General features: G+C 63.1%; 42 protein-coding genes and 5 tRNA genes. 23 read left to right on the plus strand and 24 right to left on the minus strand.

Going from position 1 to position 51,954, the window contains the following annotated elements:
- Positions 1-366: 366 nt before the first annotated feature.
- Both AC1RNP_RS17230 and AC1RNP_RS17235 read left to right on the plus strand, forming a co-directional pair.
- Positions 367-966, plus strand: a complete 600-nt coding sequence (locus AC1RNP_RS17230; protein ID WP_493052515.1) for a tyrosine-type recombinase/integrase — start codon at positions 367-369, stop codon at positions 964-966.
- Between the two features lie 133 nt (positions 967-1,099).
- Entirely contained in the window at positions 1,100-2,749 is a 1,650-nt protein-coding gene (locus AC1RNP_RS17235) for an Alw26I/Eco31I/Esp3I family type II restriction endonuclease (RefSeq protein WP_493052516.1), read from the plus strand.
- A 16-nt stretch (positions 2,750-2,765) separates the two neighbouring features.
- Here AC1RNP_RS17235 and AC1RNP_RS17240 read toward each other — a convergent pair whose 3' ends face one another.
- The 12 genes from AC1RNP_RS17240 to AC1RNP_RS17295 form a co-directional block, all read right to left on the minus strand.
- Positions 2,766-5,696, minus strand: coding sequence for an Alw26I/Eco31I/Esp3I family type II restriction adenine-specific DNA-methyltransferase (locus tag AC1RNP_RS17240; RefSeq protein ID WP_493052517.1), 2,931 nt, complete (start codon positions 5,694-5,696; stop codon positions 2,766-2,768).
- 208 nt (positions 5,697-5,904) lie between these two features.
- Positions 5,905-5,990: transfer RNA gene (locus AC1RNP_RS17245), tRNA-Leu, on the minus strand.
- A 24-nt stretch (positions 5,991-6,014) separates the two neighbouring features.
- Positions 6,015-7,196, minus strand: coding sequence for a tyrosine-type recombinase/integrase (locus tag AC1RNP_RS17250; RefSeq protein WP_493052518.1), 1,182 nt, complete (start codon positions 7,194-7,196; stop codon positions 6,015-6,017).
- Between the two features lie 214 nt (positions 7,197-7,410).
- Positions 7,411-7,863, minus strand: coding sequence for a DUF2214 family protein (locus AC1RNP_RS17255; RefSeq protein WP_493052519.1), 453 nt, complete (start codon positions 7,861-7,863; stop codon positions 7,411-7,413).
- A 120-nt stretch (positions 7,864-7,983) separates the two neighbouring features.
- Complete coding sequence (locus AC1RNP_RS17260; RefSeq protein WP_493052520.1) at positions 7,984-8,790, minus strand: c-type cytochrome; 807 nt, start codon at positions 8,788-8,790, stop codon at positions 7,984-7,986.
- Positions 8,787-11,288, minus strand: coding sequence for an MtrB/PioB family outer membrane beta-barrel protein (locus AC1RNP_RS17265; protein WP_493052521.1), 2,502 nt, complete (start codon positions 11,286-11,288; stop codon positions 8,787-8,789). Before AC1RNP_RS17265 ends, AC1RNP_RS17260 begins: the two co-directional genes overlap by 4 nt.
- 151 nt (positions 11,289-11,439) lie before the next feature.
- Positions 11,440-12,474 (minus strand): DmsE family decaheme c-type cytochrome, encoded by a 1,035-nt coding sequence (locus tag AC1RNP_RS17270; RefSeq protein WP_493052522.1) that lies wholly within the window; start codon positions 12,472-12,474, stop codon positions 11,440-11,442.
- Between the two features lie 168 nt (positions 12,475-12,642).
- Complete coding sequence (locus tag AC1RNP_RS17275) at positions 12,643-13,317, minus strand: TetR/AcrR family transcriptional regulator (RefSeq protein ID WP_493052523.1); 675 nt, start codon at positions 13,315-13,317, stop codon at positions 12,643-12,645.
- A gap of 182 nt (positions 13,318-13,499) precedes the next feature.
- The gene (locus AC1RNP_RS17280) at positions 13,500-14,096 is read right to left on the minus strand and encodes a cysteine dioxygenase family protein (protein ID WP_493052524.1); all 597 of its coding nucleotides are present in this window, start codon (positions 14,094-14,096) and stop codon (positions 13,500-13,502) included.
- A gap of 62 nt (positions 14,097-14,158) precedes the next feature.
- Positions 14,159-15,274: a homoserine O-acetyltransferase MetX gene (gene metX, locus AC1RNP_RS17285; protein WP_493052525.1), complete on the minus strand. Its 1,116-nt coding sequence runs from the start codon at positions 15,272-15,274 to the stop codon at positions 14,159-14,161.
- Between the two features lie 74 nt (positions 15,275-15,348).
- Complete coding sequence (locus tag AC1RNP_RS17290; RefSeq protein ID WP_493052526.1) at positions 15,349-15,864, minus strand: hypothetical protein; 516 nt, start codon at positions 15,862-15,864, stop codon at positions 15,349-15,351.
- Positions 15,865-15,940: 76 nt separating this feature from the next.
- Entirely contained in the window at positions 15,941-16,288 is a 348-nt protein-coding gene (locus tag AC1RNP_RS17295) for a hypothetical protein (RefSeq protein WP_493052527.1), read from the minus strand.
- 281 nt (positions 16,289-16,569) lie between these two features.
- Here AC1RNP_RS17295 and AC1RNP_RS17300 point away from each other — a divergent pair, with 281 nt between their 5' ends.
- Positions 16,570-18,924, plus strand: a complete 2,355-nt coding sequence (locus AC1RNP_RS17300; RefSeq protein ID WP_493052557.1) for a DNA internalization-related competence protein ComEC/Rec2 — start codon at positions 16,570-16,572, stop codon at positions 18,922-18,924.
- A gap of 28 nt (positions 18,925-18,952) precedes the next feature.
- Here the strand turns inward: AC1RNP_RS17300 and AC1RNP_RS17305 are convergent, their stop codons facing one another.
- Positions 18,953-19,819 carry an aspartyl/asparaginyl beta-hydroxylase domain-containing protein gene (locus AC1RNP_RS17305; RefSeq protein ID WP_493052528.1) on the minus strand — a complete coding sequence of 289 codons (867 nt, stop codon included), beginning with the start codon at positions 19,817-19,819 and terminating at the stop codon, positions 18,953-18,955.
- Between the two features lie 167 nt (positions 19,820-19,986).
- Between AC1RNP_RS17305 and AC1RNP_RS17310 the strand changes: the two genes are divergently transcribed.
- From AC1RNP_RS17310 to AC1RNP_RS17360, 11 genes are all read left to right on the plus strand, one after another.
- Positions 19,987-20,655: a MotA/TolQ/ExbB proton channel family protein gene (locus AC1RNP_RS17310; protein WP_493052529.1), complete on the plus strand. Its 669-nt coding sequence runs from the start codon at positions 19,987-19,989 to the stop codon at positions 20,653-20,655.
- A 4-nt stretch (positions 20,656-20,659) separates the two neighbouring features.
- Positions 20,660-21,109: an ExbD/TolR family protein gene (locus AC1RNP_RS17315; protein ID WP_226468152.1), complete on the plus strand. Its 450-nt coding sequence runs from the start codon at positions 20,660-20,662 to the stop codon at positions 21,107-21,109.
- The gene (gene msbA, locus AC1RNP_RS17320; RefSeq protein WP_493052530.1) at positions 21,106-22,869 is read left to right on the plus strand and encodes a lipid A export permease/ATP-binding protein MsbA; all 1,764 of its coding nucleotides are present in this window, start codon (positions 21,106-21,108) and stop codon (positions 22,867-22,869) included. The genes AC1RNP_RS17315 and msbA overlap by 4 nt, the downstream gene beginning before the upstream one ends.
- Positions 22,866-23,864: a tetraacyldisaccharide 4'-kinase gene (gene lpxK / locus AC1RNP_RS17325; protein ID WP_493052531.1), complete on the plus strand. Its 999-nt coding sequence runs from the start codon at positions 22,866-22,868 to the stop codon at positions 23,862-23,864. Before msbA ends, lpxK begins: the two co-directional genes overlap by 4 nt.
- 415 nt (positions 23,865-24,279) lie before the next feature.
- Positions 24,280-25,053 carry a 3-deoxy-manno-octulosonate cytidylyltransferase gene (gene kdsB / locus AC1RNP_RS17330; RefSeq protein ID WP_493052558.1) on the plus strand — a complete coding sequence of 258 codons (774 nt, stop codon included), beginning with the start codon at positions 24,280-24,282 and terminating at the stop codon, positions 25,051-25,053.
- An 18-nt stretch (positions 25,054-25,071) separates the two neighbouring features.
- Positions 25,072-25,557, plus strand: a complete 486-nt coding sequence (locus tag AC1RNP_RS17335; RefSeq protein WP_493052559.1) for a low molecular weight protein-tyrosine-phosphatase — start codon at positions 25,072-25,074, stop codon at positions 25,555-25,557.
- A 33-nt stretch (positions 25,558-25,590) separates the two neighbouring features.
- On the plus strand, positions 25,591-27,021 hold the full coding sequence (locus AC1RNP_RS17340) for a redoxin domain-containing protein (RefSeq protein WP_493052532.1): 1,431 nt from the start codon (positions 25,591-25,593) through the stop codon (positions 27,019-27,021).
- Between the two features lie 164 nt (positions 27,022-27,185).
- Complete coding sequence (uvrC, locus tag AC1RNP_RS17345; protein ID WP_493052533.1) at positions 27,186-29,051, plus strand: excinuclease ABC subunit UvrC; 1,866 nt, start codon at positions 27,186-27,188, stop codon at positions 29,049-29,051.
- Between the two features lie 251 nt (positions 29,052-29,302).
- Entirely contained in the window at positions 29,303-29,953 is a 651-nt protein-coding gene (gene pgsA / locus AC1RNP_RS17350; protein ID WP_493052534.1) for a CDP-diacylglycerol--glycerol-3-phosphate 3-phosphatidyltransferase, read from the plus strand.
- Positions 29,944-30,019 (plus strand) — tRNA-Gly (locus AC1RNP_RS17355). The genes pgsA and AC1RNP_RS17355 overlap by 10 nt, the downstream gene beginning before the upstream one ends.
- A gap of 129 nt (positions 30,020-30,148) precedes the next feature.
- A tRNA-Cys gene (locus AC1RNP_RS17360) sits at positions 30,149-30,222 on the plus strand.
- A gap of 113 nt (positions 30,223-30,335) precedes the next feature.
- Here AC1RNP_RS17360 and AC1RNP_RS17365 read toward each other — a convergent pair.
- Complete coding sequence (locus AC1RNP_RS17365) at positions 30,336-30,860, minus strand: hypothetical protein (protein WP_493052535.1); 525 nt, start codon at positions 30,858-30,860, stop codon at positions 30,336-30,338.
- Positions 30,861-31,341: 481 nt separating this feature from the next.
- Here AC1RNP_RS17365 and AC1RNP_RS17370 point away from each other — a divergent pair, with 481 nt between their 5' ends.
- Both AC1RNP_RS17370 and AC1RNP_RS17375 read left to right on the plus strand, forming a co-directional pair.
- Positions 31,342-32,043 (plus strand): N-acyl homoserine lactonase family protein, encoded by a 702-nt coding sequence (locus AC1RNP_RS17370; protein WP_493052536.1) that lies wholly within the window; start codon positions 31,342-31,344, stop codon positions 32,041-32,043.
- A gap of 139 nt (positions 32,044-32,182) precedes the next feature.
- A tRNA-Leu gene (locus AC1RNP_RS17375) sits at positions 32,183-32,269 on the plus strand.
- A 96-nt stretch (positions 32,270-32,365) separates the two neighbouring features.
- Here AC1RNP_RS17375 and AC1RNP_RS17380 read toward each other — a convergent pair.
- The 6 genes from AC1RNP_RS17380 to AC1RNP_RS17405 form a co-directional block, all read right to left on the minus strand.
- Positions 32,366-34,132, minus strand: a complete 1,767-nt coding sequence (locus AC1RNP_RS17380; protein WP_493052537.1) for a cholesterol oxidase substrate-binding domain-containing protein — start codon at positions 34,130-34,132, stop codon at positions 32,366-32,368.
- A gap of 213 nt (positions 34,133-34,345) precedes the next feature.
- Positions 34,346-34,651, minus strand: a complete 306-nt coding sequence (locus tag AC1RNP_RS17385) for a hypothetical protein (protein ID WP_493052538.1) — start codon at positions 34,649-34,651, stop codon at positions 34,346-34,348.
- Positions 34,652-34,735: 84 nt separating this feature from the next.
- Positions 34,736-36,868: a peptidase domain-containing ABC transporter gene (locus tag AC1RNP_RS17390; RefSeq protein WP_493052539.1), complete on the minus strand. Its 2,133-nt coding sequence runs from the start codon at positions 36,866-36,868 to the stop codon at positions 34,736-34,738.
- Complete coding sequence (locus AC1RNP_RS17395; RefSeq protein WP_493052541.1) at positions 36,855-38,141, minus strand: HlyD family secretion protein; 1,287 nt, start codon at positions 38,139-38,141, stop codon at positions 36,855-36,857. Before AC1RNP_RS17395 ends, AC1RNP_RS17390 begins: the two co-directional genes overlap by 14 nt.
- A gap of 219 nt (positions 38,142-38,360) precedes the next feature.
- The gene (locus AC1RNP_RS17400) at positions 38,361-39,452 is read right to left on the minus strand and encodes a hypothetical protein (RefSeq protein ID WP_493052543.1); all 1,092 of its coding nucleotides are present in this window, start codon (positions 39,450-39,452) and stop codon (positions 38,361-38,363) included.
- A 52-nt stretch (positions 39,453-39,504) separates the two neighbouring features.
- Positions 39,505-40,353 carry a hypothetical protein gene (locus AC1RNP_RS17405; RefSeq protein ID WP_493052544.1) on the minus strand — a complete coding sequence of 283 codons (849 nt, stop codon included), beginning with the start codon at positions 40,351-40,353 and terminating at the stop codon, positions 39,505-39,507.
- 236 nt (positions 40,354-40,589) lie between these two features.
- On the opposite strand from AC1RNP_RS17405, the gene AC1RNP_RS17410 reads away from it, so the two are divergent.
- The 5 genes from AC1RNP_RS17410 (at position 40,590) to AC1RNP_RS17430 (ending at position 46,358) form a co-directional block, all read left to right on the plus strand.
- Positions 40,590-41,141 carry a DUF1993 family protein gene (locus AC1RNP_RS17410; protein ID WP_493052560.1) on the plus strand — a complete coding sequence of 184 codons (552 nt, stop codon included), beginning with the start codon at positions 40,590-40,592 and terminating at the stop codon, positions 41,139-41,141.
- A 9-nt stretch (positions 41,142-41,150) separates the two neighbouring features.
- A complete protein-coding gene (locus AC1RNP_RS17415; protein ID WP_493052545.1) occupies positions 41,151-42,773 on the plus strand; it encodes an FMN-binding glutamate synthase family protein in 1,623 nt (540 codons plus the stop codon).
- Positions 42,774-42,869: 96 nt separating this feature from the next.
- Entirely contained in the window at positions 42,870-44,141 is a 1,272-nt protein-coding gene (locus AC1RNP_RS17420; protein WP_493052546.1) for a PQQ-dependent sugar dehydrogenase, read from the plus strand.
- A 415-nt stretch (positions 44,142-44,556) separates the two neighbouring features.
- Positions 44,557-45,570, plus strand: a complete 1,014-nt coding sequence (locus tag AC1RNP_RS17425; RefSeq protein WP_493052547.1) for a transglutaminase family protein — start codon at positions 44,557-44,559, stop codon at positions 45,568-45,570.
- Complete coding sequence (locus AC1RNP_RS17430) at positions 45,567-46,358, plus strand: RHS repeat-associated core domain-containing protein (RefSeq protein WP_493052548.1); 792 nt, start codon at positions 45,567-45,569, stop codon at positions 46,356-46,358. Before AC1RNP_RS17425 ends, AC1RNP_RS17430 begins: the two co-directional genes overlap by 4 nt.
- A gap of 472 nt (positions 46,359-46,830) precedes the next feature.
- Here AC1RNP_RS17430 and AC1RNP_RS17435 read toward each other — a convergent pair.
- Positions 46,831-46,905: transfer RNA gene (locus AC1RNP_RS17435), tRNA-Val, on the minus strand.
- Between the two features lie 157 nt (positions 46,906-47,062).
- A complete protein-coding gene (locus AC1RNP_RS17440) occupies positions 47,063-47,914 on the minus strand; it encodes a hypothetical protein (protein WP_493052549.1) in 852 nt (283 codons plus the stop codon).
- 192 nt (positions 47,915-48,106) lie between these two features.
- On the opposite strand from AC1RNP_RS17440, the gene AC1RNP_RS17445 reads away from it, so the two are divergent.
- Complete coding sequence (locus AC1RNP_RS17445) at positions 48,107-48,496, plus strand: hypothetical protein (RefSeq protein WP_493052550.1); 390 nt, start codon at positions 48,107-48,109, stop codon at positions 48,494-48,496.
- Between the two features lie 51 nt (positions 48,497-48,547).
- On the opposite strand, the gene AC1RNP_RS17450 is transcribed toward AC1RNP_RS17445, so the two are convergent.
- Positions 48,548-49,177 (minus strand): TetR/AcrR family transcriptional regulator, encoded by a 630-nt coding sequence (locus tag AC1RNP_RS17450; RefSeq protein WP_226468171.1) that lies wholly within the window; start codon positions 49,175-49,177, stop codon positions 48,548-48,550.
- 28 nt (positions 49,178-49,205) lie between these two features.
- The gene (locus tag AC1RNP_RS17455) at positions 49,206-49,463 is read right to left on the minus strand and encodes an acyl-CoA-binding protein (protein WP_226468172.1); all 258 of its coding nucleotides are present in this window, start codon (positions 49,461-49,463) and stop codon (positions 49,206-49,208) included.
- A 157-nt stretch (positions 49,464-49,620) separates the two neighbouring features.
- Here AC1RNP_RS17455 and AC1RNP_RS17460 point away from each other — a divergent pair, with 157 nt between their 5' ends.
- Positions 49,621-51,609, plus strand: a complete 1,989-nt coding sequence (locus tag AC1RNP_RS17460; RefSeq protein WP_493052551.1) for an SDR family oxidoreductase — start codon at positions 49,621-49,623, stop codon at positions 51,607-51,609.
- The last annotated feature ends 345 nt before the right edge of the window (positions 51,610-51,954 follow it).

Raw genomic sequence — 51,954 nt, forward strand, 5'->3', positions numbered from 1 at the left:
CAGCCGGGCAGCCGGGCAGCCGGGAGCAGGAACGCGGGGTCTATAACTACTTAGGCGCCAGCCGTACTACGCCGCCGGTCAGCCGACGAGCGGTCGAAATACAGTGTTCCACGGCAATGTTCCACGGGCACCTAGCCCCCCTTGACATTGGGTTTTGGGGACCTGCCCGGGAGCGGGCTTGACATTGGCTTTTGGGGTGCCGGTTGTGCCCTGGGGTGGCACCGCGGACTCAGTATGAAATCAGGGTTCTATACCGAGTTAACGCAAGTTATTGATTCAACTAGCTTTCTGTTGGGTGGAGGCGCTTTACTTCAGTACAACGCAGTATCAAACTAAGCTAAATTCTACTTTTATACTGAGTTTGCTATGGTTGGTTCCGTTCGCCGCCACGCCCGTGACGTCAGCCCTAAAGACGTTCAACGCTTCCTTCGCTGGGTGTCCGTCGAGGGACGTCACCGGGAGCGCAATCGAGTGATCGCCTGCCTGAGCTTCTTCGCTGGTCTACGTGCTAGCGAGATTGCCCATGCCAAGTGGCGAATGGTGCTGAACGCCGAGGGGCAGGTGGGTGAAGCGTTGCGCCTAGAAAACGAAGCCGCGAAGAAGCTAAGCGGGCGGGTAATTCCGCTGAAGGTAGATGTCCGCGAGGCGCTAACCGCTTACCTCGCGCAGCTGTCGCCCGCGCCGAGCCGTGAGGATTACATCCTAAGAAGCGAGCGAGGTGGGCACATGAAATCTCAGTCCATCGTGAACTGGTTCCGCGAGGTCTACGCTGATCTTGGCATTGCTGGCGCAAGTAGCCATAGCGGTCGCCGCCACTTCGTCACAATGGCTGCTCGTCGAATCTCAGAAGCGGGCGGCTCGCTCCGCGATGTGCAGGACTTGGCTGGACATCGCGCGCTATCGACCACGCAGCTCTACATTGCTAAGAGCACGGATGCGCAACGTCGCGTCGTTGATCTCATTTAGCCAACTGGAAATCCGCAGTCTTCTTGGTTTGAATTAGGGATCGAAGGGTCCTGTCCGTGGACGCAGAGCGTCGGGTAGTGCACGGAAATGGGTGCTCCGATAAGATCGGCAATAGCCGACTTACGAGCCGCCCATGCCCATTACTCCCGAAGAAATTGATGACAATCCAGACTCCTACGGTTCGAGAGGGCAAAGTTGGAATCCGGCGTTTGTGGAGTACATGAAGTCGATCGTGCTTCACCCCAACTTCGATGGCATGCCAGATGCTGTCAAACCCGACGGAAAGATACAGTGGGAGGCGCCGTCTAATAGAAGTGGCGGCGCATACCAGAATTCACACCATCGCAGAAGGGAATGGTGGCGGGCAAAGGCGACGGAGGTTGGGGTCGAGTTGCGCGGCGAATGGATTAGTCGCGTCGCAAAACAAATTCATCCCACCGGGCTGAAACCTTGTAAGCGATGTGGACGGTCGCTTCGTATCGCTTATTCCTACCCAAGTGCTCACTTGATCAGGCGCGCCACGTCCATTTTTGGCGTCGAAATGATTCCTGACCAACTTGAGGAAGTTGGGGCATACGTAGATCGTCTAGTAGATCAACTCGGCATAGAGGCATTGGATCGACTGCCAGAGCTTCTCCGTACTGGTGATATCCAGCCGCCAGATCTGGGTAGGGACCTAGATGCCTGGCAGGTCTGGATCGAAGACACGTACATACCAGCCGAGCCAAGCCTGCTAAGTCCAGGTGCGATGTCCAATGCGCCTGACCGCTTTGATGGTTTTCATTCGTTCAATCGATGCTGTCGAGGGCACGCCGACAGCGGTCGCCATGCTGGCAACTTGCGAAGCTACACAACTGACCGCAGAGTTTTTGAGTACTGGTCAGAAGGTGACTGGATTGCAGCGGATCGGATGATGGGGTTGGTGCGCGCCCGATTCTCGGACCACGCGTGTGCGGACGGCGGGAATGGCGCTACTGCAGATCACATTGGTCCGTTGTCGCTCGGATTCTTGCATCGACCGGAGTTCAGACTGTTGAGCAAAGCAGCGAACTCCGCGAAGAACAACCGAATGACTCTGTGGGATGTTGGCTTTCTCGTTCGTCGAGAAGCGGATGGAAGCCGAGTTGCGTCGTGGTATGCAGAGCCCATCTGGAATGCGCTTAAGGCTAATGTCTTGGACGATGAAACGGCGCTTCGCCTATCTAAGATCATGCGTGACAATCAGCGTGCCGCGATGATGGCGCTCGCCGGAATCTTTGAGTCAGGACACGCTACATTCTTGGCAACGCTCCTGAATCTGCAATTCGCGGACAACAAGGTGGAGTTTGTCAATCCAGTCATTACGGACTTCATCACTACGTTCGATTCTGTTTCATGTGTGCCTAGGAGTACTAGGTATGCGGCAGAACAGAAAGCGCGGCGTGTTCGTATCGGATTTGAGGCGTTGCGCGCCTATGCAGCCAGGTCAAATCGACATCTCAGGGCGGTAGAGGATCCGGCTTTCAATCTGGAGTTGGAACGTGCGCTTGCTGCGCTGAGAACTGCGCCGCAAGGGGTTCTCGAGATGGACGAAAGGCTGTTGAGTACGTTGCAAGGTGGGAGCGAAGGGGTGCAAGAAGAAGAGCTCAGATCCATCTCGTCTGGGATTCCCATGCTCACAGATGTTCCGGCGTTTGTAGAAGCGATGCGCCACCTTCAAGCTGCTATGGAAGTTGTTGCCCGCAGCCTCGTTCCTTTATGGAATGACGATCGCTACGTTCGCGCGGAGTTCGCGTTCGATTAAGGATTGCGTATCAGGTTCAAAGCACGCGTTTTCCTCTCTCGATGTCCTCGAGGTACTCGGCGGGCGTCAGAAGCCCGCGCATCAGACCTTGGTAGGTTGTGCGCGCCTGCGTGCGATAAGGAAGCGATTCTCCGTTCTCGCCTGACACAAGGGCAGGGAGGTCGGATATCGCTTCTTCTACGGAGATCCAGGGTGCTAGACCAAACAGATCCTTGCTCTGATTTGTTGCTGTTGCGCTTGTTCGTTTGTCAGGCGGCTGCCAGTTCGTCTCTGCTCTTGTTCCAACGAGGATGACGCGCTTTCGCCTTTGGGGAATGGCGAACTCTTCTGCTGAGAGAACCGCGTCGCTAATGTGAGGCATTGCAACGCTAAAAGCATTGCGAACTGCAGCAAAGATTTCTCCGCCCTGCATGTTTAGCAAGCCCGTCACGTTCTCGAACACAAACCCATCGGGTCGGATCTCCTCTAGGAATCTCACGTAGTCCAAGAAGAGGTGGTTCCGTGGGTCATCCATTGACCGTGCTTTGCCAGCCGTGGAGAAGCCTTGGCAGGGCGGACCCCCAAGAACCCAGAGCGGCTTCCCTTTGATTCGAGCGCTCTTGACCTCTGCGACTAGCTTCCTGAACACCACTTCATCTGTGAGACTGCCGACAACTGTGTTGTCATGGACATTCTTGGCATATGTTTCTAGGAACGCGCGCTCGATGTCGTTGGCGACAATTGGATGCCAGCCAGCCCATTTGAACCCAAGCCCCATTCCACCTGCACCACAGAACAGATCAATAAAGGCGCCAGGTTCCCCAAGCGTGCGCGCAACTTGATATGCGAGTAGTGGTGGGACGGCGTTTCCAATCTGCGTACAGATCGCGCCTTGTGCGCCGAAGAACTCGAAGCTGTCCGGAAAGCTCTGCAGGCGAGCCGCCTCGCGCTGCGACAGCACTCTGTCCTGCTCGTAGTGAACGTGACAGCCATTGCCGGGGCGATTGAAGTAGGTGTTAATCGTATAGGCGGGACGGTCCCGTCTCAGTCTCCCATAGTAGGTCGAGCGACTACCTTCTCCCCTGAGATAACTCTCACGAATCTGCTCAAGACGCTTGGAGGGAATGCTCGTTGGGATGTCCTTCCAATTGCCGCCTTCGGAAATTGCGCGGACCATCTGCATATCGACATCGCTAAGGCGCGCCGATCGGTGGTTCGCGATCCTCTGCCCCAAAGCTGTTGAATCTTCAGCGATTAGGTTTTCGACCGGCGAGCTGCGGTCCTTCATGGATGCCTTGGTTTCAATGCTCATCGGTGTTGGTTGTTGACTAGCAGTTTGGCGGTCGTATGCGCCGAGGAGGGCATCTCGCTCGTCTTCGGTCAGCTTTGGGAATTGACTAAGAACAACTGCATACTCGTCCCGATTCAGTCCATAGGTATTGCGCGCGACATGCGCATCTGCTTCAACTTCTGCGGACGTATCCCCGTGCATTCGTCGCTGAACGAGGAGAGAGAGGGTTGTGTCGCTTTTCAGGTCTACTTCGCTCGGAAGCGCTACCTTTCTGAGAGATCCAAGCGAAATGTGACCCGTCGCTAGATATCCGCGCAACTGAAATTCAAACGAAGTAGAGCTCATAACGCCTAGCAGCGCACGAAGTGCGCTTCCGTCGCCGTCTTTAAAACATGCAACGCCAAGCGAGTTGCCAGCAACCCATCCCGCCGGAATGAGCGTAGCAATCATTCGCCGTTTCTGATTTGGTCGGGAAACGTCGCGCCAGACAATTCTAGGGACTAGGCTAGATGCCGGCGAAGACCAATCGATCTTGCCTACCTTTTTCGAAGGTTCTTCAGAAATAGAGAACCTGTCGATCATGCGTCCCTTGATGAAGAGTGGACCTTCACCGTGCGAATCGCGGAGCCATGCCGCGCTGCCTGTTTCGTCTACTTCACGTCCTGCCCAGAACGTCCCGGCGTCCTCGAGGTCGCGCCATCGCGGAAGGCGGCTGGTAATTCGGTCGAGTATCTCGCTGGTGTCGGTTCCGAGAACGACGGGGAGCACATAGTCGACTGATTTCATCGAATCTTTGTCTAGACGAAACATCGCCGAAGTACTATTCGATGCTTCCTGTCTTGGGGTGTAGAAGGGAACTTCGCTTCTAGGCTCGCTGTTAACCTGGGCAACAATTGTCACTGACTCGACGTCAGCTGATTCGTAGTGCTTCTGCTCAGCAGGAAAATATGCGACATCAAGCAGCGCGTGCTCTGTCATAAGGTGCTTGCGGAGAACGAGCGATTGCTCGTCGGCAAGGATGCTTGCGGGAAGCACGGCGCCTACTAACCCTTTGGGGCGCGTCAGCAATAGACTTGCTTCGAGTCCAACGCGAGACAAATTCGTCCCCCATCCCGCGAATTTTCGCTTCGGCTGAGATAGTGGGTATTGCTCGCACAGCCAGTCGTCGTAGTGGCGCATCTTCTCGACATAGTCTTGCTGGTTGGCTGTAGGCAAGCGAGCAATCTCTCTCCGGTCTGGCTTTAATAGTTCCCACGGAGGGTTGGTGATAACCGCGTCGAAGGAAGGTCCAAGGCGCTTCGCAGCAACGAACGCGTCGCATGCAAGTAGCGTTACCTCGGTCTTTACGCCAGACGCGATCAGCCTATCGATTCGCTCCCTACATATCTCGAATCCGACGTCATCCAGGTCAACGATGGTTATGTCCCATCTGACGGATGAATGACCTTGTTCACGCCAAGCAGATATAAGCCACTCGACCAAGCGACCATCACCGCCAAATGGGTCAATGATTTTCAGGCAGTTAGTTTCACTGTTCGCCGCTAGCGCTCTAGCGACGACTGCCGCCAATCGCCTTCCGACGAGTTCGCCCGTGTAATACCGACCTGATGCTCTTTTGATGAAGGCATCAATGTCGTGCTCAGATGCATTCTGTCGCAGGTGATTAACGTGAAGCATCTTCAGAGCCCAATGATCGCTTCTTCCCGCCGATTGAATGCGGAGGTGTTGTGGCGCTAGGAGAAATTTCCGATCGCCAACCGCACCTGCCGGAGGATTCCGGAGGCGCAACAGTAGATAGTTGGGATATCAGGAGATGAGACGGCTGCTGCCGTCGCTGTGACGACGCACTCATGTACGCGAAGTCACTGATCAAAAACAATGTCACTGGTACCGGAGGGGGGACTCGAACCCCCACGCTTTTAACGGCGGCGGATTTTGAATCCGCTGCGTCTACCATTCCGCCACTCCGGCATGAGGTTATGTTACCGCGACTGGTCATGCTTTTGCACGCTTCCGGCTCTGGGAGCGGAGTTGGGGGGCGACGGCGCCTAGCTTGTATGCACTGGCGTAGAACTTCTCAATCATCGCCACGCTGGTTCGTGCCCACTTGGCGATGTCGAACACCTGACCTTCGCCGCGTTCCAGGCGCCAGCTGATGCCACTGTGCCGTAGGGAGTACAGGGTTCGCTTCCCATCGCGCGTCTGCTTCATCCCCAGATCGTTTAGTGCTTCGCCGAACAGATCTCCCACCACCCGCAGTGCGTAATCACGGTTCTCGCTTTCGGCGAAGAACAAGTAGCTGTCCTTACCCGGATACCGCTTCCGCATGCGCTTGTAGGCTTCAAGCGCGCCGGGCATGGTGAAAGTCTCATAGTCGTACGCCTTCACTTTGGGGTTAGGCGGACGGACGAACAGCGTGTTTCCCGCCTTGTCTTTGCCCTCTCGGACGTTGTTGTGCGTCAGGTGCTTGACCTCGGAAGGGCGAAGCAGGCTATTGGCGAGGAAGAGGACGAGGTCGTAGACCTCGGCATACCGCTCGTCCGCCGTTGCCCTTTTCTTCAGGTGGTCACGTAGCGTCTTGTATTCGTCGACGGAAAAGCCCGTGCGCGGGTTGATGCCCGAGGTGCCGCCAACGTCCGGGAACTGGGGTAGTGCCTGTATCGAACCAGATAGGGCTGCTTGCTTCAGCACCTTCCGTAGCGCCACGAAATAGTGGCGGACTGTTGCCTTGGAAATGTCCGGGTTCTGTTCGTAGAGGTGGTCCTGGAAGTCCCGGATACGCTGCCCATCGATCGCGTCGATGGCGTCATCTTTGAAGAACTCCTGCAAGGCAGCGAACCGATAGCGATCAACCGTGGCGAAGCGGGCGTTACGAATGCCACGCACGACCTTCTTTTCCTGCTCGATTTGCAGTTGCTTGATGTGGTGCTCTATCCGCTTCTCGCGCGGGATCATCTTCTCGCGCGTGGCGTAGTGATCAATCCAGATTTCCTTCGCCCGCGTCATGGCTTCGCGGACGCCTTCTTCTTGGGTCGAGCCCCGCTTGTAGCGACTTGCGCGGGGGATCCGGAAGCGGTACTGCCAGAAGCGCGACCGCGGAATGCGATAGACAGTAAGCGTCTCGCAGTTCGGCACACGCTTTAGGTCGAACGGAGTCTGGCTAGTGTCTCGGGGCATGAGGTCAATGCTAGCTGACCTCTTCGGCTGGCGTAAGTAGCTTGTAAGTAACGACTAGATTTATCTATCCTATTGAATTAATAGGATATTTTGTCGTTGTAGCGGGTTTTGAGTCCGCTGCGTCTACCGATTCCGCCACTTCGGCGCGGCCGGCAAGTATAGCCGAGGGCGGCGGTCCGGTGCTCGGGGGTGAGTCGGAAGAGGTCGTGCCGGCTCAGAACATGCCGTAGCGGGCCATGGCGGCGGCGCAGATGAAGATCACGGCCACCATCAGCAGTTCGAAGCGGACGATGCGGGCGAGCGTCGCCGCTTCTCCGGCCGGGGGCAGGAAGGCGGGATCGGCTTTCAAGGCCTTGCGCCAGCGCAGGAAGCGGAGGGTCGGCCACGTGGAGAGGATCGCGGCGAGGATGAAGATCGTGATCTTGGCGTGGAACCAGGGGTTGTGCAGGTAGTAGTTCCAGCCCTTGGCGCCGTAGAGCAGGCGCAGGATGCCGACGACGAGCAGCAGGGTGGCGGTCATGCCGTAGCCGGCGTCGACACCGGCCAGGCGCTTGAGAGCGGCGCCGTCGAGCTTGCCGCGGAGCAGGACGGATTCGGTCACCAGCATGGCGATGAATCCGAACAGCAGCAGGTGATGCAGGCTTGCGAGGATGAGGTCGGTGAGCATGGGAGCCGCCTGGCGCGCCGGAGTGCGGCGGAGGATAGCAAGCCATGCTGGGCGTGGCCGTTGCGAGTGTCCAAAAACGAACCTGGCTGATCGGCCGCGCAAGTGTTGCGGGTAGTGGCTTCAGCCGTCGGGTGGCAGCGACGACAGCCAGGCCGAGAGCGCCTGGATGCTGTCGTCATCGAGCCGCTCGCCGATGCCGCGCATGACGAAATCGGTGGTGGCATCGTGCAACTTGCTGTCGCGGTATTCGGCGAGCTTGGTCTGCAGATAGACCGATTGCTGGCCGCGCAACGCGGGGTAGGTGGCGTAAGGCGTGTGGCCATCGCGATCCGGGCGCAGGGCGTCGGCATGGCCGCGCGCGTCGACGCCGTGGCAGCCCTGGCACGGCGGAATGCCCTTGGCGGGATCGCCGGACAGATAGAGCTGTTCGCCGCGTTGCGCCTGCGCCGCATCGACGGGCGCGGCGACGGTGTCCGCGGCGGGCGCGGGTGGCTTGAGGCCGGCGTAGTAGGCGGCGAGGTTGCGCATGTCCGCGTCGCTGAGATCGGCGACGAGCGGCGTCATCGGTGATTCGGTGAGCGTGCCGCGCTTGAACTCGACCAATTGCCAGTAAAGGAAGTCCGCGCGCTGGCCGGCGAGGTTGGGGAAGTTCGACGCGATGGCGATGCCCTGCGCGCCATGGCAGGCGGCGCAGAGTTCGGATTTGGCCTGGCCGGCGCTGGCATCGCCGGTGATCGGATGCACGCGGCGCAGATCGCTGTAAGACGGGGAAGGCTTCGCGGGCGTGGCGGCCGCGGGCACGTCTTGCGCGGCGGGAGCCGGCGTGGCTTCCGTCGAGGGCGATGGCGTTTCCTGCGACTGCGCGATCGCAAGCGCGCTGGTGAGACAGGCGGCGGTGACGATCAACGAGAGCGATGTGCGCTTCACAGCTGCATCTCCAGCAGGACGCCGACCATGTTGACGCTGTAGCTCTCGGGGCCGCCGTCGGTGTAGACGCGATGGTCGATCACCTGGCCATCCTCGAAGCCGTAGTAATGCCAGTCGAAGACACTCCCACGCTGGTAGGTGTCGAACAGGCGCACGTTGAGGCTGCGGTGGATCGGGAAGGTGAGGCCGAGCGTGAAGGTGTTGACGCGATAGATCATGGCCGGGAATTCGCCGGTGAGCAGCGGCTCCACGACGGGCGAGACCAGCGCGCCGGCCGAGTTGTAGCGATAACTGGTGATGCCGCGCGAATAGGTCCAGTTCCAGTCGGCATCGAGCACGACGCGGCCGATGCGCTGGCTGAAGTTGGCGCCGGCATAGTGATTGCGCTGCTTGTCGCGCGTCCACCAGCGGTTGGCATCGGGATAAGTGGCGCCGCCAAGATTCGGATCGGATGTCAGCGCGGCATCGTTGACGTTGGCGAAATCGAGTGTGGAGCGATCGTAGCCGTACCAGGCACTGGCGACGGTGGCCGGCGTCGGCTGCCATTCCCATTGCAGGCTGCCGCCGAGCGTGTTGTAACGCTGGCGGCCGAGGAGGGCGTCGTAGTCGTTCCAGTCGCCGCGCAGCGAGGCGTAGAGCGTCATCTCGCGCGGCAGCGTGACGGTGGCCATCAGGTCGAGCTTGTTCTGCACGCGGCCGGCGACGTCGTACTTGCGCAGCTGCGCGACGGTGTGCGCGGTTTCCTCGCCGGTGAAGCCGGGGAGCTGGCTGGAGAAGGTGAATTCGTAGGGATCGTAGTCGTACTCGCTGCCGGTGCGGCGCAGGTAGGTGTAGTTGGCGCGGAAGGTCAGCCAGTCGAGCGCGCGGTTGTTCCAGGTGAGCTTGAGCGCATGGTCGCGCGTGGTGGCGACTTCACGATGCGTGCGTTCGGTGCGATCGAAGGTGTAGGTGGCACCGATCGTGTTCTTGTTGTCGAAACGCCAGTCACCGCCGAAGGAAACCTCGTTGAGTTCGTTGTCCAGCGGCATGTTGCGGATGGTGGTGAAGCCGCCGGGGTTGGTGACCGGATCCCACACGCCGGATTCGCCCGGGACGACGCTGCCTTGCGAACCGTTCTCGCTCGGGTAGCCCCATTGCCCGGTGAGCGGGTTGTAGGCCCAGTAGGTGCCCGAATAATCGTTGCGCTGGTATTTGGCGCTGGCCCGCCAGGTGAGATGGTCGGTGGGCTGCAGCACCACACGCGCGTCGACCAGCTGCGAGTTGATGCGCAGATCGGCGCGACGGCGCGAGAGCGCGGCGGGCGTGTTCCAGTCGGCGCAGTCGAGCAGGGCGCCCGGGATGCCGTTGATACCGAACTGTCCTTGGCAGTTCATCGGCGCGACCAGCTTGTCGTTCTGGCGCATGGTGCCGCCGGACGCCGTCAACGAGAACTCGCCATTCCAGGCGATCTTGCGGCTGAGGCCGACGCGCAGATGGTGGTAGTCGTTGTCCGGTTCGTAGGAGAACGAGCCTTGCGTCAGCGTCGGTGACGTCAGTCCCGGCACCACCGGCGTGAGTGCTAACGGCACTTCGTAGTCGTAGCTGCGATTGCCATGGCGGAAGAACGAGCCCGAGTAGGTGAACTCCATGCGCCAGAGATTGCCGACGAAGCGCGCGCCGCCGTTGAAGTTCACGGTGCTGTCGTCGATGGGGCGCGGGATCTCGTAGGCACCGCCGTTGTCGGCGAAGGGATAGTTGAAGAAGAACGGGCCGCCGAACGGCCGCGCGCCCTTGCGCGATTCGTGGCTGGCATTGGCGAAGGCGGTCCAGCGCTTGTTGATGAAGTAGTTGATGCCGACGCCTTGTTTGTCGCGCACCACCTTGAGGATGCGCTCCGGCTGCGCCGCGGAAACGGCGGCCACCTGCGCGGACGTGCTGGCGCCCGCCGTGAGGCCATCCTTCAGCGTGAGATGGTTGCTGCCAACGCCGTTCCAGATCGAGCGCGCATTGCCGCTGGTGACATTGGCCTGGCTGCGCGCGAACGCCTGCACGCGGAACTTGCCGGCACGCCCGAACACGACGCGCGCGTACTGGTTGTCGTCGTTGATACGGCTGGCGCGCAGGTCGAAATAGCTGCCGTCGGAGGGTTTTTCCAGATGCAGGTTGGCGCCGAGGTAGAGGCCGTCGTCCCAGTTCGAATAGCGGCGCCACAACATGTTGTTCTCGTCGCCATGCACGCCGAGGTAGCCGAAGGTGAGCAGGCCGCGATAGACGCCGGTCTCATCACTTTTGTCATCGGAGTAGGCGGGCGGGCAGGCGTAGAGAAATCCGGTCGGCGTGCGCTTGTGCTCGCCGGTAAGCCAGCTGGCGCCATCCTCGTCGCAGCGATAAGCGCCGACGCCGCTTGGGTCGAGCGCGTTGCCGAACTGCAGATCGGTGCCGATACCGCTGTCCTGTGCGAGGGCGCTTGGCACGAACAGCAGGAACAGCAGCGGAGAAAAACGGGAAGCTGCCGTCATCCCGGCGCAAGCCGGGATCCAGCTTTTCAGACTTTGGCGGGATTTTTCAGTGCTGGATCCCGGCTTGCGCCGGGATGACGAGCCAAAGCAAAAAGCGCCGACACTCCGAGACAAGAACGGGAAGCTGTACTCGCGCATGGTTCAGCCTCCGTCACTTGTGCAGTCGTGGACCGGCGGGGTTGTTGGAGCCGTGAATCTGCGCATGGCAGGTCAGGCAGCCGCGTCCCATCAGGCGTTCGTCCGGTGCGATGCCGTTGGCGAGCTGCTGTTCGCCGAACAGGTCGTTGGGATGCCGCGTATGCGAATGGCACTGCTGGCACAGCATCGGCACCGGCGCCACCAGCAGCGCGTGCTGGTTGGAGCCGTGCGGGGTGTGGCAGTTGAGGCAGTTCTCGCGCGCGGGCGCGTGCTCGAAGAGGAATGGCCCGCGCTTCTCGGCGTGGCACTGGTAGCAGGTCTCGTTGACCGTGTCGGTCTTCAGCAGCGCGGTGTTGATGGTGCCGTGCGGGTTGTGGCAATCCACGCACGCCATCTGGCCTTCCGGCAGCGGCATGTGCGAGCGGCGGTTGAACTGCTGGCGGATGTCGCGATGGCAGGTGGCGCAGGTTTCGTTGATCGACTGCTTGGCCTGCAGGCCTTCCGCGGACAGCTGCGCCATCGGGTTGTGGCAATCGCTGCAGGAGAGGTCGTTGCGCTGATGGATCGAGCCGAGCCAGTGATCGCGCGGGCCGCCGGCATGGCAGCCGAGGCAGCTCGCTGTCTGCGTCTTGATCGGTGTGGCGCCCTGCTTGGTGAAGGCGATGATGCTGCCGGGCTGGGCCGGGTTCTGCGCATGCGCCGATCCGGCGCCGTGGCAGGCTTCGCAGGTCGCGGTCTTGGGATCGGCCGCGAAAGCGGCGTTCATGCCCAGCGCGTGGATGGTGTGCGCGAAGTTCTGGCTTTCCTTGCCGTGGCAGGCGGTGCAGACCTGCTGTCCGACCGGCTTGGCATCCGGCGCGCCGGGATTGTCTGGGATGGAAGGATGATCGAAGCCGGGCGTGGGATCGAAACCGTGTCCGGCTTGTGCATCCTCGCTGCTGAAATTGGTCGGCGGGAGGTTGTGGGGATTCGCGCGGGCCTCGACGCCTTCCTGCGCGGCGACGGGCGCGAACCATGCCGCGGTGGCGAACACGCACGCGGCTGCCATTCCAATAGCCAAGAAAATCCGCATCGACCCCTTCCCGTGCGCCTGGCTGGCCGGAACGCTGGCTCGCCGCAGGGCGTAATCGTTATTACGCTTAGACTGCGGCTGAATTCAGCCACCGTCAAGTCTTCCGGGACGGTTCGCGCCTGGCTGGAAGAAAAACAGACTGTCCTATCGGGGCAGCGCGCCGTGCAGGAACAGGTCCATGGCGGCCCGCGCTTCCTCTTGAGCCTTGGCCAGGTCGGGCACGGTCAGATTGCCGCTGGCCACGCGGATGATCAGTTCGCCGAAGATCATCATGAAGAATTGCGCCGACGCCAATTGCGGGGAGTGCAGCGACAGCCGGCCGGCTTCGATTTCATGCTGGAGATAGTCGGTCAGCATCGCCTGCGCCGGCGCCACCGCGTTCTCGAAGAACCAGTCGCGCAGACCGGGGAAGTCGCGGCCCTCGCCGATGACGATGCGATGGATCAGCACCGATTCGCGCGTGAGGATGCTGTTGATGATGCTCTCGCCGGTCTGGCGCAGTGCGATTTCCGGCGGCAATCCGGACAGGTTGAGCGCCTGCAATTGCTCCGCCACCACCGCCATGTGGCGTTCCATGATGGCGTGCGCGAGGCCTTCCTTGTCGCCGAACACGCGGTACAGCGTGGCCATCGAACCGCCGGCGCGGGCGACGATGTCGCTCAGTCGTGTCTGCCGGTAACCCTTCTCGATGAAGACATCGGTGGCCGCGTCGAGGAAACGTTCGCAGCGTCGTTCGCCGCGTTTGCACAGTTCCACATCCGGGCGCGGTCGGAACGGCGTGTCAGTCCCTTTGCGAACGATGGTCGTGGATTTCGACATGGGCGGGCCAGATGGCGACTCGTGTGCGGGATGTGATTCGATATGCTGCTATGCAGCATCCCGACCTGAGTATAGGCCTCCGTTACAGAAACGGGTGGGAAGGACGTCACTGCGGCCACGGCCGTCCGATAGCCGGTATCGGACCGTTTACTAGCCAAACGTCAAGGAATCGCTGGCCGCGATCAGGCCGCCTGATCGGTTCTCAGTGCGCTGTCGGTGCGCAGGAACCACTCGCCGGACTGCGGGAAGAACTTGGAGCAGCACTCCATCGGCGCCTGATAGATGTGCAGCGACACCGCGACCGCGTCGTCGCTGGCATTGGCGATGGTGTGGTACTCGTGCGGCGGAATCAGGCTGCCGGCGCTGCCGGGGCCCGCGTGCATGCCACCCGCGGCGCGGAAGCGGAAACGATCGCCGTCGCGTTCGAGCAGTTCGTACTGGGTGATTTCCAGTTCGCCGTCCCAGACGCCTTCCACGCACCAGAGGCCGGAATGGTCATGGATCGGCGTGCCCTGGCCCGGCCCCCAGGTCATCGCCACGACGCTGTAACCGTGCTTGGCGCTGCGATAGATCTCGCGGCGGGCGTAGTGGTCGTCGATGGCGGTGTGGACGCAGTCCGGAAGATGCACGTCCGGGTCGCGGATCAGCGCGCACAGCGTGTTGCGCAGGCTGGCCGTGACGGCGTGTTCGTCGCCCAGCGACACCGAATGATCGATGGCGGCGATGAGCTTGTCGTGGCCGGGGAAGTCGAGATCGGGCAGGGGAGCGACGGAAGCCATGGGACGGTAGTGTACGCCTGGATGCGATTGGTTGCAGGTGAAACTCTGGGCCGTCCGAGTGCCTAAAGCGCCTTGAGGAAGTCCCCGACCGCCGGCCCGAAGCGCCCGATGTCGACCAGGAAGGCATCGTGTCCCTGCGGCGATTCCAGCGGCAGGAAGGTGGCGTCGACGCCGCCGGCGCGCAGCCCGTCGGCGATCTGCTGTTGCTGCTGCAGCGGGAACAGGATGTCGGTGTGCACGCCAATGGCGAGCGCCTTCTCGACCCGCAGCTTCGCCAACCCCTGATCGGCGGTGCCGCCGCAGGATTCGCCCAGGTCGAACCAGTCCATCGACCGGCTCAGGTAGAGATAGCAGTTGGGATCGAAATTGCGCACGAAGCGGCGCGCGTGGCCTTCGAGATAGCTTTCCACCTCGAACTCCAGGCCGAACGGGTCCTCGTCGTCGCGGCGATCGGATTCCAGCCGCACGCGTCCGAAGCGCCCGTCCCATTCCAGCGCCGAGCGATAGGTGATCACGCCGAGCTTGCGCGCCATGCGCATGCCGCTTTCCGGATAGCTCGCCTCGTCGTAGTTGCCTTCGTTCCACTTCGGATCGAGTCGGATCGCCTCGCGCTGCAGCGAGCGGATCGCGATCGAGAACGGCAGCGCATGCGCGGCGCCGGAAATGTTGATGTGGCTGCGCGCCACGCCGGGATGGCGGGCGAGGAAGGCGAGCGCGGTCATGCCACCCATCGAATTGCCGATCACGCAGGCCAGCCGTTCGAAGCCGAGCGCGCGCACCACGTGCGCGGCGGCGTCGGCGATGTCCTCGATCGAAAGTTCGGGGAAGCTCAGCTTGAATGGCGCGCCCGTCTCCGGATCGATCGCGGCCGGCCCGGTCGAACCCTTGCAACTGCCCAGGGAATTCACGCAGATCACGTGCCAGCGCGTCGTGTCGATCGGTTTGCCCGGCCCCAGCATCGCCTCCCACCAGCCCGGCGCCGGATTGGCTTCGTGCGTGGCCGCGTGCGCGTCGGGCGAGAGGCCGGTGAGGATCAGGATCGCGTTGTCGCGCGCGGCGTTCGGCGTGCCCCAGGTTTCGTAGGCGATGCGGGCGCCGGCGAGCGTGCCGCCGCGTTTCATCGGGAAGGGGGAAGGCAGGTCGATGTAGCGCGTGCCGGGCGGGATGAATTCGGTCATGCGCATAGTCTAGTGGGTGACCGCGTGTTCCCACGAGCGGCGGGCGATGTTGTTCCCGCACTTCGCGGGCGCGCCTAGTCCGCCCGGACGAGCGTCAGCGTGCTTTCGGATTCCTTGCCATTCTCGGCATAGGCCTCTTGCCGGATGAGACGCTGAGGATCCGAAAGGTCGAACGTCATGCGGATCAGATGCGAGTCCTCGGGTCGCTTCAAGTTGGTGACGTCAAGGAATTCGAACTTCAGGACATGGTCGGATGCCGGTGTCTGCAGGCGTAGGCGCGGCTGATTGCCCTGTGCGCAGTAATGCGTAGCGAGCAGGCGTGTTCCGTCGCGGTGATAGATGGTTTCGGTGATCTGCTTCGACGGATCGCCGAACGACTCGACCAGGGCGGTGTTTCGGGAAATCCATCGGTAGCTGATGCGGAAGGCCTCCTGGGCGGGCGTCTTGGGTTCGGCAAGTCGCCAGGTGCCGGCCAGCGCGGCCATGTCGCGCCAGGCGCTATCGGCATTGGCATCGCGTGCCGAAGACGCAGCGGTGGGAACCAGCAAGAACAAGGCGGTGAGGATCGGAACCAGCGGTCGCGGAATCATGGGATGCGCCCGAACCTGGGCAGGATCATTTCACGGAAGTGGAATCGTATTCCTCGACGGCGGCAAGGTCATGGCATCACTTGCCGTCGACGGCATATGCCCGCTCGGGCGTCGACGGCCGATAGCGTCCACCGCCGGGTCCCTGGTGGAGCAGCAGGCGGTGCCCGTACAGGCGCTCGCCCTTGTCCATCGCGAAGCCATGCGCCAGCTGGTCGAAGGCCGGCTTGTCGCTTTCCAGCAGATGCAACTCGTCCGCCGACAGCCAGAAGTAGACGCTGTAGTAGGCGATCCACGGGATCACGACTTCGAGCACGGCGACGCCGGCCTGCTGGTCGCGCAGGACCGAGTAGTAGTTCTCGCGATCGACGAATACGCTGACGAGCGTGGCCGGATCGAAGGCGTAATTGTCGAGGGTTGCGGTCATCGGGATCCGATTCTGGCACCGGGCCGTCAAGAAAAATCCTACATCGGTTCGGGGTTTCACCCGATTTCCCTGACTTGCGGCGCAGGCGATCCTGCGGGCTGCGTTCTTCGGCAAATGAAAAGCATGTCCGGAATCATGTCCAGCCATCGGTCTCGACGTCCCACGCATGCCGAGTTGGCCGCAGGGTGAAATCGGGCGGGATTCGCTTCGCGGCAGCCCTGCTGGAAGGGCATGTCGCGCCGTTTGGAATCGCGACGGCGGTTTCACTGCTGGCCGGCATCGTGGCGTGTGCTTGCCTGCCGGGACTGCCGCCATGGCCATGGCTGATCCCGCTGTTGCTGATCGGGCCGATGCTGTGGTTCCGGCCCGATCGATCGAGGGTGCTCGGCGCGTTCCTGACCGGTTTTTCACTCTTCGGATTGCATGCGGCGCATGCGCTGGCGCAGCAGCTTGCACCGGAGCTCGAACGGCAGGACGTCGTGGTCAGTGGGCGCATCGTCGAGTTGCCGGATCACGAAGACGGACGCATGCGGTTCCATCTGCGCGTCGAAGACACCGCGTCGCCGCGGTCGGCGAGCTTGCGCGGGCGATTGCTGCAGGTGTCGTGGTACGACACGGAAGAAAGCGTCTCGCGATGGAAGCAGGTCGCCTCCGGCAGCCGCTGGCGGTTCGCGCTGCGCCTGCGCGCGCCGCGCGGGTTGCGCAATCCCGGCCCGCTCGACAGCGAGAAGACGGCGCTCGCACGCGGCATCGCGGCGACGGGTTACGTGCGCGATCCACATCTCGCACGTCAACTGGCGCCGGCCACCGGTGTCGACGCCTGGCGCGAATGCATGTCGGCACGCATCGCCGCAACGGTGCCGTCGTCCTCGTCGCGCTTCGTGCAGGCATTGGCGCTCGGTGATACGCGGGCATTGAGCGATGAGGACTGGGACGTCCTGCGCGCGGTCGGCACCACGCACCTGATCGCGATCTCGGGATTTCATGTCGGCATGATCGCGGTGCTGTTCGCATGGCTGGCGGCGATCATTTGGCGCGTATTTCCACGATTGGTCCTGCGGATGCCGCGTCCGCAGGCGATGGCGGGCGCCGCCTTGTTCGGGGCGGCGGGCTATGCGATGGCCTCGGGGCTGGCGTTGCCGACGTTGCGCACGGTGTTGATGATCGCGGTGGTGGTGTCGGCGCGTTTGTTGCGCCGGCCGGTGCGGGTGGTGGATGCCCTGGCACTGGCCGCGCTGGCGATGCTGCTGTTCGATCCGATGGCGGTGTTGACCGCGGGATTTTGGCTCAGTTTCGCGGGCGTGGCATGGCTTGCCTGGTGCCTTCCGCAGAGCGGTGCCGCCAGTGGAAGCAAACGCATTGTGGGCGATTTCCTCTCCGCGCAAGGCGTGGCGACCTTGGGCTTGCTGCCGCTGACGGTCGTGCTGTTCGGACAGGCATCACTGGCCGGACCGTTCGCCAATCTCGTCGCGATTCCGTGGTGGAGTCTTGTGGTCGTGCCCCTGTCGTTGCTGGGCACCGCGCTGGAAGCCATCCATGTCGGCTGGGGCGGCGGCGCATGGCGCGCGGCGGCGTGGAGTTTCGATCTCACCTGGCCGCTGTTCACGACATTGGCCGAGAGCCGCTTCGCGTTGTGGTGGTTGCCGGAGCCGCGCTGGTTCGCCTTGCCGTTGGCGTTGCTGGGTGCGTTCTGGTGCCTGCTGCCGCGCGGCGCACCCGGCAAGGCCTTAGCGGCAATGCTGTGGCTACCGTTGCTGTGGCCGGATCGCGGGCTGCCGGAGACGGGCGAAGCCGAGCTGGTGATCCTGGATGTGGGGCAGGGATTGTCCGTGCTGGTGCGAACGGCCAGTCACAGTCTGCTCTACGACATGGGGCCGTTTTCCGGCAGGCCGGCGCGGGGATGCGCAGGTGTTTGCGAAAAGAAGCGCATGGCCGGCTTCGACACCGGCGAGCGCGTGGTGCTGCCGGCCCTGCACGCGCTGGGCGTGCAGCGCCTCGATGCCGCGGTCGTCAGTCATGGTGACAACGATCACGCCGGCGGTTTTCCGGCGGTGCGCCGCGCGATGCCGATGCCCGTCGCCTATGCGCCGGAGGGTGTCGGCATCGCTGGAACACGCCCCTGTCATGTCGGTACCGCGTGGGAATGGGAGGGCGTGCGCTTCCGCTTCCTGCATCCGCCGCCGCACTTTCCATACCTGGGCAACGAGTCCAGTTGCGTGCTGCGCGTCGAAACCCGGCACGGAGCCGCGCTGCTGGTCGGCGATATCGGCGAAGTGGTGGAGCGTGATCTGGTGCGACGCGACGCGGCATCTTTGCGGGTGGATACCGTCGTGGTGGCGCACCACGGCAGTCGCGAATCTTCCGACCCCGCCTTCGTCGCCGCGACGGGAGCACGTTTTGCCCTGGTGTCGGCGGGATACGGCAATCGCTACCGGCATCCGCACCCATCGGCCGTGCGACGCTGGCGCGAGGCCGGCGCCACGGTGACCGCTACACTCGATGGCGGTGCCTTGCATGTCCGAATGGGCGAGGAGGGCACCACGCTCGAAACGCAGCGCCGGACGCGGCCGCGATTGTGGGACGCGGCGTGGCGGCAATTGCGGGTTTCCCGGGAAGCCTGGGACGAGCCGGAGTAATTTCTGGCGTATCGACGCGCGCTTCTGACTACTTGTCGCGCTTCGAATACATCTTCTTTTCCCACTTCTTCTGCTTCTGTCCCGCTTCGCGCAGAAACGGTGCCAGCGGCGCGAGATTCAGCAGGCGGCGATTGAACCAATTCCAGGGTTGCCGTAGCGGACGCGCGAAATCGATGAACAACACCACGCGCCAACCGTCGGTATCGTTCCAGACCTCGTGGTTGAAACTGTCGTCGAAGATCAGGCAGCGGCCTTCGCTCCAGCTGCGGAACTCGTTGCCGATGCGGATGCGGCAGCGTTCGCGCGGCTCGGGCACCAGCAGGCCGAGATGGCAGCGCAGCAAGCCGTTGTAGGCGCCGCGATGGGCGGGGATGTGCTTGCCCGGCGTGAGAATGCTGAAGAACGCCGTGGTCAGGCCCGGCACGCAAGACAGCAGCTTCATCGTTTCCGGGCAGCGCTGCGCGTTGCCCTGGCAGTCCATGCCGGCGCTGACGAGGAAGAAGGTCTTCCAGGTGTCGTCGGAACTGATCGTCTCCACTTCCTTGAGGATCTCGTGGAAGCTCGGCATCTGGTCGCGATAAACCATCACCTGGTCGAGTTCGGCGCGGACTTTTTCCCAGCCGTCCTCGAGCTGCGCCGTCCACGGGAAATCCCGGGCCTCGTAGATCGCCGAATCCGGCAGCACCGACACGGCGGCCACCGCCGCCTCCAGGCGTTCCTGCGCCTTGAGGGCCAGTCGGCCAAGCCAGGTGCGGGGCAGGCCCAGGGTGTGGGCGCGGGTGTGATGGTCGATGGTCGGTGTCGCGACGGGGCTGGACGCTGCGACGAGGGCGGTATCCGTCCTGCGAGGCCCGAGGCCGGTGGCGGTTGCGGTTTCGTCGTGGGTCTGCGGCATTCTTCCATCGGTCATGGAGTTCGAGCCCATTGCCTTATGGGGAAGGCCCCATATTTTACCGGAACGTGACAAGAGACCCTGAAGTGAAGCTTGCCCATTCGCCAGTCCGGGCTTTCCTCCGTATGCTTATCTCCCAAATGAACGCAGCGATGGGTCGGAGGTAGAAAGTGCTGGAACTGGTGAAGGCGGGCGGCTGGCCCATGCTGCCCCTGCTGCTGTTGTCGGCGCTGGCGGTGGCGATCGTGGTCGAACGGTTCTGGGCGCTGCGGCGCAAGGCTGTGCTGCCGCCGGGACTGGGCAGCGAAGTGCGCGCCTGGGCGGCGCGTGGCCGGCTCGATCCCGAGCACATCGACTCCCTGCGCGTGAACTCCCCGCTCGGCGCCCTGCTGGCGGCGGCGCTGGACGTGCGCAACCGCACGCGCGAGGAAATCCGTGAGCGCGTGGAGGACGTGGGTCGCCATCAGGCCCATCGCATGGAGCGCTATCTGAACGCCCTGGGCACCATTGCCGCGGCGGGACCGCTGCTCGGTCTGTTCGGCACGGTGGTGGGCATGATCCAGATGTTCCTCGGCATCATGGACCACGGTGTCGGCGACGTCAGCCAGCTCGCCGGCGGCATCGGCAAGGCGCTGGTGTGCACCGCGGCCGGCATGGTGGTGGCGGTGCCGGCGCTGATGTTCCATCGTTTTTTCCGTGCCCGGGTCGACGCCTATCTGGTCGACATGGAGCACGAGGCGATCCAGCTGATGGACGCGATCGATCCGCGCAATACGCGCCGTGCCGCGTCGCCGTCCGTGAACGCACCCGCCGCGGGTCCATTGGCGGAGCAGGTCTGACCGCATGCGCATCCGCGACCGCCGCGCCGAGGACAATCCCGACATCAACCTCGTGCCGCTGATCGATGTGATCCTGGTGCTGATCATCTTCTTCGTGATCACCACCACCTTCGACATGCGCTCGGTGTTGAAACTGGAACTGCCGCGCGCCGATGGCGAGCGCAGCGACGCACAGGCCAAAACGCTCAACCTGCTGATCAATGCCGACGGCCGTTACTTCGTCGACGATCGCGAGGCGCTGCGCACCGACGTGGAATCGCTCAAGCGCACCATCGCCGAGGTTGCGGGCAGTGACCGCGAACGCACCGTGCTGATCCGCGCCGACGCGCGCACGCCGTGGCAGGCCGTGATCACCGCCTACGACGCGCTCGGGCAACTTGGCTTCCGCCGCATCGCCAATGCCACCGCGCCGGAGCAGCGGGGTGGTTCTGGCGGCTCCGGGCAGGCGCGATGAGCGGCGACTCGAAACTCGCCGCCACCTGGCCCATCTACAAGCGGTTACGCGGTTACGCAGGCAAATACCGCTGGCTGCTGGTGCTGGCGCTGGTCGGCATGCTGATCGAAGCCGCGGCCGGTGGCGCCTTCACCTATCTGATGAAGCCGGTGGTCGATCAGACCTTCGTGATCAAGAACGAGCGCATCGGTGTGTGGTTGCCGCTGGCGATCGTCGGATTGTTCATGGTGCGCGGCATCGCCGGTTTCGCCGCCGACTACTACATGGCGCGTTCCGGCCGCGGCATCGCCCGCGATCTGCGCGTGATGGTGCTGGGCAAATACCTGCGCATGCCGGGCCTGCGCTTCGACAGCGAATCGGTATCCTCGATGCAGGTGCGCCTGGGCTCGGACAGCGATCAGGTCGCGCAGGCCACGATCGACGCGGCCAAGGTAATGCTGCAGCAGAGTTTCCAGATCATTGCCGCGCTGACGGTGATGCTGTTGACGAGCTGGCAGGTGACGATCGCGATCCTGGTGCTGGCGCCGCCGCTGTCCTTCGTGATGAGCCGGGTGTCCAAGCGCTATCGCCGCGTGAGCTACCGCATCCAGGAAAGCGGGGCGCAGCTGATGCAGTCGGCTGACCAGTCCCTGCACGGTCATCAGGAAGTGAAGATCTACGGTGCCCAGGAAGTCGAGCACAACCGCTACGCGGCGCTGGCCGACAAGAACATGCGCCTGGCGATGAAGGTCGAGGCGACGCGTGGCGTGTCGTCGGCGCTGGTGCAGTTCATGGGCGCGGTGGGGTTGGCGATGCTGTTGATGGTGGCGGGCCATGAGGCTTTTGCCGGGCGTCTCACCGCCGGCGGTTTCGTCACGCTGATGACGTCGATGGTGGCGATCCTGCCGTCACTGAAGCAGCTCACCAACGTGCAGAACATGCTGCAGCGAGGCATTGCTTCGGCGGAGCGGTTGTTCAGCGTGCTGGATGCCGACAACGAGCGCGACTCGGGCACGCGCGCGATCACGCGTGCGCAAGGCCTGATCGAATTCCGCAATGTGAGCGCGCGTTATCCGGGACAGACGCATCCGGCGTTGTCGGGCGTGAGTTTTATCGCGAAACCCGGCACCGTCACCGCGATCGTCGGCCGTTCCGGCAGCGGAAAATCGACGCTGATCAAGCTGATTCCGCGCTTCTACGAACAGGAGTCCGGCGAGATCCTGCTCGATGACGTTCGACTGGAAGAATACAAGCTCGTCGATTTGCGCAAACAGATCGCATTGGTCGGACAGCAGGTCATGCTGTTCGACGATACCGTCGCCGCCAACGTTGCCTACGGCGAGATGGCGTCTGCGCAGCAGGATGCGCTGGATAGCGCCGTGCGCGGCGCCAATGCCGCGGAATTCATCGAGCGCTTGCCGGAAGGGCTGCAGACGCCGATCGGCAGCAACGGCTCGCGCCTGTCAGGCGGCCAGCGCCAGCGCGTGGCGATCGCGCGCGCGATGCTGAAGGACGCGCCGATCCTGATCCTCGACGAAGCCACCGCCGCGCTCGACACCGAGTCCGAGCGTCTGGTGCAGGATGCGCTCAATCGTCTGATGCCCGACCGCACCACGCTGGTGATCGCGCACCGCTTGTCGACCATCGAGCATGCCGATCAAGTGCTCGTGCTCGATCACGGCAAGCTGGTGGAGCGGGGCACGCATGCCGAATTGCTGGCGCAGGGCGGGTTGTATTCGCATCTGCATCGCATGCAGTTCCGCGAACCGGACGCGACATGAGCGCAGGCGCGGGAAAGGCGCCGGCGTACTGGTTCGGTGGTGCGGTGCCATGGCATGCGCGGATGTTGTCCCGGGTTTACGGCGCGACGATCGCGATGCGGATGCGCTTGTTCCGCGTCGGATTGTTACGGCGCGTGCGCGTCGACAAGCCGGTGCTGGTGGTCGGCAATCTCATCGCCGGTGGCAGCGGCAAGACACCGCTGACGATCGCCGTGGTGGAACGCCTGCAGGCCGCCGGATGGAATCCGGGCGTGGCCACGCGTGGCTATGGCCGTGCCGATGCCGGTACGGCGCGCTGGGTCGAGCGCGATACCGATTCGGCGCTTGGCGGCGATGAGCCGGTGCTGATCGCGCGACGCACGCATGCGAAGGTGCGGGCGGATCGCGATCGTGCGGCGGCGGCGCGTGCCTTGATCGCCGCTGGATGCGACATCGTGGTTTGCGATGACGGGCTGCAGCACTATCGGTTGCAGCGCGATATCGAGATCGAGGTGATCGACGGGCGGCGGCGCTATGGCAATGGCCAGTTGCTGCCCGCCGGGCCGTTGCGTGAGCCGGTGGAGCGTGCGCGCAGTTGCGATTTCCACGTTCTCAATCTTGGCGGCGATGACGGGATGGAAGCGGGATTCGGCGAATGGCCGATGCGGCTGGTCGCCGACCAGGCTTATCCGTTGCTGGGCGGGCGGCCGAGTGCGCTAGCCAGTTTTGCCGGGCAGCGGGTGCATGCCGTTGCCGGGATCGGGGATCCGGAGCGGTTTTTCGCGATGCTGCGCGGGTTCGGGATCGCGGTGGTGCCGCATGCGTTTGCGGATCACCATCGATATGTGGCCGATGATTTGCGGTTTGGCAGTGATTTGCCGGTGCTGGTGACGGAGAAGGATGCGGTGAAGTGTGTTGGGCTGGCGAGTGATCGGTACTTCAGTGTGCCGGTGAGGGCGGAGTTGTCGGAGGCGTTTTGGGTGGCGTTGTTGGATCGGTTGGTGCGGCTTCGTTGATCCTCTGGGGTTGCCTTTGCTCGTCATTCCGGCGAAAGCCGGGTGTTTAACAGCCGGATGGCTGGTCATCCAGTTGTTCGCTTGATCGTCGTCCCAGCGAAAGCTGGGATCCATTTGGCTTTTGCTGTTGTCATTGCTTGTGAAGAGCAACAGCGTTTCGTCCGCTGTCGCGGCCGAGTTCATTTCTTTTGATAAGCGTCAAAAGAAACGAACCAAAGAAAAACGCTTTTCCCGACGAAGCAATCCCATGACTTCATTGCTATCGGGATTTTTCGACTCGCCATCCATGGCTCGGTCGAAAAACGGCGCACATCCCTGTGCGCCGCCCTTCGGGTCTCCGGTTGTCGACTGCGTTCAAGCGTTTTTAGAAGCAAAAGCGGTTACGCTTTCGTATCTCTTGTGGTTTCTGATTCTCATGTCGTCCTCTTCCGACTTCGTCGTTGCCATCCCGGCTCGTTTTGACGCCACACGGCTGCCGGGCAAGCCCTTGCGCCTGCTCGCGGGCGAGCCGCTGGTGCTGCACGTTGCGCGCCGGGCGCTGGCCGCCGGTGCGCGGGAGGTGTGGGTGGCGGCTGATGACGAGCGCATCGCGCGGGCGTTGGAGGGGAGCGGGGTGCGGGTGGCGATGACGGCCAAGGGGCATGCTTCGGGGAGTGATCGTCTCGCCGAGTGTGCGGACATCGCGGGCTGGAGTGATGACACACCTGTGGTCAATCTGCAGGGAGATGAGCCCTTCGCGCCGGCGGCGGCGATTCGTGCGGTGGCGGCGCTGTTGACGTCCGGTGATGCCGAGATGACGACGCTGGCGGAGGCCATTCTCGATCCGGATGTGCTGTTCGATCCGAATGCGGTGAAGCTGGTGCGCACCGATGCCGGTCATGCGCTGTATTTCAGCCGCGCGCCGATTCCGTGGCATCGCGATGCGTTCGCGCAGGATCGCCGCGTGCTGGTGCCTGGCGAATGTCTGCGTCATATCGGTATCTATGCTTATCGCGCCGGATTCCTGCGGCATTTCACCAAGTTACCGCCGGGGCGGCTCGAGCAGTTGGAATCGCTGGAGCAGTTGCGCGTGCTCGAAGCCGGGTTCCGCATCGCGGTCGGGCTGACGCCGGAGGCTTTCCCGGGCGGGATCGATACGCCCGAGGATCTTGCCCGTGCGGAACGCAGGCTGAGCGACTCCGATGAGTAATTTCCGATGACTGAGCCCCTGCGCTTGCTGGTCGTCTGCCTCGGCAACATCTGCCGTTCACCGATGGCGGAAGGGGCGCTGCGTGCGCGCGTGGTCGAGGCGGGGTTGTCGGATGTGGTGCGGATCGATTCGGCTGGCACGGGTGGCTGGCATGCCGGCGATCCGCCCGATCCGCGCGCGATCGCCACGGCGCGGCGGCATGGCGTCGACATTTCCGGCCTGCGGGCACGCAAGCTGCAGTTCCAGGATTTCGGTCGGTTCGATGCGCTGCTCTGCGCCGACCACGCCAATCTGCGCGATGTGCGGGCACTGGCACCGGCGGGGGCGCCCGCGGCGCTGTCCCTGTTCATGGAGTGGGCCGGCCTGGAGGGTGCCATTCGCGATCCCTACGAGGGCGGCGAAGCCGATTTCGAACGCGTCTGGCAGCAGGTGGACGAGGGCGCGCGGGTGATCGTGGCGCGGTTGCTGGCCCCGGGGCTGTCGACGGCCTCTGGAACTGGTTGACGCCTCCGCGTGCAGGCGGGAAGCTGACCGCACATGACCACCCTTGCCGTCGCACCGGAGTTCCCGGGCAATCTCGAATGGCTGAACCTGACCCAGCCGCTGCGCATGGCGCAGCTGCGCGGGAAGGTGTGTGCGCTCGCCTTCGTCAACGCGGGGTCGGCCTGGTGCCAGCAGCGGCTGGGCGATCTGGCCAATCTGCGTCGGCGGCACGGTGATCACATCAACGTGGTGGCGGTGCACGTGCCGCGCTTTGAGAGCGAGCGCGATTCCGGCCGGGTGATGATGCTGCTGCGGCGCCAGCGGTTCGAATTTCCCGTCGCCCATGATCCTGACTGGACCTTGTGGCAGCAGTACGGCATCGAGGCCTGGCCGACCGTCGTCCTGATCGACGCCGCCGGCAAGGTGCGCAAGCGCTGGGTCGGTGACACTCAGGCGCGAGAGCTGGACGCGGCGGTGGCGGAGTTGCAGGACGAGGCCGTGGTGCCCGCCTACGACGCCGATCCCATCGAATTGCGGCAGATGCGCGAGCCGCTGCTGCCCCTGAACTTTCCGGCCGGGCTGGCGCTGGACGCCGGCACGCTCTACGTCGCCGACAGCGGCCATCACCGCATCCTGGCCTGCGATCCTGGCGGACGCGTGCTGCGCCAGTACGGCAGCGGCGGGCCGGGGTTCATCGACGGGCCGATGGAGCTGTCGGCGTTCAACCAGCCGCGCGCGCTGTGCGTCCACCACAACAATCTTTTCGTCGCCGACAGCGGCAATCATGCGATCCGGCGCGTCGATCTGCGAACGGGCGAGGTCGATACGGTCTGCGGTGCCGGGCGGCCGGGCCAACCGGAGCCGGGCGTGTTCACCGATCCGCGTCGGGTGGCGCTGGATCAGCCGCGCGCCGTCGCGATCGATCCCTCGGGCACGATGCACATCGTCACCGCGGGCGACAACCGGATCTGGTCGCTCGATCTGGGGCGGCGCGAGATTCGCCTGCTCGCCGGATCGGGCGCGCTCGATGTGATCGACGGTGTCGGCACCGCGGCGGCGTTCGCCGAGCCGGTGGCGCTGGCGGCGGTGCAGCAGCTGCTGTACGTCTGCGACGGCGCTGGTTCCGCGATCCGCAGCGTCAACATCCGCACTGGCCAGGTCACCACCTTGCTGGGGCAGGGGGTGTGGGAACACGGCCACGTCGACGGCGCGCGCGGCGAGGCGCGTCTGCAGCAGCCGCAGGCGATCGCGCTGGATCCGAACGCACCGGTGCTCTGGATCGCCGACAGCGGCAACGACGCGCTGCGCACCCTGCGCCTGGGCGGCGGCGAGGTCAACACGATTTCCCTCCTGCATCGTCTGCATGCGCCGGCCGGTCTCGCGGTGGCGAACGGCGCGGTCTGGATCGCCGACAGCGATGCCCACGCCGTACTGCGGCTGGACGTGCAAGAGGGCATTCTGCGACACGTTCCGATCGGCGAATGACGAGGGTCTGCTGGCATATCCGGCATAGGCCGCGCTTCGCCCTTCGGGTTGAGCCTCAGAGGCCACCATGCGGCGCCGCGCGGCTTGACCTTGCAGGCAGCAAGGCGCGGCGCCACGCAACACCACCTGGTGGCCTCTGAGGCTCAACGCAACCTATCCCGGATATGCCAGCAGACCCTAATCTCGAGGAATTCGACGGCAAGGCGTTCGCGCGCGGCCTGAGCACCGCGCCCGGCGTGTATCGCATGTTCGCGGCCGACGACAGCGTGCTGTACGTGGGCAAGGCGCGCGAGTTGCGCAAGCGCGTGGGCAGTTATTTCAACGCCTCGCCAAAGAACGCACGCACCATGGCGATGCTGGCGCAGGTCGCACGCATGGACGTCACGGTGACGCGCAACGAGGGCGAGGCGCTGCTGCTGGAAAACCAGCTGATCAAGTCGCTCAAGCCGCGCTACAACGTGATGCTGCGCGACGACAAGAGCTATCCCTACGTGCTGCTCACCCAGGAAGCCTGGCCGCGATTGGCCCTGCATCGCGGCGCGCGTGCGATTCCGGGACGCTATTTCGGGCCGTATCCCAGCGTCGGCGCGGTGCGCGAGACACTCAATCTAATGCACAAGCTGTTCAAGCTGCGCAGCTGCGAGGACAGCGTGTTCCGCAATCGTTCGCGGCCGTGCCTGCAGTACCAGATCGGACGGTGCAACGCGCCTTGCGTCGGCCTGGTGCAGGCGCGCGATTACGCCGAGGCGGTGCGCCGCGTCGGGCTGTTCCTGGATGGTCGCAGCGACGAACTGGGCGAGGAACTGCTCAAGGCGATGGAAGCGGCCAGCGAACGCCTGGATTTCGAGGAAGCCGGCCGCCTGCGCGACCTGATCACGGGGATCCGCCGCCTGCAGGCACGCCAGTACGTCGACGGCAACGCCGCCGATCTCGATGTGCTGGCCTGTGCCATGCAGGGCACGCATGCCTGCGTGCTGCTGCTGGCCTTCCGCGACGGCCGCAACCTCGGCACGCGCTCGTTTTTCCCGAAGACCAACGGCAGCGACAATGCCGCGGAGGTGCTGTCGGCGTTCGTCTCGCAGTATTACGCCGAGCAGACGCCGCCTCGCGAGATCGTGCTCGATCGCGACATCGAGGACGCCGAACTGCTGGAGAACGTGTTCAGCACCGTCGCCGGCCGCCGCGTCGCGATCAAGACCAGCGTGCGCGGCGAGCGGGCGGGCTACCTCGACCTGGCGCGGCGCAACGCCGAGATGACGCTCGCCACCGAACTCGGCAGCCAGGCCGCCCAGCATGCGCGCGCCGAATCCCTGCGCGACCTGCTCGGCCTGGAGGATCTGCCGCAGCGGATCGAATGCTTCGACATCAGCCACACCATGGGCGAGGCGACGGTGGCCTCGTGCGTGGTGTTCGACGCCGCCGGCCCGGTCCGCAGCCAGTACCGGCGCTACAACATCGCCGGCATCGAACCCGGTGACGACTACGCGGCGATGAAGCAGGCCCTGGAGCGGCGCTTCCGCCGCGCCGTCGAGCAGTTGGAAGCCGAAGGCGGGGAGGCGGGCGGCGCCCGCGAAGGCCTCGGCATCCTCCCCGACGTGCTCCTGATCGATGGCGGCGCCGGCCAGGTGGCGCAGGCGAGGGAAGTCCTCACCGATTTCGGCATCACCGGCGTCATGCTGGTCGGTGTGGCCAAGGGCGAGGCGCGCAAGCCCGGCCACGAGACCCTGCTGCTGCCGGATGGCCGTGAGTTGCGCCCGGGCGCGGCGTCCCTGGGCTTGCAGCTGATCCAGCAGGTGCGCGATGAGGCCCACCGTTTCGCCATCACCGGACATCGCGGGCGCCGGCAGAAGGCGCGCAACGTCAGCCGCCTGGAGGACATCCCCGGCATCGGGCCGCGCCGGCGTGCCAGCCTGCTCAAGCATTTCGGCGGTCTCGGCGGCCTGAAGAAGGCGGGGGTGGATGAGATCGCCCAGGTCGAGGGCATCAATGCGGCCCTGGCCGAGCGCATCTACGCGACATTGCATGGGTGAGCGGTCCCGGGCGTGAATTCCGGGCCATGCCGTGCGGCGAATGATCCGCGGCCATGGCGCCACCGCAATTCCGATGGATCGCATCTTCCTCGTAGGGTGAAAGGCTGCCGATTTTCGACAGGTCAATGGTCACGCACGGGTGCATGCGCGGGTTTTTGTGCAGGAGCATCAAACGAAAGCCCTCGATTCCTCACTTTCCGCCCCCATCACTGCACTAAGATGTCCCCGCACCGCACTCGACAGATCATCGGATGAAGCTGACTCTCCCTACCTGGCTGACGCTGCTGCGCATCATGATGATCCCGGTGCTGATGCTGGTGTTCTATCTGCCGTACAAGTGGACCAACTTCGCCGCGGCAGCCATCTTTGCGCTGGCCGCGATCACCGACTGGCTCGATGGCTGGATCGCCCGCCGCTACCACCTGTACTCGGCGTTCGGCGCATTCCTGGACCCGGTCGCCGACAAACTCATGGTCGCCACCGCCCTGTTCCTGATTGTGCAGGGGCATCCGACCGCGTGGATGGCGTTATGGGCGGCGGTGATCGTCGGTCGCGAGATCGCGGTATCGGCGCTGCGCGAGTGGATGGCCGAGCTCGGCCAGCGCGCGCGGGTGCAGGTGGCGTTCATCGGCAAGATCAAGACCATGGCGCAGATGCTCGCCCTGCTGTGCCTGCTTTATGCGGTTTCGCCCGCGCCGGGCAAGCAGCCGCGACCTGAACTGTTCCTGGGCGAGGTCGTTTTCCACATCGGCGACTGGCTATTGGCGATCGCCGCGATCCTCACGCTCGTCTCCGGATACGCCTATTTGCGGGCCGCATGGCCGGTTTTGCGCGCGAGCGAGGGCGCAACAGTTGACACGCCGACATCTGACGGTAAAATTTCGCCTCCTCCGCGGGAATAGCTCAGTTGGTAGAGCACGACCTTGCCAAGGTCGGGGTCGCGAGTTCGAGTCTCGTTTCCCGCTCCAGTTTCAAGAAATACGAGGACGTCGCCATCGGGCGGCGGACTTCGAGAGGAAACCCCGGCATCCGGGGTTTTGCTTTATCGGGCGCTTGAAAACGCCGCCCGGATGCGCCAGCCTCGGCGCATCGTCACCGGCCTGGTGGCAGAGTGGTCATGCAGCGGACTGCAAATCCGCGTACGCCGGTTCGATTCCGACCCAGGCCTCCATTGCACCGGAGACTCCCCGTGAGAACGGGTGCTTCGCCGTGCTGCGAGCGATCGAGCGGGATCAGTCCGCCAGGGTCCCCTCACGAGGATCCCTTCAGAATCAGCTCATCAACTTACGATCGGTTCTGCGCAACGTCCGCATATGTGGAGGTCGCGCCACTCACCGTCATCGTGCCAAGTTGATTGATGGTGCCCAGCGCCAAGGAAGTGGGGGCGGTAGGGCGTGACTGCGACATCGGGACGCTTTCACAACGCGATGCTTTCGCACTGTCAGCAGACGTCTGCGCGGCTTTCGCGGATTCAATCGCACTGGCTGCCGCGTTCCCTGATTCTTCGTATGCCGCCAAGCCTTCATCCGTTGTAATCGTAGCCCCTATCTCGGCGTTGACAGCATCTGAGGCCGCAACCGCCTTGTCGGCAGCTGCTTTGGCTCGATCAGCCGCAGCCTGTGCCGCAGTAGGATCATTACAGGCTCTCGCGGCTTCCACCGCCGCATCAGCAGCGGCTTTCGCAGCATCGTTGGCCTTTTGGACATTGGGCGCATGCGCCCCAAATTTGGATTCGTTCGCTGTCGAATTCGCAGAACTGGTGCTGTTGGCGCCTGAAGCACCCGAGGTGCCGGAAGCAGAGTCAACCATGACAATCACTCCTTAAATAAAAAATTGCCGGGCAGCAATCGCTCATCGCATCGAGCGATGCTTGGCGATGTCAGACTAACTGCCATCCAAGGGCAGGGGTACCTAGGGAATACCCTAGAAGTCGCGGGCAACGAACGCTTAAGAAATGGAATCTTGCCAACATCATTGCCAAATCTGCGGCGTCAAACTCGATCAGCCTGACAGACCCGAAACCTTGGACTGCGGCGGGGATTGCCTGAAATGCATGGCGGAAGTCGTTGAAGATCCTGATCGCGTGCAGGCAATGCGTGAGATCATGAGAGCCATCAAGCCGACATCATCCAACACCGCGAACTAGACAATGAACGCCTGTCTACGCCTACTTGCTGTTGCGCTCCTTGCTTTTCCTCTGTCCCTGATCGCAGCCGCGCCGGCCACGAAGCCAAGCCTGCGCCTGTGGCGACTGGACTGTGGCGAGTTGTGGACTTTCAACCTGGACGAAATGTCCGATACGCGCGCATACGTCGGCCGGAGCAAGTACTTCGTAGGAAGCTGCTACCTCATCCGACATGGCGAGACCTATCTGCTCTGGGATGCGGGCTTGTCGCGGGAATATCTGCACAAGCCGTTTGCTCGTGGCGATGCGGATTCCAATTCGTTGGCCACCACCGTCGTCGAGCAGCTGGCCAGGATTGGAGTCGAGCCGTCGCAGATTTCCATGATCGGCATCAGCCACTATCACTTCGACCATATCGGCCAGGCGGCGGATTTTCCGCAGGCGAAGCTACTGATCGGCCAGAAGGATTTCGACATTCTTGGCCAGCCGGGCCAGGAATGGCGCGCGAAGCTGCTTGCCCCTTGGCTGCGCAAGGATGCCAAGGTCGAAAAAATCAACGGCGACCACGATGTCTTCGGAGACGGCAGCGTCGTGATGCTCGATCTCCCCGGACACACGCCGGGCCATCACGGGTTGCTGGTGCAGTTGCCCAAGCGCGGGGCCGTGCTGCTGTCGGGCGACGTGGTGCATTTCCGCGAGAACATGGAGTCGATGGGCGTCCCCTCGTTCAACACGGACCGCGCGCAATCGCTAGCCTCGATGGATCGTTTCGGCAAGCTCGCGAAGAATTTGCGTGCGGCCTTGATCATCCAGCACGAGGAAGAGGACGTATCGAAGCTGCCGGCATTCCCGGCGGCGGCGGAGTGAGTTCGCGGTGACCCGACAACGGGGCGGCATCTGAAACAGGCTCCGCGCTCAGCGTGAAGTACCCTTTGGGCTGTGTTGAACCCTGACTGCTTGAGATCTTTTGATCTGGCGTCGCGGGTTCAGGCAAACTAAACGGCATGCCCGGATGGCGAAACTGGTAGACGCAAGGGACTTAAAATCCCTCGACCGCAAGGTCATGTCGGTTCGATTCCGACTCCGGGCACCAGATGAGGGAATGAAAAAGGCCATCCGAAGATGGCCTTTTTGCTGGGTGGGCAAGGGTTTTCGAACTCGAAACTGCCCGGTCGCTTGAGGTCACTGATTACAACAGCCTGTCCAGCAGTGGCGAGGTGAACACTCGGGCCGGATCGTACTTGTCCAGAATCTTGCGCGCCGTCTCCCATTGCGCGTTCGCCGGCTGCCCGATGCTGATCGACTCGGGAACGACCGAAGACAGCACATGCGGATTGTCCCAGGCCTGGGCGTCGGTATAGCCCCAGCCCTTGCTCCATTCGACGCGAGCCTGTGCGTAGTCTCCGGTGTAGTTGGAGAACACCCATTCCTCCATTTCCCGATAGAACTCGTTGGCGTGCGCCGTGCCCGGCAGGGTGAGGATATCGAGCCATACCGCGACATCCCACTCCGGTTTGTCGGGACGTGGCCTGAGTGCCGAGAGCAAAGGCGCGACCGCGCCGTTGATGGCGGCTTCCGACGGCGAGTCCAAACCGGTGACGCGAATCTCGACCGGGCCATTCATCGGATACTGGTGACGACTCTGGTAGTCGGCAATCATCTTGTCGTACTGCTTGACGAATTCGTGCACGACGCGCTGCACGTCGGAGCGTCGGGTGAGGATCGCGTAGCCGTTCGCGGTGACACGCAAGGTGCTGGGTTTGACGTACAGCAGCGTGTTCTTCGACGCGCCCCAGATGTCGAGGTTCAATGTCGCCACGAGGCCCGCCTGCACGGCGGCGAGCTGGGTCGCGCCGAACAACGGCGTGATCGCGGCGATGCCGCGGTTGATGTCGCCGATCAGGTCGGTGACCAGCTTCGGCAGGTTCTCGGCGAAGATGTAGTTGAACGGCGCGAAGACGGGGCGCGAGAACAGCGGACGCTTCGGCGAGACCGTCCAGACCTTGGTCCAGGGCGTGCGGGTGAACGGAAAGGTGATCGTTTCGATGCGGCCGGCGCTGTCCAGGAAGCTGGCGAAGGTGCGGCCGCCGGAACCGGGCGGAGCGAACAGTTCGTCGGTGGTGATGTCGGTGAAGCTCTGGCAGCGCAGATACTGGTTCGGACCGGACTGCAGCGTGGCGCTGGTGATGAAGGCGCGGCCAAGATGCGTGAGGAAGGCCGCGGATTCGAATTCGTCGCGGCGGAAGGTTTTCAGCACGTAGCGGCCGGAGGCGTGCTCCCAGACCACCGCCGTGAGTGAAAGCACGCTGTTGCTCACCGAACCGAAGCTGTGTCCGGGTTGCACCTTCTCGCCTGGCGCCGGAACAGCCGTGCCGTGTCCGTTGATGGCCAAGGCACCGCCCAGCGTGATGTCGCCCGGGGCTGGCGTGGAGATGAATCCGAGGCCGGCGGCTTCGAGCTTTGCCATGAGATCCTGCATCAGCACGCCGGTTTGTGCCGTCACTCGCGCGGGGTGCGTGCTGGTGTCGATCTGGACCTTGTTGAGGGACGTGGTGGTGTCGATCAACAGCACGCCGGACGCGTCCTGTCCCGGCTGGAAGGTCAATGGCGACCAGTTGTGCATCGCGCCGCGCGCGCGCACCTTGAAGCCGTTCTGGAATGCCCAGTTGACGACCTGCAGCACGTCGTCTTCGTTGACGGGCGAGCAGGTCCAGGCGTCGTCGACCTTGATGTCGCCGGCCCAGTTCTCGAAGGCTTGTTTGTACAGGCGAACCTGCGAGGGAAAACTAGTGGGAGCGTCACCGAGTTCGCCGGCGTCGACCTGGAAGGCGGGCATCCACGCGATCGTGGCCAGCGCAGCGCCCGCGGAGAGCGTCTTGCCCACGAAGCGCCGTCTGGAAGTGTCTTGGGGAGCGGATCCGTTGTTCGGATCGTGTTTGCTATCGGAGTTCGACATGGGGGAGGCTCTGGAAATGGAAATCTTTGGGAATTGAAGTGATGTGCCTGGGCGCAAGCGCGCCCGAATCCCGATTGCCCGGGACTGGATGGAAGGATTTGAAAGCGACCTGGCTTGTCGCGGAAATGCCGCTTGCCTACGGCCAGGTGTTGACGGCATCGCCGATGCATGCCCGGTGTCGACCCCGGGCACGCAATGACGAACGCGTCAGGCTCAGAACGGAGCCGGGCCGTGCTCGGTCGGGTAGTGATACTCGACGGTGCCTTCGCCGCCGAGCAGATTGCCGATCACTTCCACCGTGCGGAACACGGTGTAGCCGGCCAGGTCAGCGGCTTGGTGGATGGCACCGGAGATGCCGAAGGTGAGGGGATCGACGGCATCGAACAGCTTGCCAACCGACGAAACGAGCGTCGTGTTGAGGAACTGATTGGCCAGATTGTCGATACCGATGATGGCATCGCCGATCAGGGTGCCCGCGCCGGACACCTGGGTGGCTTCCTGGAGGCTGAGTTCTTGCATGGATGTACTCCTGTTGTGAGGGATGAACTACTGCCAGATACCCCGTCTGGCACGGGTCACGATCGTCCATCGCGCGCTGGACGATCAGTTTTGGGGCTTGGGCCATAGATCGATGACCCGGTCGGCGCTGGCGATCGTTTCGGGCCGGTGCGCGATGACGATGCGCGTGGTGCGCAAATGCTTGATCGCTTCGTTGACCTGCTTTTCGCGATTGATGTCGAGGTGGCTGGTGGCCTCGTCGAGCAGAAGCAGGCGCGGGCGCCGATACAGCGCGCGCGCCAGGAGCACGCGCTGCCGCTGTCCGCCGGAAAGCGAGGAGCCCATGTCGCCGACCAGGGTCTGGTAGCCCATCGGCATCGCCGCGATGTCGGAAGCGATCGCTGCCCAGCGTGCGGACAGCTGGACGCGTTCCAGGTCGATGCCGTGATCGAAGAAGGCGATGTTGTCGGCGATGGAGCCGGCGAACAATTGGTCTTCCTGCATGACGGCGCCGATCTGCGCGCGATAGCGCGCCAGGCCCAGTTTGCGGATGGGCACGCCGCCGAACAGGATTTCACCTTCCTGCGGTTCGAGCAGGCCGAGCATCAGCTTCGCCAGCGTGGTCTTGCCGCAGCCGGATGGGCCGATGATCGCCACGGACTCGCCGCTGCCGATGCGCAGGTTGCAGTGCCGGATCACCCAGGGTTCGTCGTCGGCATAGCGGAAGGACACGTTGCGCAGTTCGATGCCGGCATCGCTCAGTTCGCCTTCCCAGCCGGTGTCCACTTGCGGCTCGGGCGCGCTCAGCGCGATGTCGGCCAGACGCTCGGTGTGCAGCTTGAGCATGCGGAAGTCGATCCATTTGTCGACGAGGCTGCCGGCGCGGCTGGTGAACTGGTCGGCGTAGGCGATGAAGGCCACGAGCATGCCCGCGGAGAAGCTTCCATCGAGCGCGCGCAAAGCGCCGATCCAGATCAGGGCGACGCGGCCGACGCCGAACAGGATCTGGTTGAGCGCGCCGAAGGCGAGCGAGAAGCGCTGGATGCGGATGTCGCGGTTGGTGGTGTCGACCACCGCGTTCATGTAGCGCGCGCGACGCTCCTCTTCCTGGTTGTAGAGCTTGATGGGCAGAACACCGCGGATCGATTCCAGCAGTTCGCTCTGCTGACGCGCCGCGTAGATGATCTGGTCCTCGTTCAAGCGCCGCAGGCGGCCGAAGATGGCCCATCGGATCAGTGCGTAGGTGATGAACAGCCCGACCACGATCGCGGTGAGCGAGGGGCTGTAGGCGATCAGCACGATCAAGGTGATCACCGACATCAGCCCGTCGAGAAGCGCGCCGATGAATTGCGTGGTGAGCGTGCGCTGGATGGCCTGGATCGAGCCGAGTCGCGAGACGACATCGCCGACATGCCGCTTCTCGAACCAATCCAAGGGCAGGCGCAACATGTGGCCGACGACGTTGCCGCCCCACTGAATGCCGAGCTTCATGCCCAATACCATGACGGCCCAGGAGCGGGCGGCGCCGATGGCGATCTGCAAGGCCAGGATGGTGAGGAATCCCAGGCACAGCAGGGTAAGCAGATCGCGATCGGCCGAGGGCAGCACCTGATCCATGATCCATTGCATGAAGAACGGACTGGTCAGGGCGAAGACTTCGAGCGCCAGCGCCAGCAGTGCGATCTGTACCAGAAAAGGCACGACGCCATGCATCGTGCCGGTGAGCTGCTTGAGCGAAACGGACTGGCGCTGCTGCACGGGTTCGAAGTCGGCCGCAGGCAGCAGCTCCAGTGCGATGCCGGTGAAAGCGGCGGAGGCCTCGGAGAAGGTGAGCCGGCGCTCGCCGCGCGCGGGGTCGTGAATGACGATGCCGCGTTTGTCGACTTTCTTCAGCACGACGAAGTGATTGAGCTCCCAGTGCAGCACGCAGGGCGTGTTGAGTTTGGATAGCTCGTTCATTTCCAGCCTGAGCGGACGGCCACTCATCTGCAGTGCGGACGCCATCGACATCAGCTGCGCAAGATTGCTTCCCTTCAACGACGTGGGGAAGCGGCGGCGCAGTCCGGCCAGATCGACGTCGTGACCGTGGTAGCTGGCGATCATCGTCAGACAGGCCAGCGCGCACTCGGTGGCCTCGGTCTGCAGGATCATCGGCAGATGGCGGCCCCAGCCGAACTGCAGCGGACGTACCGCCGTGTTCGCAGAGCCGTCGGGCTGGCGCGGGCTACCGTCCGCCATTGTCCGTCTCGCGTCCGGCGTATTGGTTGCTCAGGCCATAGAGCGGTTCGAACAGCCACTCCATCAGGCGCCGGCGTTCCAGCAGGATGTCGGCGTCCAGCGCCATGCCGGCACGCAATGATTCGGATTTGCCATACACACGGATCTGCTGTCGCTCCAACGCCACATCGATGCGATAGCGCGGCTCGGAAACTTGCTGTCCCGTCAGCGCCGTGACCTCGGCCGGCGCCAGCGCATTGCGCGAAATCGCGGTGACGCGGCCGTATTGCTGGCCGAACTTCTGGTACGGATAGGCCTGATAGCGCAGCACCACGCGATCGCCGGATTCGATGAAGCCCGCCGCGCGACTGGGGACCAGCAGCTGTGCTTCGAGCCGTGCGCCTCGCGGCAGGATCGATAACACCGGCTGGCCAGTGCTGAGCGACTGTCCCGGTTTTGGCAACAGCGCGGAGACGACACCATCCTGCGGCGCGCGCAGCAGCAGCGCGCGCTGGACTTCGTTCTGCGCGAGCGAGGTGTCGGCATCGGATAGCTTGCGTTCCGTTTCGTGGCGCTGGATCGAGGCATCCAGCGGCAATTGCGACAGTTGCTGATCGACCGAGGCCAGCTGTTGATGCAATTCCAGCCGCTGGCCGCTCATCGCCTTGTACTGGGTCTGCGCGGCGAGCATCGTCGATTCCTGCTGCTGGATCTGGAAGGCGGAGACGTAGCCTTCCTTGCGCAGCGGTGCGATCCGTTTCAATAAATCCCTGGCGCTGTCGACCTGACGTTGCTGGATCGCAAGTTGTCCTTCGATTTCCTGCAGTTGCGCTTGCAGGAGGCGGCGCTTGTCTTGAAGGGAATCCCGTTGCTGGGCCTGCGATCGCTGTTGGATCGACAGATCGTCCGCCAGGCGCCGACGCTGTGATTCCAGTTGCGCGTTCACCCTCGCCAGCGTGCCGCCGAACGCGGCGCTGTCGACTTCTCCGGAGATTTCCAGCAGCGGGTCGCCTTTCCGGACCTGCTGTCCCTCACGCACCAGAACGCGGGTGATCCTTCCGCTTTCGGTGGCGGTGATGTTGATCAGGCCGGTGGTGGGGACCAGTTGTCCGGTGACGCGTTCGCGCCGGGTGTAATGGCCGAAGGCCAGAAAGAGAATCAGGCAGAGGGCAGCCGCGCTGGCGATGCCGGCGTAGGTCCACAGGGACATGGACTGCGCGATGTGGATGTCACCCAGCCACCGGCGTTGTTGCGCGGCGATCGCTTCCGGGCGAAAGAAATCCTTTGCAGCCATTTCCCTGTCTCTTCTTTATCGTTCTGGCGGCCGAAATCCGATCGACTTGGCAGAACGGGCCAATACACCCCCGGATGGAGGGACAAAGCCATTTAAAAGTGAGACTCGTGTAGCAGTTGTGACGAATCATTCGTCACATTTTCTTCACTCAAGAAAATCCGCCGCCCTTGTGGGGGCGGCGGCGGTGTTCCGGAGTTTCGATGCCTTGTCGGCAAGGGTTCAATTGACGCGGATGCCGATGTAAGAAGCGTTCTCGTAGTCGTTGTCGTAGAACTCGGAGTGCGCGGCGGGATCATCGATCGATGCGCCGAGCCAGCGCAGCGAACCGCTCGCCAGCGCGGTCGGGATCGTGATGGTGCGCGTCATGGTGAACGGCAGGTCACGCCCCTGACTGACCCAGAAGTTTTCCAGCACCGTGTCCAGCGACGTGATGCAGTTGTTGGTCGACAGGTAGACGCGGGCATCGGCCAGCAGCGGGGTGGTCTTGCCCATGTTCTCGTAAGTCAGTTCGAGACGGACGACCTGTCCGGCGTTGACCCGGTAGACGGGCTCGGGGAAGCTCGACCACAGCGGCAGCTCCGTGCCGGTGGCGGCATCGAGCACGCGAGTGCGGCTGTGATCACTGTAGCCACCGCCCAGCACGCCCGTGCGGCGCCAGTTGGCGACACCGAGTTCCTCCAGCGAACCCGCCCACGCTCCGTACAAGGCCACCACGCCGCTCACCGCGTCTTCGCCGGGATAGGCGTAGGCGAGGCCGCAGTTGGCGTGGATGTGCGTCCAGTCCTCGCCCATGATGTTGTAGACGTCGCCTTCGTGGCCAAGGCCCGCGACGTGGCCGAGTTCATGCATCGCCGTGGTCTGGAACGGACGCGAGCCGCCGCCGTAGGGCCACAGGCTGCTGGCCGTATGCGTGTAGTGGTAGGCCACGGTGTTGTCGAAGCGGACGTCGGCTTCGGTGAAGGCGCAGGTCTGCGTGTTGTACCAAAAGTTGGTGATCGCCGGCGCGCCGAAGTTCGAGGACCACCACACTTCATTCTGTCCGTTGCCGAGGCCGACCGAGGCGTCGTCCCAGCTCATGGAAATGGTGAAGTTGCTGGGCTGGTTGTACCACTTCGACACGGTCTCGCTGAGCGCGTTGCGCCAGTCACCGGCCGGGAATCCGACGCTCGAAGCGCTCATCGAGGCATTCGAGCCGGACCATTTCGCGTTCTGGCCGTTGCAGGTGGCGACCGGGACCCAGGCCAACGACTGGCCGCTGACGAAAAAGCCGGCCAGGACGGCGAAGAGATAAAAGATTCTGTTCAAGCGCATGATGGTTTCTCCTGATATCTACGGATATTCCTTGAGGGTGCCTGGAGCGCTGTCAGGGGCGCTTGGGCTGTTTCGGTCCCTGCGGGGCTTTCAAGGTGCGGCGCAGCTTTTCTTCCGCCATCCGCTGTTCGATGAGGTCCGGCTCGCCGCGCAACGACACTGCAGGCGCGACAGCGGGGCGCTTGGGCGCCGGCAAGGGCGCGGAGGCCGCGATCCGGAACGGCAGGCCAGGCTTGGCGCTCGCCTGCGGCGCCGCAGCCTTGAGCGCTTCGGGACGATTGGTCGTGGTGATCAATCCCTGCACCGCGCGCACGAATTCATTTTCGGTCGCCCGGCGGGCACCGCTTGGCGGAGAGAAGGGAGTGGCCGAGCGTGGCGCGGCGAAGCCGATTTCGACCTTGCCCATATGGTGCGTCAGCACTTCGGGAAGCGGACGCGCCTGCCCGCGGATGAAGCGGTTCTGCTGGTCGAGAAAGATTTCATGCCCGTCATCGCTGTAGACCAGACCGTTGACGACACGAAACCGGCCCTGATCCCAGCCCACGAGCGGCGCGATGGCCTGGCCGTTGCCCCGCACGAACAGAAGATCGCGATCGCCGATATCGAAGGTCGGCATGCCGGCGACCATCATCGCCATGTGGCCGCCCTGCATCGGGCCGCCCTGCATGCGCAGCACGATGATATTTCCGTCCTCCGACGCGCCTTTCAGCAGGCGATCGATCCGGTACGTCACGAATGTATGTGGCAGTGATGGGGCGCCATTGCCAGGTTCGGACATGCGATAGTCGACGGAGATCACCTCGCCCTCGAAAACCAGTTCGGCTTCCTTGGAGAGCTGTTGAGGCGTCACCGGATCGATGATCGAGGCACCGGCAGGCAACATCGTCAAGGCGTACAACATCAGGCCCGCCAGAGCATTTCTGGCGGCGCTTTTGGGTGTCGAAATCATGATGCTCCTCGCTTTGAGCCGAGTGATCGGCCCATGGGTCCATGGGTGATTGAAGAGCTGCAGTCCCTTCCCGTATCTAGTGACGACCGGGCGCCGAGCGTTTCACCCAAGCGGCGAGAATTGGATTTCGGAGGCCGACTTCGGCACGATCGCGGCTTGTCAGTGACCGGACCTCCCGCGTGACCACGATGCTGTACGACGCCACCGTGCCGATCTTGTCGCGCTATCTGCTGCGCCTGGACGGCTTGCTGGCGCTGGCCGAGACGCAGGTGCGCGGCGGCGGCCTGTCGGAACGGGACGTGCTGGAGGCCAGGCTGGTCGAGGACATGTTCCCGCTCGCGCAACAGGTGCGGATCACTTGCGGCTTCGCATTCCGCACTGTCTTTCCGTTGATGCGTCGAGAAGTTCCGGAAATGTCGGGAGAGCAGGGTTCACTCGCGGCGCTGCGCGTGCTCGCGCGGGAGACATGGCAGGCCTTGCAGGTGTTGTCAGCCGATGCGTTCGAGACGAACGCGGCGCCGGTGACGGGAGAGGCCGGATTCACGTCGCTGACCCTTCCGCCGCATGAATATGCCTTGCACTACGCCATGCCGAACTTCTTCTTTCACCTGTCGATGACGTATGCGGTGCTGCGCTTCCTCGGCGTTCACGTGGGGAAACCCGACTTCGACGGGTATCATGTCTACCCGCCAGGATTCCGTTTTCCGCCGGTGGACGCTGGATCGATGCCGGACGATTGAGGAGACAGCATGTCGCGTTATCTCGCCTACGTCATCAGCGTTCTGTTGGCGATTGCCTGCATCGCGCTGGCAGTGCGGCATCCGGGCTGGTGGTGGGGCGCGGGTGTCTTCACGCTCCTCGCGCTGTCGGGCACCTGGGACTTGCTGCAGACGCGCAGCACACTGCGCCGCAACTACCCGCTGCTGGCGAATTTCCGCTATTTCCTCGAATCGATCGGGCCGGAAATCCGCCAGTACTTCGTGCAGAGCGACACCCAGGAGGCGCCGTTCTCGCGCCAGCAGCGTGCCCTGGTGTACCAGCGCGCCAAGCATGTGTCCGACGTGGTGCCGTTCGGCACCGAGCAGGACGTGTACGGCATGGACTACGAATGGATCAACCATTCGCTGGCGCCGACCGAGATCGCCTCGCCCGATTTCCGCGTGCGCATCGGCGAGAACACGGCGCAACCCTACGACGCCAGCGTCTTCAACATCTCGGCGATGAGTTTCGGCGCGCTGTCGGCCAACGCCATCCGCTCGCTCAACGCCGGCGCCAAGCGCGGCGGCTTCTATCACGACACGGGCGAGGGCTCGATCTCGCCGTATCACCGCGAGGGCGGCGGCGATCTCGTCTGGGAGATCGGGTCCGGCTATTTCGGATGCCGCGATGACGAAGGCCGTTTCAACGAAGAACGCTTCGTCGCCAACGCCCGCGATCCGCAAGTGAAGATGATCGAGATCAAGCTCTCCCAGGGCGCCAAGCCCGGACACGGCGGCGTGTTGCCGGCGGCGAAGGTGAGCCCGGAAATCGCCGCCACGCGCGGCGTGCGCATCGGCGTGGACTGCGTGTCGCCGGCACGGCACACGGCATTCTCCACGCCGGCGGGATTGCTGGAGTTCGTCGCGCGACTGCGCGAGCTGTCGGGCGGCAAGCCGACCGGGTTCAAGCTCGCGATCGGCCATCCTTGGGAGTGGTTCGGCGTGGCCAAGGCGATGCGCGAAACGGGAATCCTGCCGGATTTCATCGTCGTCGACGGCGCCGAGGGCGGCACCGGCGCCGCGCCGGCGGAATTCGTCGACCACATCGGCGTGCCGATGCACGAGGCGTTGATGCTGGTGCACAACACGTTGGTCGGGCTCGATCTGCGTGACCGGATCCGGATTGGCGGGGCGGGCAAGATCACCAGCGCGTTCGACATCGCGCGCACGCTGGCGATGGGCGCGGACTGGTGCAACGCGGCGCGCGGCTACATGTTCGCGCTCGGCTGCATCCAATCCTTGAGTTGCCACACCGATCGTTGTCCCACCGGCATCGCCACGCAGGACCCGGCGCGCTGGCGCAAGCTCGACACCGGCGACAAGACGACGCGCGTGCACCAGTTCCACGAGAACACCTTGAAGGCGTTGCGCGATCTGCTGTGCGCGGCGGGGCTCAACCATCCGAGCGAACTGGGGCCGGAACACATCGTGCGGCGCGTGTCGCCGATCGAAGTGCGCTCGCTTGCGGCGCTCTATCGATTCCTCGAACCGGGCGAATTGCTGAAAGGAATCCCCGAGCACGCGGTCTTCAAGGAATTCTGGTCGGTCGCGCGCAGCGACAGTTTCGCGGCGCCAGAGCGTGTGATGGCGATGCGCGCGGCGAAATCGTTCTGAGCCGGATGGCCTGGCCTGGATTGCGATAACGTGTTCACAGCATTCTGCCCCGGCTTGGGATAGAACGAGTTCCATCATCCCTGCGGGAGTGTCGCCATGCGCGGAGTCTGGCTAGCCGCCATTTGTTCCTGTGTCCTGCTGACGTCTTGCGACAAGCTCAGCCTCACCGGCAAGGATGGATTGATTGCGGTGCTGAAGATCGGTTCCGATTCGCCGGAGCCGCTTGCCGCCGTGCGGGCAGGGCCGCAGGAAGCCGCGCCGCCCGCCGCCGTCACGACACCGATCTACACGGGCGGCAAGCTGCCGTCGATCCAGTTGTTCGTCAGCACGGAATTCGCGCGTTTCGCCGAACCCTGGGCGATGACATTCCTTCCCGACGGCCGCCTGCTGGTGACGGAAAAACAAGGGAAGCTGAAAGTCTTCGATCTCGCCAGCCGGCAGACCAGCGAGATTTCCGGCGTTCCCGTTGTCGCCTACGGCGGGCAGGGCGGTCTTGGCGATGTGGTGCTGCATCCGCAGTTCAACAGCAACCGGCTCGTCTATCTCAGCTACGCGGAACAGGGCACGAACGACACGCGCGGCGCGGCGGTGGCGCGCGCGGTGCTGAATTTGAGTCCGGGCGGTGGTGGAAGCCTGTCCAACGTACAGGTGGTCTGGCGGCAGGTGCCGAAGGTGACGGGCGAGGGCCACTACAGCCATCGCATCGCCTTCGACGGCGGCGGCAAGCTCTGGATCACCTCGGGCGACCGGCAGAAATTCGATCCCGCGCAGGACATGCAATCGAATCTCGGCAAGATCATCCGCCTCAACGCGGACGGTTCGATTCCATCCGACAACCCCTTCGTCAATCAGGGCGGTGTGGCCGCGCAAGTGTGGTCGCTGGGGCATCGCAACGTGCTCGGCTTGGCCTTCGATCCGCAAGGCCGCCTGTGGGCGCACGAGATGGGGCCGATGGGCGGCGACGAACTGAATCTCATCGAGCGCGGCTCCAACTACGGATGGCCGATCGTCTCCAACGGCGACCATTACGACGGAACCCCGATCCCCGATCATCCCACGCGCCCGGAATTCAACGCGCCGGAAGCCTGGTGGAACCCGGTGATCGCGCCGGCCGGTTTCATCATCTATACCGGCAGGATGTTCCCGTACTTCCGCGGCGATGGCTTCATAGGCGGATTGGCGTCGCAGGCGCTGGTCCGCGTCAAGCTCGGCGGCGCGGCATCGCCGCCCTGGGCGCGGGAAGCGGCCCGCTATCCGCGAGGCGCGCGCATCCGCGAAGTGGAGCAGGGGCCGGATGGTGCGATCTGGTTGCTGGAGGATGGCGGGAATGCACGTCTTCTGAAACTCACGCCGGGCATCGGCATCTGAGTTCCTGTAACTCCCACTCCTCCATGCCGGCACCGGACCGGCATGGAGAGTGGCGAACGCCGCTTACTTGAAGGTATACCCTCACCCCAAGCGTGTAGTAACGGCCGATCGCGCCAGTAATCCAGTGAGTTGTAGTTGACGGCATCGTTGAAGCCCGATACTGCCATCGTTGCCGAAGGTCATCGCCTCCTGGGACCATCCGTCCGTACCCTTTGCACGTAGCATTCCGGGACATCGCCCTTTTGGGTGTCGACCGCTAACGGCGTTTGCTACCATTACTTGCCAGTTTTTCCACAGGGAACAGACAAGTCACGGAGTCAGATTTTCCCGATAGCTGGTTGCGGAATTGTCCGATAGAGTCAGCGTGAAAGTCCCTTCACACTTGGGGCCGATACGCTGAATAAGCGAGGGGGAAATGCGGCTACTGCCTGTACTGCGGATCGGGTTGGGGCTGGCGTTAGGAATCGCCGGTACGGGGCAGATGGCGCTTGCGGCAGTCGCCACTTCTGCGAATCTCCAACCGCTGCACAAGCTGTTGAAAACGCCAGAGGATCAGATCGATCTCGCCAAGGCAAAGTTAGCGATTGACCAATTGATTGACCCTAGCATAGACATGCCCGGAACGCTTCGGCAATTGGATACGATGGCCGACAAGATCGGGGCGCGCTTCCCCCAGGGTGCTACACAGAAAACTAAGATCGAGTATTTAGTCATAGCTTTGTCACAGCCGGGCGTGATAAACGACAACCGTGCGTTCAGTTACGACCTGGACGATCCGCTAGGCAAGAACATCAAAAACAAGCTCCTGCCGACCTACCTCGCAACTCGGAAGGGCAACTGCGTCTCAATGCCAATTCTGCTGGTGATTCTGGGGCAGAAGCTAGGATTGAACATCACGCTTGCAACAGCGCCGAAACATCTCCTCGCCAAGTACCGAAATGACAGCGGACAATGGATTGGTATTGAAGCGACGGCCTTCGGTTACAGTACGGATGAAAGATATCGGCGAGACTTGGGCATTTCAGACAAGGCAATAGCGAATCGCATCTATCTCCGTCCACTGACCAAGCGTGAGTCGGTCGGCGTCATGATTGGCACGTTGATAGAGTTTTACGGAAAGAATGGGGACTATCGGCGACAGAGAGAAGCTGCGGATATGGCGTTGGAACTCGACCCTAAGAATGTCGAGGCGATGCTGCAAAAGGGTAATTCCTACGTCGGCCTCATTCGGCAGAAGTACATGGCGAAGTACCGGACGCCGCAAGACATTCCACCAGGCCAGCGTCAAGAGTACGTTTCTCTGAACGAAGGTTTCGATAGGATGTATTCACAGGCGGAAGCGTTAGGATGGACGAGGCCGACGCCAGAGCAAGATGCGGCTTATCTGCAATCGATCAAGAGCGCCAAGGCACAAGCAAGGGGGCGATGATGCAACTGGCAAAAATTGTGAATTTCGTGATTGTTGTGCTCTTAGGCTTTGCTGTCAGTGGACAGGCTTCGGGACGATATGTTCAGGCAGACCCAATCGGCCTAGAAGGAGGAATCAATCCATATGCCTATGTCGGAGGGAATCCGGTGATGCATGTGGACCCGCTAGGACTAGAGGCACCATTCTCGGGTAACAACGGCGGGTACAAAATGTCGTGGCAGACTCCAACTGCGGGGGCCGGATATGCTGTTGTTGGCATGGGTATCGTTGGAGCAGTGGCTATTGGAGGGGGACTCGGCCAAGCGGCTTGGTTCCATCCGGCTACGCCAGGGATTATGACCAATTTGGGCCAGTTCATGGGAGACATGGCTGGCGTGAATGGCTCTGCTTACGGCTTGGGAGCGGCGAGCGCTGGATTAGCTGGACTAACCGCGCGTGAATTGGCGATCATTGCGGAAGCAAGAGCCATTCTGTCTTCACGCCAGATGGAAGCGTTAAGGGCCGCTCATTCGGCAGGCTGTGAAGTTGCCGTTACAGTTGGTAATAGGACAATTACTTATCTTCCGGGCATGAAAGCATCAGGCTTAACGTTTTTTGGCGATGAGGGTTTTTACATGGGGAGAGAGGCTTTCTCCTCAAATGGAGAAACTTCGAGAACAGTGCTGCATGAGTTGTATCGCTTGTCATACAGTCAATCTGGAGCTGGCTTATCTGGCCCAATGGCTACGCAAGAAACCGCAGCGGCTTACGAGTTTGCAAATCGTATAGCGCCTTTACTGGGGTGGTAATTATGAAAGAGGAGAGCAGGCGCTGGATTGATGCTGGGATAGTCCTTGCTGATGACCCTCACGCTGAAGTTCTTTGCCCAAAATGTCAGGATGCGAATTTGATTGTGTTAGACGTTGCGCCTAGCGTTGATCATGACGTCATAGAGAGACATATGCATTGTCCGAAATGCAAGGCATACGGCTCCATGCGTATCAATTTGGCGCTCAGAACTAAAGGTGTCGAATAGACACTTGGTTTCATGCGGGATGCAGACCTCGACTGGATCATGCAGCAGGGCCAATCCCGCGGCGGGCGGTGAAGGGGCTGTGGTGGTGTGCTGGCGAATCCTGCCGGGTTCTGGTGCCAGCAAGGGGAGCCGGTTGGGGGTTCGGCCCGTAACGTCCGAGGCTGTCTCGCAGCCCTGTTTTTCGTAGATTTTCGTACTGGCGAAATTTTAGCCAGTAAAATCCTGTCTGAGTCGTTAGCTTTTATTGGTGGGCGGTGCAGGGATCGAACCTGCGACCCTTGCCGTGTGAAGGCAATGCTCTACCGCTGAGCTAACCGCCCATGTCGTGGCATGACGCTGCCGCGAGCGAGCTGCGAATTCTAAAGGGGATGTGCCGGTTCGGGCAAGCCGGGAGGCCATTCGGGGCCGATCCGGTCAGGAAACGGCCCTCGACTCCGGAGGAAGTGGTCCTCCCCCCCGGCGGCCTCCGCGTTCGCCTTATTCGATCTCCGAGCGCGCGTAGGCCACATCCAACGCTTCCATGGCATCGGCGGGCTTGAGCTTGGCCGCTTTCTCGTAGGCGGCGGCCGCGGCGTCCTCCTTCTTGTCGCCGTGCAGGAGGAGCAGGACGTTGCCGTGCTCGATGTGGGCGATCGGGGAGTCCGGGGTGAACTTGAGGGCGCTCTTGATGTGCGATTCGGCGTCCGCGGCTTTGGCACCGTAGGTGAGGCCGCCGATCATGGCGCCGATCTTGTTGATGATCTCGGCGTGGTAGAGGGCGAGGGCGGTGTGGGCTTCGGCGTGCTTGGGGGCTAGTTCGAGCGTGGTGTCGAGCGCGGAGCGCACCTTGCCGGCGATGCCTTCCTTGAGCGCCTTGGCGATGCTCAGGCCCTGGCTGTAGCGGCCGAGGGCGAAGGCGTGGCGGTAGTGGCTGTTGGCCTCGTCCGGCAGTGCCTTGATGGCGGCCTCGGCGAGCTTGGCGGCCTGTTCGAAGCGTTTGAGCTTCTCGGCATCGCCGGACACCAGATAGGTGGCGTGGATGCCGAGCGCCTTGACGGCGACCGAGGCGCCGACCGGGCCGAGCGCCTCGCCGGCGTCGAAGGCGGCCTTGAAGTCGCCGCGATGGAAGGCCCGCCAGGCGTCCTGGAGCGCAGCGGCGAGGGCGGCCGCGTCGAGCTTGGGCGCGGCCTTGCCGGCGGCCTTGAGCAGGGCGGCGGCGCGCTTGTCGTCGGGCCAGGGTTCGCAGTCGCCGGCGTGCAGCCGGGGCCAGGCTTTCTTCAGCGCGTCGCCAGCGTAGGCGAAAGGTTTGGCGTCGTGCGGAAAAGCGGCCCAGGCGGTTTTGGCGGCCATGCGGAATCCTTTTTGGCGTTGTCTTTTTCGGGGGCGCCAGCATCCCGCGCCGAACGGCGGCTGGCAAGCCGCACCACGACAGGCGGCGGCCGATGAATCGGATCGGAACGCGTAGTGTGATTGCTCGATGCCCAACCGACAGTCTATGGCCTTGGAAATCGGCCCTATCGGCCGATGTCAGGAGTTCCGAACATGGTGGCCAAGAAGCAAACCCGCTCCTCCGGCAAGGAAACCTCGCTGCGCCACGTCTGGCTGGCTTCGTTGGGCGCGGTGGTTGTCGCCCGTCGCGAGATCCGCAACGCCGCGCTCAAGACCGTGGACCGTCTGAGCCGTCGCGCCAACGACGTGCAGAGCATCGCCCGCGGCGGCCTGATCAGCGTGCGAGAGCAGGTGGAGCCCAAGGTTGGACAGTTCAGCGCCGAGATCGAAGCCCGTCTGCATCCGGTGCTGGTGAAGCTGGGCATCGCCCCGAAGGCGGCCAAGCCGGCCCGCAAGGCGGCGAAGAAGACCACGCGTCGCACCGGCACCACGGCACGCCGTCCGGTCGCGCGCCGCACGGGTGCGCGCAAAGCCCGCGCTTGAGCGCATCGAGCGGTTGGCAATAGGCGCGGCTGGTGATCCCGCCGCGCCGGTTCAGTCGAGATAGGCCTGCATCAGGGTGTTCAGATGCACCCGCTCGGCGTCGCGCAGGAAGGGCGCGAGCAGCATCATGACCTGCACGATCCCTTCGCGGATCGCCGTCTGCTCGTCCTTGTCGCCCCGCACCGAGGCGTAGTTCAGCCAGAACGTGGCCAGGACCAGGACATTCGTCGAGGCGGCATCGAGTTCGGCCGCCGAGGCCCGGATCACGCCGGCCTGCGTCAATCCCCGCATGACCTCGTGGGCGCTGTCGTCCGCGCGCTTGAGGATGCGCGCGAAACGGATGCGCAGGCGCCGGTTGCGGCTGAGGATCTCCACCAGGTCGCGGTAGAGGAAGCGGTAGTCCCAGATGCACTCGAAGACGAGGTGCAACTGCAGCCAGATGTCTTCCAGTCCCGGCAGGCGACCCTCCGGCGGGGTCAGCGCTTCATCCATGCGCGTATCGAAGCGGCTGAATAGCTGCTCGATGATGTCGTCCTTGTTACGGAAGTGGTAATACAGGTTGCCCGGGCTGATCTCCAGCTCGTCGGCGATGTGATTGGTGGTGACATTGGGCTCGCCCTGCGCGTTGAACATCGCGAGCGAAGCATCGAGGATGCGCTGACGCGTCTGTCGCGATGCCATCGGGCGAGACCCCGGCCGTCCCGCGCCGTCAGCCGGCCAGTTTCTTCACAAGATCGATGTATTGCTGCTTGGCGGCATCCTGCGAGGTGCCCTTGAGCTTGGCCCACGCTTCGTACTTGGCGGTGCCGACGAAATCGAAGAAACCAGGCTTTTCGCCGCTGACATCACCCGCGGAGCCCTGTTTGTAGAGGGCGTAGAGCTGCAGCAGCGTGTCGTTGTCCGGACGTTCCGACAGCCCCTTCACATCCAGCTGGGCCTGGTCAAACTGGGTTTGCAGATCGCTCATGGTGCCTAGTCTCCCGGGTTGGACCGGCATGACACCATGCAACCGCCGAGGGGGTCAATACGCACGCGAATTGGCGCGGCAATTGTCGCGAGCCTCCGCCTCTGGCAACGTAGCCGGCTACAGCCGCCCAAGCGCGGCGCGACTCATGAGGAAGGGCATGAGCTATTTCGTTACCGGTGCCACCGGGTTCATTGGACGTTTCCTGATCGGCAACCTGCTCAAGCGCAAGGGCACGATCCATGTGCTGGTGCGTCCGGATTCGCAGAAGAAGTTCGACGCCATCGCCAAGAAGATGGGATGGGATCTCAAGCGCATTGTCGTCGTGCCGGGGGACATGACGGCGGCCAAATGCGGCGTTTCGGCGGCGCAGGTGCGTGCGCTGAAGGGCAAGGTCCGGCATTTCTTCCATCTCGCCGCGATCTACGACATGGAGGCCAGTGCCGAATCGCAGCATGCGGCCAACGTCGACGGCACCCAGCACGCGCTCGATCTGGCCGCCGCGATCGAGGCGGGATGTTTCCATCACACCAGTTCGATCGCCGCGGCCGGCCTGTATCCGGGCATCTTCCGTGAGGACATGTTCGACGAGGCGGAGGGATTGAAGGATCCCTATCTGCGCACCAAGCACGACTCCGAGGGTCTGGTGCGCGCGGAAACGCGCATCAAGTGGCGCATCTATCGTCCCGGCATGGTGGTCGGCCATTCGCAGACCGGCGAGATGGACAAGATCGATGGGCCGTACTACTTCTTCACCCTGATCAAGAAGCTGCGCCAGATGTTGCCGCCGTGGATGCCGACGCTGGGCATCGAGGGCGGGCGCATCAACATCGTACCGGTGGACTACGTCGTCGATGCGATGGACCACATCGCGCACAAGCCCAAACTCGACGGCCACACCTTCCATCTCACCGACCCCGAGCCGCTGCGCGTGGGCGAGGTGCTCAACGTCTTCTGCCGCGCCGGCCATGCGCCGGAGATGACGATGCGGCTGGATGCGCGCATGTTCGCCTTCATCCCGAGCGGCGTGCGCAGTGCGATCACCAACCTGCCGCCGGTGAAGCGGTTCATCGGCATGCTGCTGAAGGATTTCAAGATCCCCAAGAGCGTGATGAAGTTCATCACCTATCCGACGCGCTTCGACAGCCGCGAGGCCGAGCGCGCGCTGAAGGGCAGTGGCATCACGGTGCCGTCGCTGGAAAGCTACGCGTGGCGGCTGTGGGACTACTGGGAGCGTCACCTCGATCCCGACCTGTTCGTCGACCGCACGCTCAAGGGCAAGGTGCGCAACAAGGTGGTGGTGATCACCGGCGGCTCGTCCGGTATCGGCCTGTCGGCCGCGCAGCGCGTGGCCGAGGCTGGTGCCGTCACCGTGATCGTCGCGCGCGGCAAGGAGGAGTTGTTCAAGGCGCGCGACGAGATGAAGGCCAAGGGCGGCAAGGTGTTCGCCTACACCGCCGATCTTGCCGACATGGCCGACTGCGATCGCCTGGTGCAGACGATATTGAAGGAACACGGCCACGTCGATGTGCTGATCAACAACGCGGGCCGTTCAATCCGCCGCTCGATCGAGCTGAGCTACGACCGCTTCCACGACTTCGAGCGCACCATGCAGCTGAACTACTTCGGCAGCCTGCGCCTGATCATGGGCTTCCTGCCGACGATGACGCATCGGCGCAAGGGCCACATCATCAACATCAGCTCGATCGGTGTCCTGGCCAACTCGGCGCGCTTCTCCGCCTACGTCGCTTCCAAGGCGGCACTGGACGCATTCAGCCGCTGCGCCCAGGGCGAGCTCTCGGGCAAGGGGATCTCGTTCACCACCATCAACATGCCGCTGGTGCAGACGCCTATGACCGCTCCGACCAAGATGTACGAGAGCGTGCCGATGTTGACCCCGGACGAGGCCGCCGACTTGCTGGTGAAGGCGATCATCGAGCGACCAAGCCGCATCGCCACGCGCCTGGGCATCTTCTCGGCACTGCTGAATGCGGTGGCGCCGAAGGCCTACGAGGTGATCATGAGTACGGCTTTCGAACTGTTCCCGGATTCCGCCGCGGCGAAGGGGGACAAGAAGGGGTTGAAGGAAGAGCGCACCAGCAGCGAGCAGATGGCGTTCGCGGCGTTGATGCGGGGTGTGCATTGGTGAGGTAGGTGGTGGGAGGGTTTTTCGGCCCCTGTGGAATCAGGGGCCGATGCCGCCGTATGACTGTTGTTCCGGCGAGAACTGAATTCATTTGGCTGTTGCCTTTGCCGTTGTTCGTCATTCCAGCGAAAGTTGGGACCCATGTTGCTGTGTTGCTCTTGCTGTTGCTCGTCATTCCGGCGGAAGCCGGAATCCAGCTTTAGCTTTTGGCTTGATCGTCGTCCCAGCGGAAGCTGGAATCCATTTGGGTTTTGCCTTTACTGTTGCTTGTTGAAGAGCAAGAGCGTTTCGTCCGCTACGCGGCCGAGTTCATTTCTTTTGATAAGCGTCAAAAGAAACGAACCAAAG

The organism is Luteimonas sp. GW821-FHT14E02 (assembly GCF_058803905.1).

Coding starts and splice junctions, on each gene's coding strand:
- AC1RNP_RS17275 (WP_493052523.1), bottom strand. CDS start 13,317: ATGTCGAAATCCACGACCATCGTTCGCAAAGGGACTGACACGCCGTTC.
- AC1RNP_RS17420 (WP_493052546.1), top strand. CDS start 42,870: ATGCGCGGAGTCTGGCTAGCCGCCATTTGTTCCTGTGTCCTGCTGACG.
- AC1RNP_RS17450 (WP_226468171.1), bottom strand. CDS start 49,177: ATGGCATCGCGACAGACGCGTCAGCGCATCCTCGATGCTTCGCTCGCG.
- AC1RNP_RS17385 (WP_493052538.1), bottom strand. CDS start 34,651: ATGCAAGAACTCAGCCTCCAGGAAGCCACCCAGGTGTCCGGCGCGGGC.
- AC1RNP_RS17250 (WP_493052518.1), bottom strand. CDS start 7,196: ATGCCCCGAGACACTAGCCAGACTCCGTTCGACCTAAAGCGTGTGCCG.
- AC1RNP_RS17315 (WP_226468152.1), top strand. CDS start 20,660: ATGCGCATCCGCGACCGCCGCGCCGAGGACAATCCCGACATCAACCTC.
- AC1RNP_RS17265 (WP_493052521.1), bottom strand. CDS start 11,288: ATGACGGCAGCTTCCCGTTTTTCTCCGCTGCTGTTCCTGCTGTTCGTG.
- AC1RNP_RS17270 (WP_493052522.1), bottom strand. CDS start 12,474: ATGGCAGCCGCGTGCGTGTTCGCCACCGCGGCATGGTTCGCGCCCGTC.
- AC1RNP_RS17240 (WP_493052517.1), bottom strand. CDS start 5,696: ATGCTTCACGTTAATCACCTGCGACAGAATGCATCTGAGCACGACATT.
- AC1RNP_RS17400 (WP_493052543.1), bottom strand. CDS start 39,452: ATGCGCTTGAACAGAATCTTTTATCTCTTCGCCGTCCTGGCCGGCTTT.
- AC1RNP_RS17235 (WP_493052516.1), top strand. CDS start 1,100: ATGCCCATTACTCCCGAAGAAATTGATGACAATCCAGACTCCTACGGT.
- AC1RNP_RS17455 (WP_226468172.1), bottom strand. CDS start 49,463: ATGAGCGATCTGCAAACCCAGTTTGACCAGGCCCAGCTGGATGTGAAG.
- AC1RNP_RS17290 (WP_493052526.1), bottom strand. CDS start 15,864: ATGATTCCGCGACCGCTGGTTCCGATCCTCACCGCCTTGTTCTTGCTG.
- lpxK (WP_493052531.1), top strand. CDS start 22,866: ATGAGCGCAGGCGCGGGAAAGGCGCCGGCGTACTGGTTCGGTGGTGCG.
- AC1RNP_RS17305 (WP_493052528.1), bottom strand. CDS start 19,819: ATGCCGCAGACCCACGACGAAACCGCAACCGCCACCGGCCTCGGGCCT.
- AC1RNP_RS17295 (WP_493052527.1), bottom strand. CDS start 16,288: ATGACCGCAACCCTCGACAATTACGCCTTCGATCCGGCCACGCTCGTC.
- kdsB (WP_493052558.1), top strand. CDS start 24,280: ATGTCGTCCTCTTCCGACTTCGTCGTTGCCATCCCGGCTCGTTTTGAC.
- uvrC (WP_493052533.1), top strand. CDS start 27,186: ATGCCAGCAGACCCTAATCTCGAGGAATTCGACGGCAAGGCGTTCGCG.
- AC1RNP_RS17395 (WP_493052541.1), bottom strand. CDS start 38,141: ATGGCTGCAAAGGATTTCTTTCGCCCGGAAGCGATCGCCGCGCAACAA.
- metX (WP_493052525.1), bottom strand. CDS start 15,274: ATGACCGAATTCATCCCGCCCGGCACGCGCTACATCGACCTGCCTTCC.
- AC1RNP_RS17430 (WP_493052548.1), top strand. CDS start 45,567: ATGATGCAACTGGCAAAAATTGTGAATTTCGTGATTGTTGTGCTCTTA.
- msbA (WP_493052530.1), top strand. CDS start 21,106: ATGAGCGGCGACTCGAAACTCGCCGCCACCTGGCCCATCTACAAGCGG.
- AC1RNP_RS17255 (WP_493052519.1), bottom strand. CDS start 7,863: ATGCTCACCGACCTCATCCTCGCAAGCCTGCATCACCTGCTGCTGTTC.
- AC1RNP_RS17390 (WP_493052539.1), bottom strand. CDS start 36,868: ATGGCGGACGGTAGCCCGCGCCAGCCCGACGGCTCTGCGAACACGGCG.
- AC1RNP_RS17230 (WP_493052515.1), top strand. CDS start 367: ATGGTTGGTTCCGTTCGCCGCCACGCCCGTGACGTCAGCCCTAAAGAC.
- AC1RNP_RS17365 (WP_493052535.1), bottom strand. CDS start 30,860: ATGGTTGACTCTGCTTCCGGCACCTCGGGTGCTTCAGGCGCCAACAGC.
- pgsA (WP_493052534.1), top strand. CDS start 29,303: ATGAAGCTGACTCTCCCTACCTGGCTGACGCTGCTGCGCATCATGATG.
- AC1RNP_RS17340 (WP_493052532.1), top strand. CDS start 25,591: ATGACCACCCTTGCCGTCGCACCGGAGTTCCCGGGCAATCTCGAATGG.
- AC1RNP_RS17415 (WP_493052545.1), top strand. CDS start 41,151: ATGTCGCGTTATCTCGCCTACGTCATCAGCGTTCTGTTGGCGATTGCC.
- AC1RNP_RS17380 (WP_493052537.1), bottom strand. CDS start 34,132: ATGTCGAACTCCGATAGCAAACACGATCCGAACAACGGATCCGCTCCC.
- AC1RNP_RS17280 (WP_493052524.1), bottom strand. CDS start 14,096: ATGGCTTCCGTCGCTCCCCTGCCCGATCTCGACTTCCCCGGCCACGAC.
- AC1RNP_RS17425 (WP_493052547.1), top strand. CDS start 44,557: ATGCGGCTACTGCCTGTACTGCGGATCGGGTTGGGGCTGGCGTTAGGA.
- AC1RNP_RS17445 (WP_493052550.1), top strand. CDS start 48,107: ATGGTGGCCAAGAAGCAAACCCGCTCCTCCGGCAAGGAAACCTCGCTG.
- AC1RNP_RS17460 (WP_493052551.1), top strand. CDS start 49,621: ATGAGCTATTTCGTTACCGGTGCCACCGGGTTCATTGGACGTTTCCTG.
- AC1RNP_RS17440 (WP_493052549.1), bottom strand. CDS start 47,914: ATGGCCGCCAAAACCGCCTGGGCCGCTTTTCCGCACGACGCCAAACCT.
- AC1RNP_RS17405 (WP_493052544.1), bottom strand. CDS start 40,353: ATGTTGTACGCCTTGACGATGTTGCCTGCCGGTGCCTCGATCATCGAT.
- AC1RNP_RS17410 (WP_493052560.1), top strand. CDS start 40,590: ATGCTGTACGACGCCACCGTGCCGATCTTGTCGCGCTATCTGCTGCGC.
- AC1RNP_RS17370 (WP_493052536.1), top strand. CDS start 31,342: ATGTCCGATACGCGCGCATACGTCGGCCGGAGCAAGTACTTCGTAGGA.